The organism is Paenibacillus sp. N22P23, assembly GCF_059383735.1.
In genome coordinates this window covers 1-57,671 of sequence record NZ_JBXENT010000012.1, presented here as the reverse complement: position 1 = coordinate 57,671, position 57,671 = coordinate 1, and the positions used below count along the sequence as shown (strand labels likewise).

General features: G+C 46.9%; 40 protein-coding genes (1 of these 40 running past the window's edge). 35 read left to right on the top strand and 5 right to left on the bottom strand.

What is annotated here, in order from left to right; genetic code table 11:
- On the bottom strand, positions 1 to 249 hold the 5' portion of the coding sequence (locus AC506A_RS28075; protein WP_495464315.1) for a response regulator. It extends 1,308 nt beyond the left edge of the window; only the first 249 of its 1,557 coding nucleotides appear in the window; it begins with the start codon at positions 247 to 249; its stop codon lies beyond the left edge, outside the window.
- 153 nt (positions 250 to 402) lie between these two features.
- Between AC506A_RS28075 and AC506A_RS28070 the strand changes: the two genes are divergently transcribed.
- The 11 genes from AC506A_RS28070 to AC506A_RS28020 all read left to right on the top strand — a co-directional run bounded on the left by AC506A_RS28070 (position 403) and on the right by AC506A_RS28020 (position 16,738).
- Complete coding sequence (locus AC506A_RS28070) at positions 403 to 1,353, top strand: ABC transporter permease subunit (protein WP_495464314.1); 951 nt, start codon at positions 403 to 405, stop codon at positions 1,351 to 1,353.
- Between the two features lie 17 nt (positions 1,354 to 1,370).
- On the top strand, positions 1,371 to 2,267 hold the full coding sequence (locus AC506A_RS28065; protein WP_495464313.1) for a carbohydrate ABC transporter permease: 897 nt from the start codon (positions 1,371 to 1,373) through the stop codon (positions 2,265 to 2,267).
- 45 nt (positions 2,268 to 2,312) lie between these two features.
- Positions 2,313 to 4,100 (top strand): type 2 periplasmic-binding domain-containing protein, encoded by a 1,788-nt coding sequence (locus tag AC506A_RS28060; RefSeq protein ID WP_495464312.1) that lies wholly within the window; start codon positions 2,313 to 2,315, stop codon positions 4,098 to 4,100.
- 109 nt (positions 4,101 to 4,209) lie between these two features.
- Positions 4,210 to 6,147: a right-handed parallel beta-helix repeat-containing protein gene (locus AC506A_RS28055; protein WP_495464311.1), complete on the top strand. Its 1,938-nt coding sequence runs from the start codon at positions 4,210 to 4,212 to the stop codon at positions 6,145 to 6,147.
- Complete coding sequence (locus tag AC506A_RS28050; protein ID WP_495464310.1) at positions 6,144 to 7,043, top strand: aldo/keto reductase; 900 nt, start codon at positions 6,144 to 6,146, stop codon at positions 7,041 to 7,043. Before AC506A_RS28055 ends, AC506A_RS28050 begins: the two co-directional genes overlap by 4 nt.
- A 20-nt stretch (positions 7,044 to 7,063) precedes the next feature.
- Positions 7,064 to 8,992, top strand: coding sequence for a DUF8034 domain-containing protein (locus tag AC506A_RS28045; RefSeq protein WP_495464309.1), 1,929 nt, complete (start codon positions 7,064 to 7,066; stop codon positions 8,990 to 8,992).
- Complete coding sequence (locus AC506A_RS28040; protein WP_495464308.1) at positions 8,989 to 10,587, top strand: family 43 glycosylhydrolase; 1,599 nt, start codon at positions 8,989 to 8,991, stop codon at positions 10,585 to 10,587. The genes AC506A_RS28045 and AC506A_RS28040 overlap by 4 nt, the downstream gene beginning before the upstream one ends.
- A 581-nt stretch (positions 10,588 to 11,168) precedes the next feature.
- Positions 11,169 to 12,965, top strand: a complete 1,797-nt coding sequence (locus AC506A_RS28035) for a hypothetical protein (protein ID WP_495464307.1) — start codon at positions 11,169 to 11,171, stop codon at positions 12,963 to 12,965.
- Positions 12,966 to 13,439: 474 nt separating this feature from the next.
- Entirely contained in the window at positions 13,440 to 15,203 is a 1,764-nt protein-coding gene (locus AC506A_RS28030; protein ID WP_495464306.1) for an exosporium protein, read from the top strand.
- 315 nt (positions 15,204 to 15,518) lie between these two features.
- The gene (locus AC506A_RS28025; RefSeq protein WP_495464305.1) at positions 15,519 to 16,325 is read left to right on the top strand and encodes a spore germination protein; all 807 of its coding nucleotides are present in this window, start codon (positions 15,519 to 15,521) and stop codon (positions 16,323 to 16,325) included.
- Positions 16,326 to 16,528: 203 nt separating this feature from the next.
- Positions 16,529 to 16,738 carry a phytanoyl-CoA dioxygenase family protein gene (locus tag AC506A_RS28020; RefSeq protein ID WP_495464304.1) on the top strand — a complete coding sequence of 70 codons (210 nt, stop codon included), beginning with the start codon at positions 16,529 to 16,531 and terminating at the stop codon, positions 16,736 to 16,738.
- Positions 16,739 to 16,809: 71 nt separating this feature from the next.
- On the opposite strand, the gene AC506A_RS28015 is transcribed toward AC506A_RS28020, so the two are convergent.
- Positions 16,810 to 17,316: an RrF2 family transcriptional regulator gene (locus tag AC506A_RS28015; RefSeq protein WP_495464303.1), complete on the bottom strand. Its 507-nt coding sequence runs from the start codon at positions 17,314 to 17,316 to the stop codon at positions 16,810 to 16,812.
- Positions 17,317 to 17,606: 290 nt separating this feature from the next.
- Between AC506A_RS28015 and AC506A_RS28010 the strand changes: the two genes are divergently transcribed.
- From AC506A_RS28010 to AC506A_RS27950, 13 genes are all read left to right on the top strand, one after another.
- On the top strand, positions 17,607 to 18,242 hold the full coding sequence (locus AC506A_RS28010; RefSeq protein ID WP_495464302.1) for an FMN-dependent NADH-azoreductase: 636 nt from the start codon (positions 17,607 to 17,609) through the stop codon (positions 18,240 to 18,242).
- A 21-nt stretch (positions 18,243 to 18,263) separates the two neighbouring features.
- Positions 18,264 to 19,175 carry an EamA family transporter gene (locus tag AC506A_RS28005; RefSeq protein ID WP_495464301.1) on the top strand — a complete coding sequence of 304 codons (912 nt, stop codon included), beginning with the start codon at positions 18,264 to 18,266 and terminating at the stop codon, positions 19,173 to 19,175.
- Between the two features lie 30 nt (positions 19,176 to 19,205).
- A complete protein-coding gene (locus AC506A_RS28000) occupies positions 19,206 to 19,667 on the top strand; it encodes a carboxymuconolactone decarboxylase family protein (RefSeq protein ID WP_495464300.1) in 462 nt (153 codons plus the stop codon).
- 3 nt (positions 19,668 to 19,670) lie between these two features.
- Entirely contained in the window at positions 19,671 to 20,366 is a 696-nt protein-coding gene (locus AC506A_RS27995) for a YjjG family noncanonical pyrimidine nucleotidase (RefSeq protein ID WP_495464299.1), read from the top strand.
- Positions 20,367 to 20,625: 259 nt separating this feature from the next.
- Positions 20,626 to 22,569, top strand: coding sequence for a glucosidase family protein (locus AC506A_RS27990; protein ID WP_495464298.1), 1,944 nt, complete (start codon positions 20,626 to 20,628; stop codon positions 22,567 to 22,569).
- A gap of 388 nt (positions 22,570 to 22,957) precedes the next feature.
- Entirely contained in the window at positions 22,958 to 24,568 is a 1,611-nt protein-coding gene (locus tag AC506A_RS27985; protein ID WP_495464297.1) for an extracellular solute-binding protein, read from the top strand.
- A gap of 89 nt (positions 24,569 to 24,657) precedes the next feature.
- A complete protein-coding gene (locus AC506A_RS27980) occupies positions 24,658 to 25,605 on the top strand; it encodes an ABC transporter permease (protein ID WP_495464296.1) in 948 nt (315 codons plus the stop codon).
- A gap of 13 nt (positions 25,606 to 25,618) precedes the next feature.
- The gene (locus tag AC506A_RS27975; protein ID WP_495464295.1) at positions 25,619 to 26,503 is read left to right on the top strand and encodes a carbohydrate ABC transporter permease; all 885 of its coding nucleotides are present in this window, start codon (positions 25,619 to 25,621) and stop codon (positions 26,501 to 26,503) included.
- A gap of 38 nt (positions 26,504 to 26,541) precedes the next feature.
- Positions 26,542 to 27,822: a glycoside hydrolase family 140 protein gene (locus tag AC506A_RS27970; RefSeq protein ID WP_495464294.1), complete on the top strand. Its 1,281-nt coding sequence runs from the start codon at positions 26,542 to 26,544 to the stop codon at positions 27,820 to 27,822.
- 199 nt (positions 27,823 to 28,021) lie between these two features.
- Complete coding sequence (locus tag AC506A_RS27965) at positions 28,022 to 28,918, top strand: nucleoside hydrolase (RefSeq protein ID WP_495464293.1); 897 nt, start codon at positions 28,022 to 28,024, stop codon at positions 28,916 to 28,918.
- An 82-nt stretch (positions 28,919 to 29,000) separates the two neighbouring features.
- Positions 29,001 to 29,867 (top strand): ABC transporter permease subunit, encoded by an 867-nt coding sequence (locus tag AC506A_RS27960; RefSeq protein WP_495464384.1) that lies wholly within the window; start codon positions 29,001 to 29,003, stop codon positions 29,865 to 29,867.
- Positions 29,868 to 29,905: 38 nt separating this feature from the next.
- The gene (locus AC506A_RS27955) at positions 29,906 to 30,787 is read left to right on the top strand and encodes a carbohydrate ABC transporter permease (RefSeq protein ID WP_495464292.1); all 882 of its coding nucleotides are present in this window, start codon (positions 29,906 to 29,908) and stop codon (positions 30,785 to 30,787) included.
- Between the two features lie 46 nt (positions 30,788 to 30,833).
- On the top strand, positions 30,834 to 32,375 hold the full coding sequence (locus AC506A_RS27950; RefSeq protein WP_495464291.1) for an ABC transporter substrate-binding protein: 1,542 nt from the start codon (positions 30,834 to 30,836) through the stop codon (positions 32,373 to 32,375).
- 26 nt (positions 32,376 to 32,401) lie between these two features.
- On the opposite strand, the gene AC506A_RS27945 is transcribed toward AC506A_RS27950, so the two are convergent.
- Both AC506A_RS27945 and AC506A_RS27940 read right to left on the bottom strand, forming a co-directional pair.
- Entirely contained in the window at positions 32,402 to 33,829 is a 1,428-nt protein-coding gene (locus AC506A_RS27945) for a sensor histidine kinase (RefSeq protein ID WP_495464290.1), read from the bottom strand.
- Between the two features lie 404 nt (positions 33,830 to 34,233).
- Positions 34,234 to 35,817 (bottom strand): response regulator transcription factor, encoded by a 1,584-nt coding sequence (locus AC506A_RS27940; RefSeq protein WP_495464289.1) that lies wholly within the window; start codon positions 35,815 to 35,817, stop codon positions 34,234 to 34,236.
- A gap of 302 nt (positions 35,818 to 36,119) precedes the next feature.
- On the opposite strand from AC506A_RS27940, the gene AC506A_RS27935 reads away from it, so the two are divergent.
- The 10 genes from AC506A_RS27935 to AC506A_RS27890 all read left to right on the top strand — a co-directional run bounded on the left by AC506A_RS27935 (position 36,120) and on the right by AC506A_RS27890 (position 54,969).
- Entirely contained in the window at positions 36,120 to 39,662 is a 3,543-nt protein-coding gene (locus AC506A_RS27935) for an S-layer homology domain-containing protein (RefSeq protein WP_495464288.1), read from the top strand.
- Positions 39,663 to 39,683: 21 nt separating this feature from the next.
- A complete protein-coding gene (locus AC506A_RS27930; RefSeq protein WP_495464287.1) occupies positions 39,684 to 42,590 on the top strand; it encodes a golvesin C-terminal-like domain-containing protein in 2,907 nt (968 codons plus the stop codon).
- A 95-nt stretch (positions 42,591 to 42,685) separates the two neighbouring features.
- A complete protein-coding gene (locus tag AC506A_RS27925; RefSeq protein ID WP_495464286.1) occupies positions 42,686 to 43,756 on the top strand; it encodes a peptidyl-prolyl cis-trans isomerase in 1,071 nt (356 codons plus the stop codon).
- Positions 43,757 to 43,780: 24 nt separating this feature from the next.
- Entirely contained in the window at positions 43,781 to 45,550 is a 1,770-nt protein-coding gene (locus tag AC506A_RS27920; RefSeq protein WP_495464285.1) for a sensor histidine kinase, read from the top strand.
- A gap of 12 nt (positions 45,551 to 45,562) precedes the next feature.
- Complete coding sequence (locus AC506A_RS27915) at positions 45,563 to 47,188, top strand: response regulator transcription factor (RefSeq protein WP_495464284.1); 1,626 nt, start codon at positions 45,563 to 45,565, stop codon at positions 47,186 to 47,188.
- A gap of 300 nt (positions 47,189 to 47,488) precedes the next feature.
- On the top strand, positions 47,489 to 48,310 hold the full coding sequence (locus AC506A_RS27910; protein WP_495464283.1) for an ABC transporter permease: 822 nt from the start codon (positions 47,489 to 47,491) through the stop codon (positions 48,308 to 48,310).
- Between the two features lie 17 nt (positions 48,311 to 48,327).
- A complete protein-coding gene (locus tag AC506A_RS27905; RefSeq protein WP_495464282.1) occupies positions 48,328 to 49,293 on the top strand; it encodes a carbohydrate ABC transporter permease in 966 nt (321 codons plus the stop codon).
- 48 nt (positions 49,294 to 49,341) lie between these two features.
- On the top strand, positions 49,342 to 50,916 hold the full coding sequence (locus AC506A_RS27900) for an ABC transporter substrate-binding protein (protein WP_495464281.1): 1,575 nt from the start codon (positions 49,342 to 49,344) through the stop codon (positions 50,914 to 50,916).
- 79 nt (positions 50,917 to 50,995) lie between these two features.
- A complete protein-coding gene (locus tag AC506A_RS27895) occupies positions 50,996 to 51,916 on the top strand; it encodes a phytanoyl-CoA dioxygenase family protein (RefSeq protein WP_495464280.1) in 921 nt (306 codons plus the stop codon).
- Positions 51,916 to 54,969: a beta-galactosidase gene (locus AC506A_RS27890; protein ID WP_495464279.1), complete on the top strand. Its 3,054-nt coding sequence runs from the start codon at positions 51,916 to 51,918 to the stop codon at positions 54,967 to 54,969. The genes AC506A_RS27895 and AC506A_RS27890 overlap by 1 nt, the downstream gene beginning before the upstream one ends.
- Before the next feature lie 58 nt (positions 54,970 to 55,027).
- On the opposite strand, the gene AC506A_RS27885 is transcribed toward AC506A_RS27890, so the two are convergent.
- On the bottom strand, positions 55,028 to 56,341 hold the full coding sequence (locus AC506A_RS27885; protein WP_495464278.1) for a CBM96 family carbohydrate-binding protein: 1,314 nt from the start codon (positions 56,339 to 56,341) through the stop codon (positions 55,028 to 55,030).
- A 284-nt stretch (positions 56,342 to 56,625) separates the two neighbouring features.
- Between AC506A_RS27885 and AC506A_RS27880 the strand changes: the two genes are divergently transcribed.
- Positions 56,626 to 57,225, top strand: coding sequence for a TetR/AcrR family transcriptional regulator (locus tag AC506A_RS27880; RefSeq protein ID WP_495464277.1), 600 nt, complete (start codon positions 56,626 to 56,628; stop codon positions 57,223 to 57,225).
- Positions 57,226 to 57,671: the final 446 nt, after the last annotated feature.

The following is a 57,671-nucleotide window of genomic DNA, read 5'->3' as shown; positions in this document are numbered from 1 at the left end:
GCTTAGGATAAGAATCTTGATGTCCCATCCACGTTGATGGATGCTGCGAATGAGTTCGATTCCATCCATTTGCGGCATACGAACATCCGTAATCAGAAGATGGACCTGGTGTCTCTCCATCAAATCAAGGGCTTCAATTCCGTTGTAAGCGTCCCCAATTACATCAAGGCCAAAATCATCCCAAACGGTCGATTTCCTCAATGCTTCGACTACGATCGGTTCATCATCTACGATCAGCACGTTATACATGTGACAGGTCCCTCCAGTTAGCATCTAAGATAGCACAAATGATGATCGTGTGAAAAGGCTCTAGAGTTTTGACAGTTCGATTGAGAGTTTTGACAATTGAGAGACATCCTCCACCTCCGTTACCATTAGTGTCAAGGGAGGTGACACTCAACCATGAGCAGCACAGCAAGCAGTAAAACTGTAACCGTTTCCGCGAAGGAAGGCAAGAAACTGTTTTACATGGCCACGCCATTCATTGCGCTGGTATTCGTATTCAACTACTTGCCTCTATACGGATGGCTGTATGCATTCTTCGATTACAAGCTCGGCCATAAGTTGTTCGATTCGGAGTTCAAAGGCTTCTTCTTCTTCAAAATGATTCTAAGCGATCCGATCACGGTCGACGAAGTGAAGCGGATTATGTCGAATACGCTAGGCATTAGTTTCTTAAGCTTGCTCGTTCAAGTATTGCCGCTAATATTCGCGTTATTCCTCGTGGAGATGAAGTTTGAGCCGCTGAAGAAAGCCATTCAAACGTTGACGACGCTTCCGAATTTCTTAAGCTGGCCGTTAGTGTATGCGTTTGCATTCTCCATGTTCTCGGAATCCGACGGCTTTATCAACAAGCTGCTGATACAGCTTCATATCATTGAAGATCCGATCAGCTTCTTGGTTAGTTCGAGCCATGTCTGGTTGACTCAAACGGCGTACTTGGCTTGGAAAACGATCGGTTGGACAGCCATTATTTACATAGCCGCCGTTACTTCGATAGACAACGAGCTGTATGAAGCGGCCAGGATCGACGGCGCCGGGAGGTTCCGGATCATGTGGTCCATCACGGTACCGCATTTAATGCCTACCTTCTTCGTACTGATGATGCTTAGCATAGCCAACTTCTTGAATAACGGCCTCGATCAGTACTTGGTTTTCCAGAACGCACTGAACACCGATTCCATCGAGGTGCTCGATCTCTATGTGTACAATGTCGGCATACGAAACGGCATGTCAGGCTATAATTATTCGTTTGCCACGGCAGTCGGCATATTGAAGTCGGTTGTCAGCATTGCGCTCTTGTTCTCGGTGAACTTTGCCTCGAAGAAGGTTCGCGGAGAAGGAATCATTTAAAGAGGGGATTGCCCATCATGAAACAAAAGGCATCATTCGGGAGCTTCAGCTTCAGCTTCATCAATAGTACGGCATTTATCCTGTTCGCGCTGTTATGTATTTTTCCCTTGTATTACATCTTTGTGCTCACGGTGAGCGACAACAAATGGGTAGCTTCCGGGGCGCTGGTCGTATTCCCGAAGGGGTTTAATATCCAGAACTATATTCAAGTTCTCAAGCTTGACGGAATTGGCATGGCACTGTGGGTTACGATTCTCAAAACGGTTGTCGGTACAGCTTGTACGCTCGCAGGCTCGTCATTCCTTGCATTCTTGTTCACAAAGCCTCACATGTATATGAGGAAATTTCTATATCGGTTCGTGCTGGTCACGATGTACTTTAATGCAGGCTTGATTCCATGGTTTATCAACATAAAAAACCTTCATTTGATGAATACGTTCGCCGTTTATATCATTCCGTACATCGTTGCTCCGTTCTATATCATTCTGATCAAGACGTTTCTGGAGAGCATCCCGAGCGCCTTGGAGGAGTCAGCGCAAATCGACGGAGCCGGTATATTTCGGGTATTCTGGAGCATCTTAGTACCGCTGTCCAAACCGATTCTCGCCACGGTTGCCGTATTCGAATCGGTCAATCAATGGAATAACCTGCGCGATAATTTGTTTCTCATCACAGATTCACGGCTGAATACGCTGCAATTTGTCTTGTACAAGTTCATGTCGGAAGCGGATGCGTTAGCCAGCAAAATTATGGTTAACGGTGGAGCGGGCCTATCGGCCTCGAATTTCACGCTCACACCGACCGCGGTCAGCATGACGATTGCCATGGTTGTTATTCTCCCGATTGTCTGCATCTATCCTATTATGCAACGTTATTTTACCAAAGGGATTATGCTAGGTGCAGTGAAAGGGTAGAACTACAATATAGACGCATGTATACAAATGGGGAGGCACACAAGAATGAAGAAGAAGGTTTCAGCTTTAGCGGCGGTGACAATCGCTACGATGCTCACTGCAAGTTTGGCTGGCTGTGGTAGCTCGAACACGGGGAATAACGGTAATGTTACCGGAAATACGAAGAGTGATACGGCTTCGAACGACACGTCGAACGCGGCTAATTCGAATAACACGACGACTGCAACTGAGGAGAAGGCGCCGCTTGAACCGGTCAAAATTTCGGCGTTGATTGGGCCAAGCAGTCTTTCCGGCGTTCAGAGCGATGAGATTTCAACAGAGATCTTCGAGAAGAAATTCGGCTTGAAAATCGATCATATCTTCGCCGGCGATAAATTCGACGAAAGGCTCTCCGCAATCATGGCAAGCGGCGATATGCCGGATCTGATCGAGTTCAAGGATAAAAAGCAATTCGAAAGCGCTGTCAAGGCAGGCGTTCTGATGTCCCTCGATGATCTGGTTGCGCAATACGGCCCCGACATCACTAATAATCTGCCTTCGATGCTACAATACATGAGAGACAACTATAGCGATGGATCAGGCAAGCTGTATGGCTTGGCATCGCAAATCGGCGTCAGTCAGCCAACGAACCTTCTTCATATGGCACTCTATTCCAGATATGATCTCTATAAAAATGCCGGATCTCCTGAACTGAAAACCTATGACGATCTGCTGAGCACATTGAAAACGATGCAAGCGGAATATCCGAAGAATGACAAAGGTCAGAAAGTATATCCATTGCAGCTGTGGAGCGATTGGGATTCCATCAGTATGAGCTTGGTCGACTTTACGATTCCGGGATACATGGGTGTCAGCGCAAACTCGGGAACGCTGCAATTCACGGAATACGATCCAACTACCAAACAACTTAAGAGTGTATTTGATCCTTCCAGCGATTACATAAAAGGCGTAGAATTCTTCCATAAAGCGAACCAACAGGGTATTTTGGACCCGGATTCGATCTCCCAAAAATGGCCGAACGCTGAGAGCAAAACGAAAGAAGGCCGCGTACTGACGACAATGTGGGGCTGGCAATCACAGATCTTTAACGGCAATGATCTCGTTAAATCTAATCCTATGGCAGGCATGATTCCGCTGTTCCCAAAAGACGAAGCGAAAATGCTTGTACAAGCAGAATTGCCGGTCGGTGGCGGTTACGTATTCGGCATCGGCAAAAATTCCAAAAATGCGGACCGTATTATCCAACTGTTGAACTATTCCGCAACGGTACAGGGCTCGACTGAGCTAATGAATGGCGTCGAAGGCAAGGCATGGACGCTCAATAACGGCAAAGCAGAGTATGCGCCTGAATACTTGGAAAAAGTGGCGAAGAACGATCCATCCACAGCCGGCTATGAAAGCTTCTTGATGCTAAATAAATGGAACATCGATCCAAGAACGAACGAGTCGATTACGCATGAAGGTTGGTCGCAGTTCGTGAAGAAAAACCTGACGTCGGCCGAACAGGAATGGGCAACTGCGAATAATTCGTTGAATGTGTATGACTATGCCAAGAAGAATCTGACGGTTGTTCAAGATGATGGCGTAGTGGCACTCGCAGGAGCTCCATCGGATGATATCAAGGTTATCCAGCAGAAGCTGGGTGAAATCCTCAAAACGATGTCATGGAAAATGGTATACGCGAAGAATGATGCGCAATTCAACGAGCTTAAGCAAGAGCTGATCGATAAGGCAACACAATTAGGTGCGGATAAAAACTTCCAATGGGCTCAAACCGAGCTGGCTACCGCATCTGCAAAAGCATCCAAATATACAGAATATCACGTTCAATAACAGACTGATTTATCCATAAGTGCAATGGGTGCCGCGGCTATATTTGGAATCTACGGGCTCCAAATATAGCCGCTTTCTGTTTAAGAACGGGTTGAAGGAGACGTTGAACTTGAATTATTACGTATCTGTTCATGGTAGTGATTGGAATCCGGGTACGGAAGAAGAACCGTTTGCGACGCTTGCGAAGGCGCGCGACTGCGTCCGCTCCATTAATAGCCTAATGACGAAGGATATCGTCGTTTATTTACGCGGAGGCATCTATTATCTGGATAGCGAGATTGTGCTTGATGAACGAGACAGTGGTTCAAACGGATTTATCGTTCAGTACCGTAATTACCCAGGCGAAACGCCGATTCTCTACGGAGGACAACGCATTACAAACTGGGAGCACATCAAATTTAGCGTCTATAAAGCGAAGGTTGGTCGTAATTGGTCATTTCAATCCTTAATCGAACACGATGAATGGGGGATTCGTTACGCAAGTAGCTCGCTTACAGGCCCAGGGCAGTGGCATTTGGATACACAAGAAGGAGAACTGTTCTATTGGCCAAGAAGCGCAGATATCTCGAACGCGGTAATTGCCGCACCGACCATGACAGATATGTTCCGGCTGGTCGGAAGCTCGCCTTCTACCCCGGTAAAGAACATTCAAGTTATTGGACTGCGGCTTCAATTAACGGATACGATCCAACAATTTGATTATGTTGATTCCATTGATTTTGTAAACGGCAACGCAGAGCGTGAAGAAACAAAGCACGGTCTCATTTATATGGAAAATGCGGAATCCATTATGGTTGTGAATTGCAAGCTCTTGAATGCCGGCGTGTGCGGAATATGGCTCAACAAGCATGCACAGCATAACGAGATTTATGGAAACTGGATTGAAGGCTCCGGTTTAAACGGAGTTTATTTAACGGGTTGGTCCTTCGACCAAGGACCGTTTCTGTCTTCAGAAGAAGCTTATGTCAACAAGTTCAATATCGTATCCAACAATTTCATCTTTGACAGCGGCAAATTCGAGCTGACGCGAGGCTCCGGTATACAGCTTCATCAAAGCGGTGACAACGAGATCTCTCATAATCGCATTTTGAGAGCGCCGAGATATGGCATTTCAATGAAAGGCGATCGTTACGGAGTCCTCGAAAATCATGGATCTATCTATGGGATCCCGGTGACTAGAGACAATCGCTATGATTTTCTTTATACCCGAAATAATCAGATCTTGTTTAATGATATCTCCAACGTGATGACGAACTCCGAGGACGGAGCAGGCATTGAATCTTGGGGAGTAGGTACGGGGAATGTATACGATCATAACTGCGTCCACGACTTTGTCAATCTCAACCATTGGCGCAACTGGTTCGGCGGCATCTATTTGGATGACTGCTCGGATTACATGACAGTCACGAATAACATCGTATATGGCATACACGGCGGGCATGCTTTCGGCATTATGGAGAAAGGCATTGAGAATCGGGTATTTAATAACATTATTGCGAATAACGGACTGACATGGGCGATCTGGATGCAAGAATTTGCCGAGGTCTCTTATGGTTTGAAGCTTGGCTGCAACATCCTCTACAACAATAATACGACCGCGATTTATGGCTTTGAACACCTTCCCGAAGGTTTTGCGGGGAATCCCGTTTATACATCTGTTTATGATGGTGAGCTGCCAGAGAGGATTGCGGGCTTCGATCATAATCTCATTTACGAGCCGATGGGTTCAACAGATGTACTTATGGGCGATAAAAGTACCGTTTATCTCTCCTATGAGAACTGGAAGGCGGCTTATGGACACGATGTCCATACCGTACTCGGCAAGGATCCGCTCTTCGTGGATGCCGAGAATGGAGATTTCAGACTTCGTTCGGACTCGCCTGCTTTGGCGCTCGGTTTTACACCGATCGATCAGAGCTTGATCGGTCTGAAGAGCGATTTCCCGTGGGAGCCCATTCAAACAAAGCCTGTCAGCGCGTTAATAGAAGCTAATGGTATCCGCAATCTTCCTCGTTTACATCAAGCAGCGAAAGAGGTAAAGCTATGATTTATACAACATTCGGCCAAACCGGCCTTAGCGTCTCCAAGCTCGGCCTTGGCGGCGCACCGCTTGCAGGCGACTTCGGCAGGACGGATGAAGCGGAGGTAGAGAGCCTCATTCACGAGTCAATCGATTCAGGTATTAATTTTATCGATACCGCCCCTAAGTATGGCATGGGCGAATCCGAACGCCGAATTGGAAAAGCGCTTGTTGGGCGTAGAGATAAAGTTATTCTAGCATCGAAAGCGGTTCGTTCGGATCTTCGCTACGATTACGACAGCACGATCCTCTCCGTTGAAGAGAGCTTACAGAGGCTGCAAACCGATTGGATTGATATCCTGCAGCTGCACGATGTGGAATCGCAACCAGTCGATCTTATTATGAACGAAACTGTTCCTGCTCTCGAGAAGCTGAAACAGGATGGGAAAATTCGTTATACAGGCGTGACGACGCGCGTTCTGCCTCTACTGATGGACTATATGAGGACAGGCAGCTTCGATGCCATTCAATTCTATACTCGTTATATGCTGATCGACCATACGGCTAAGGATGAAGTGATGCCTCTTGCGCAGGAAACCGGTATCGGCGTCATCAACGGCAGCGTTCTGGGACTGGGCATGCTGGCGGATGCTCCTGCTCATTTTCTGGAAGAGGAAGTCTCGCGTAAAGCGCAAAGCCGTATCGACCAGCTGCATTTCCTGCGCAAGTCGGAGCCAAAGGGCCTTATTGAACCGGCCATGCGGTTTAGCATAAGCCATCCCGCTATTCATGTGACATTAACGGGAACATCCTCGCGAACGTCTCTTCGAACCAACCTGTCCTACTGCGATGGGAGGGGCTTGGAAGAGGAAGAACTTCAGCGCGTCTATGATCTGTTCCAAGGTCAGCCATTGTTTAACTAGTTCCTAGAGGAGTGATTGAAATGCCATCAAGAATAAACGCGCTGCCTAAAGTACATGCGGCGTCACGCATCGTCCCTCCGCAATGGGCCCTTCAGGAGCAGCAGCTATTTGAAACTTTAAACAAGGCGGCCAAGGAATTCGTCGAACGTTACACGCATCCGGACGGGACGCTCATTTGGTTTGATCATTGGCCGGGTATGGACGGATCAGACGATCCTTACGAGGGCTTCATGAACCTGGCATTACTCTATGTGCTTGGCGGAAGCAGCGAGCTTTATGAAGTTTCGCGTAAAATCTGGGACGGTATCACCTGGCAGTGGACAGAGTACGGTCAACTTCACCGGGAATTTGATGCCTATTATGACTGGATGCATCACGGAGAAGGCTATCTCTATCTCTATTTCCTTGGGTTGGCGGGGCCTGCGACGCTGAAGGACCGCCAGCGCGCCGTTAATTTTGCGCGCATGTACACAGGGGAAGACCCGGAAGCGCTAAACTACGATTCCGATATGAAGCTAATCCGCTCGCCGCTTAATGGGAGCCGAGGACCTCGTTTTGAAGTCGATGAGGAGGATTGGAGCACACACCGCGGAATCCTCGACGATTATTTAGCCCCATATGAGGATATTCCGGGTGTGGATTTCGAAAGCATGAAATGCGCTTGGTCGAACGACAGCATCTATAAGCACATCATCAGAATGATGAACGAACGAATGAACCGCGGTGATGTTCCGCTTAATTTGAACGCAACGGGATTGATTACGCATGCGTTTCTTCACACAGGGGAACAGAAGCTGAAAAACTGGGTGATCGAATATGTAGATGCATGGCAGGAACGGACACGTTTAAACGGAGGCATCATTCCCGACAACATCGGATTGACAGGGCAAATCGGAGAGTATAATGACGGCAAATGGTGGGGCGGCTATTACGGTTGGCGCTGGCCGCACGGGTTCATGACCATTATTGAACCGTTGACGAACGCTTGCATGAATACAGTGTTGCTAACCGGGGACATGAATGGGCTGCGGTTAGCAAGGGAGCAGTTAGACGCTAACTGGAAGCTGGGACGAGAGCAAGACGGCAAATGGCTGGTTCCTTATAAGCATTTTGACTCCGGCTGGACGGACTTCCGAGAAGCGCTGCCCAAATATCCGATCTATCTATGGACAATGTCGATGGCGGACGAAGACCTGGACCGCGTCGAGCGAATTGCGAAGGACCATGACTGGAACGAGGTTATTGTGCCGGCATTTTCCGGAAGAGATCCGAGAACAGGCCGCGAAACGAAGCATTACATTGGCAATACGCAGCCATGGTTTCAATATATCCGCGGACTCAATCCGGATTATCCGGAACGAATTCTTAGCGCCAATTTCGAGATGATCGGCAACCAATTGGCCAAAATGCGATCACCGGAAGGAGATCCGCGCAGCTGGACGGAGCATTATAGCGAAGGGATGTACTCCGCCATTCACATTTGGCAGGAGATGTGTCCGCTCTACTTTGAAGGTCTTGTTCAGCTGACTTTGGGAGGGCCGATGCATATTTCCCATGGAGGGCTGCAGCATGGCCGCGTTCGATATTTTGACGTGACGGCTGAACGCCCAGGTTTGCCTGTCGGAGTTTCAGCCCTTGTAGAGAAGCTGGAGGCGGATTCCATGACACTGCATTTGGTCAATACGAGCTCGTTCGATGACCGGGAGTTAATCGTTCAGGCAGGTGTATTCGGCGAGCATAGCTTTGGCCTTGGAGAAATAATCGACCAGATAGGCGAGGTTCAGGGATCCGTAGAAGTAAACGGGAAATGGCTGCACGTTTCGCTGCCTGCAGGAACAGGCATCACGCTGCGTTTATCGATGGAGCGTTACGTGAATGAACCTTCGTACGACTTGCCTTGGCCAAATCCAAGCCCAGAGCAACCGATTCGAGGAAGGAGCATGTCATGATGATAGATGCAAATCAGCAAGTCTTCAATCCAGTACTCCCCGGAGATAACCCGGATCCCTCGATAGTCAGGGTAGGCTCCGACTATTATATGGTGACGTCGACGTTTCAGTATTTTCCTGGCGTTCAAGTTCTCCATTCCCGCGATCTGGTGAAATGGAAGTCAATCGGTCATGTCATTACGCGGAAGAGTCAACTCGATCTAACCGGGATGCCGGACTCTTTCGGCGTATTTGCGCCGGATATCTCGTACTATAACGGAAAGTTCTGGGTAGTCGTTCCCTATTACCACGGTCAGCCGCGCTGCACGACGCTGCTATTCACGGCCGACCGACCGGAAGGGCCTTACAGCGAGGCGACTATGCTCAATCATCATTTTATTGATCCGTCGATCTTCAACGATGACGATGGGAAGCGCTATTTAGTGTTCGGCGGAGGCTGGGTGCATGAAATGAAGCATGACGGTTCCGGCTTCGTCGGTGAAGCTAAGCAGGTGTGGCCGGGAACGGGAGGCGCTGCCCCGGAAGCGCCGCATATCTTGAAACGAAACGGATGGTACTACCTTATGCTTGCTGAAGGGGGTACCTTCTTCGAACACATGGAAACGCTTTCGCGGAGCCGCTCGATTTGGGGGCCTTATGAGCCTTGCCCGCATAATCCTGTGCTTATGCAGCGTGACTCCGAGAAATCAATACAGCGGGTGGGGCACGGCAAGCTTGTTCAAGATGAGGAAGGAAACTGGTGGATGTTCCACCTCGGAGGTCGACCATTAACGTCAGGGGGCTTTTGCCCGCTTGGCAGGGAGACGTTCCTTCAGCCGGTGCAATGGACGGATGATGAATGGTTCATGGTCGGAGAAGCGGGTGAACCCTGCGTGTCTATAGTGCTGCCGCAAAGCGGGGTGGCACGAGAACCGGCCTTCGATCTCCATGATCAGTTAACCGGTACCGAGCTTTCTCCTGATTGGGAGTGGGTTCGACATCCTGTTGATGAGGGGTATTCATTGTCATCCGAAGGGCTTCGGATAGCTTGCAAACCGTTTATCCCATTCTCTCTGCAATCTACCCTCATATTAACGAGACGCTGGCAGAGTTTTGGATTTGAGGCGACGGCCACGGTGGCCTTCCATTCTGAGAGCAGGGGCGAGGAAGCAGGGATGACGATGTATCGGGACACCGATGCGTTCCTTTTCTTCAATGTTCGGAACGGGCTCGGCCAGACAGCGGCCCAGTCTTTTGACGTCAGACGCTTGCACGAGAACCAAGAGCACGAAGGCCTCTATTTAGAGGTGGGACAATATGTGAAAGTGCTAAAGACAACGCTTGGTACATGGCGCCTGTCTATTCGGCCTGGCGAGCGGCTTTGGCTCAAAATCCGTTTAGAGCCGAAAACACAGATTATTACGCTGCTCTATTCGATAGACGGCCAAGTCTTCGAAGCAACCGGCATCGCATTATCAGCGGAATTTCTGTACCCCGAACGAAGCAACCGCTTCTTGTGCTTCACTGCGCCGCGAATTGGTCTCTATGCCAAAGGGGTATACGGAGAATCAGAGGGTTTTGCTCAATTCAGCTCTTTTACGATGCAGCCGCTCTGATAATAAGCAATGCATGAGAGCACTATATCCTTTTGAAATTGTCGGGCGACCGGCAAATCTCATTAGTCTCATTTATAACCATTACGCACATAGTGTGAGTAATATATATTGATGAGACTGATTTTATTATAAAATGAGATATGTATTTGATATACCGAATGTAAAGCCAGTCAGGTCAAACAATTGATCTGACTGGCTTATTCATTTTATTAAATAAAGGAAACCAAACTTGGAGATCGGGCAGCGTAGGGATATAACCCCTAATGCCGCCCTTTCTTCATATTTACGTTTTTTTTGATTTAAGCGAGTGGTCTGCAAAGTGAGCAGACTAGCCGCTTTGTATGCGTACACCACCATTAGTATTTTACTTTCATCTATTAAGAATTGTGCTCGAATATTATCTCAGACTGTCCGCACCCTAAGATGAAATATGAATATTCTATGAAAGATAATAGAGTATTTAAAATAGAAAAATAGCGGATTGGTTGTTGGCTCAACAAAAGTAGAGAAGGGGGAATCAAGTAATAGGTGTGTTGATTGTCTCCTATGCCCCAAATGATAAAGAAGGGAGAATCAAATAAATGGCAATTTTGTCAACTGGACCGATAGAAAACAACCCGGTCAGTGGTGTAAGGCCTACACAACAGCTGACTATTAAAATTGATAATAGAGACTTAAACAATAATGCGAATATATTGCTTCAGGGATATTACCTAAACGGGACCAGAACGTTATATGTGCTTGAATTATTTAATGTAATGCCAAATGAAGCAATAACGAAGAGTTATTTTGTGAATTTAGATACCTTTGAATTTGTCTTTACAACGAATGGTTTAGCAAGTCAACAAATAGAAATTTCAGTTTGGGGAAAAAATGCTGCAGGAGAGCTAGTAACTCCTCATCGTATCGTATCTTCAGAATTGTTAGGTGCAAATGGAACTACTGGAGTCACAGGAGTCACGGGAGTTACAGGAGCGACAGGAGTAACAGGAGTTACAGGAGCGACAGGAGTCACAGGAGTAACAGGAGTTACAGGAGTTACGGGAGCAACAGGAGCGACCGGAGTTACGGGAGTCACAGGAGCTACAGGAGTTACGGGAGCAACAGGAGCTACGGGAGTTACGGGAGCAACAGGAGCGACCGGAGTTACGGGAGTCACAGGAGTCACAGGAATTACGGGGGCAACAGGAGCGACCGGAGCACCTGGTGGAGCAACTGGTGAAACAGGGGCAACCGGAGCAATGGGAGCTACAGGAGCTACAGGAGCAACAGGGGCAACGGGAGCCACAGGAGCTACAGGAGCAACAGGGGCAACGGGAGCCACAGGAGCAATCGGAGCAACCGGAGCAACGGGAGCAACCGGAGCAACCGGAGCAACGGGAGTCACAGGAGCAACCGGAGCAACGGGAGTCACAGGTGCAACCGGAGCAACGGGAGTCACAGGAGCAACAGGAGCAACGGGGGCAACCGGAGTTACTGGAGTAACAGGCGAAACAGGTGAAACAGGGGCAACTGGAGTCACTGGTTCAACAGGAGCCACAGGAGCAACAGGAGTAACAGGAGTAACAGGAGTAACAGGAGTAACAGGAGTCACAGGGGCAACGGGAGAGACGGGGGCAACAGGAGCAACTGGAGTCACAGGATCAACCGGAGCAACGGGAGCCACAGGAGCAACAGGAGTAACAGGAGTAACAGGAGTAACAGGAGTCACAGGAGTCACAGGGGCAACGGGAGAGACGGGGGCAACAGGTGCAACTGGAGTCACAGGATCAACCGGAGCAACGGGAGCCACAGGAGTTACCGGATCAACCGGAGCAACAGGGGCAGCAGGAACAACCGGAGCAACCGGAGAACCTGGAGCAACAGGAGTTACCGGAGCAACTGGAGCAACAGGAGTTACCGGAGCAACTGGAGCAATAGGAGTTACCGGAGCAACAGGAGCAACCGGAACCGTTTCTTCCGCATATGCTTATGTCTACAACTTAGGAAATCAGGCTGTAGGGGCCAATGTTGATGTTATTTTCAGCAATAACGGTCCACTGGTAGGCGGGATCACTCATACCGCAGGAACAGCTGCTTTAACAATTTTAGTTGCAGGTAATTACCATGTCCAATGGAGTGTAACTGTTAACCAAAATATACAAACTGCATATGCGATCGTGTTAAATGGCACAACGCTTCCGCAAACACTTTTTGGGTTTGGTGTCAATAATTCAGTAAATAGTTTCTTTCAGACAGCAGGCCATTCCATCATTACCGTTCCGGCAAGTGCAACTATGACTTTACGAAATGTAGGATTTGCGGATAACTTGACTAATAGTCTGGATGGTCAACTGATTGTAAATGCCTCATTAGAGATCATTAAGCTGACTCCTTAATGATTGTGCTTGCAATATATAGTTAATAGAATTGGCATTAAACTAAAACCAATTAAAAACTTATAGCATAAAAACCTTCCTATCCTTTTTGGAAGGTTTTTCTTTTAGTTAATTGTTTTGGAAATCTTGATGTTGTAAAACTGGCTTTATTGAATTGATTTTATTAAAGAAAGGAATCCTTTTTTATTGATTTAAGGGAGTGATCTGCAGAGTGAGCAGACTAGCCTCTTTGTATGCGTACACCACCATTAGTGCGTTTCTCTTATCTATTAGGAATCGTGCTCGAATATTATCTCAGACTGTCCGCACCTTGAGATGAAATATGAATATTCTAAGAAAGATAATAGAGTATTTAAATAGAAAAATAGCGGATTGGTTGTTGGCTTAACAAATAGTAGAGAAGGGGGGAATCAAGTTATAGGTGTGTTGATTGTCTCCTATGCCCCAAATGATAAAGAAGGGAGAATCAAATAAATGGCAATTTTGTCAACTGGACCGATAGAAAACAACCCGGTCAGTGGTGTAAGGCCTACACAACAGCTGACTATTAAAATTGATAATAGAGACTTAAACAATAATGCGAATATATTGCTTCAGGGATATTACCTAAACGAGACCAGAACGTTATATGTACTTGAATTATTTAATGTAATGCCAAATGAAGCAATAACGAAGAATTATTTTGTGAATTTAGATACCTTTGAATTTGTCTTTACAACGAACGGTTTAGCAAGTCAACAAATAGAAATTTCAGTTTGGGGAAAAAATGCTGCAGGAGAGCTAGTAACTCCTCATCGTATCGTATCTTCAGAATTGTTAGGTGCAAATGGAACTACAGGAGCTACAGGAGCTACAGGAGTTACGGGAGTTACGGGAGTTACGGGAGTTACGGGAGTTACGGGAGTTACAGGAGTTACGGGAGCAACAGGAGTTACCGGAGCAACAGGAGTTACCGGAGCAACAGGAGCTACAGGGGTTACCGGAGTTACCGGAGTTACGGGAGCAACAGGAGTCACTGGAGCAACCGGAGCTACAGGAGCACCTGGTGGAGCAACTGGTGAAACAGGGGCAACCGGAGTCACAGGAGCAACAGGAGCAGCCGGAGCAACAGGAGCAACCGGAGCAACCGGAGCAACCGGAGTCACTGGAGCAACAGGAGCAACAGGAGCAACTGGAGTCACAGGAGCAACCGGAGCAACAGGTGAAACAGGGGCAACCGGAGCAACGGGAGTCACAGGAGCAACCGGAGCAACGGGATTCACTGGAGCAACGGGAGCAACAGGAGCAACGGGAGCCACAGGAGCAACGGGAGCCACAGGAGAAACAGGAGCAACCGGAGCAACCGGAGTCACTGGAGCCACAGGAGCCACAGGAGCAACTGGAGTCACAGGAGCAACCGGAGCAACAGGTGAAACAGGGGCAACCGGAGCGACAGGTGAAACAGGAGTTACGGGAGCAACCGGAGCCACAGGAGTCACAGGAGCAACAGGGGTAACAGGAGCAACCGGTGAAACGGGAGCAACCGGAGCCACAGGAGTTACGGGAGCAACGGGAGTCACAGGAGTCACTGGAGCAACAGGAGCAACAGGTGAAACAGGGGCAACCGGAGCGACAGGTGAAACAGGAGTTACGGGAGCAACCGGAGCAACAGGAGTCACCGGAGCAACAGGGGTAACAGGAGCAACCGGTGAAACGGGAGCAACCGGAGCCACAGGAGTCACAGGAGCAACAGGAGCAACAGGAGCAACCGGAGCGACAGGAGTTACAGGAGCCACCGGAGTCACCGGAGTCACCGGAGCAACAGGGGTAACAGGAGCAACCGGGGCAACAGGAGCAAATGCCACAATACAAAATGGATTATTTACTGTTAGCGTAGTATCTATAGCAACTGGTACAGCTATTTCGTATGCAACAACATTTATTAATGGCGCTAACATTTCACACCCAACAAGTACAACCTTTGTATTAGCAACAGGGCATATTTATTTGGTTTCTTATACTTTCAGGGCAACTAGTTCTGTAAATGGAAACGTTACTGTTACACCAAGAATTAATACAGTATTTCAGAGTCGTTTTTCAGGTAGATCAGTTACTGGAACTTTAGATGCTAATGTAAGCGTATCTGGTACGTTCTTAGCTGACGCTAGCTCAACTGCCATTACAATAGATTTTCTCTATAATGGATCGGCAACAACCACTCTTACGGATGGTTCTGTTTCGATTATCCAGGTTCAGTAATAGACTAGAAAGAAGTGTGGATTTATCTTGGGGTAAGGATTCAACTGGACAGCTTGTATCAGCAAATCCTAGTATTTTATCATTAAAACGACGCCAATTACATTCGAAGCAGGTGAAATTAACCATATTGTTATCTAGGCTGCTTGAGGCGCAACAAGGACGAAGACAAGAACAATCAAAAAGGATCGAGTCATGCAGCTAAGGCATGGCTTGATCCTTTTTTGAGTTAACAAGGTTATGCGCAATCCGGGTTTTTGCATAAGTATTCCAATTTAATGGTAAATTATGGGAAGTTATCCGGAAGGAGGGAGCAGCATGCAATTAAGCCCATTTACTGAGTCGACCGATCGTTACTTCAAACAAATATTGACTTCAAGTGATGATTATAAAGTGAAGAAATTGAAGATAGAGCATGTGCACTATTGCATGTTTTATTTGGATACGATGATCGATCCGGATCACATGCAAGATCATGTAATTCGGCCTATTCTGCTCAATCCGAATGAATCGATTCCGGATACCGTTTCCGTTATCAATATTACGGAGACACAAGATTTGCAGGAAGCAGCAGATGCAATTATTACAGGTAAATCAATCATCCAGAGGGAAGGCGAGCAGAAGCTATATATACTGGGTACGGATCTGAAGAAAGAACGCTCTGTTAATATCCCTATTAATGAAAGGGTCATTAGAGGGTCCAATGAAGCTTTTATTGAAAACTTGGATACCAATATCAATCTGCTTCGCAAGCAAATCGCCACAACGGATCTCGTTGTCAAATACTATACCCTTGGACGGAAATCGAAGACGAAAGTAGCGGTAGTCTATTTAAAATCGATTGCAAACCCGCACATCGCTACCGAGTTAGACCGACGCTTGCAAAGCATTGACATTGATTACGTGGAAGCACCGGGTTTCATTCAAGAGTTCATACAGGAGAAGCGATTCACCCTCTTTCCTCAGATGTTAACAACTGAGCGTCCTGATCGAACGAGGTCGTACCTCATGGAAGGGAAGCTTGTCATTCTCGCGGCAGGTTCGCCAGATGCTATTCTGCTGCCTGTTTCGTTCTGGGCCTTCTTCCAATCGCCGGAGAGTCATACAAAAACCCACTGTTTTTGAAACGGTGGGTTTTTGTGTGATCGGAGAAGTCTCAGAGAAGATTCCACATTTTCGGAATTCTGGAAGAGGGCGAAGGAGCAAGCGGAGCAACTGTTAGAACATCCTGTTCGCGCCCCGCTCTTCTCTGAATTCACCATATTTGGCGATACGGGAGGGCTACGTCTCATTATGCGATCCGAGACTGGCAGCTATGCGATATACAAGTGCCGGTCGAAAGGGACGTTATTGTCCCGCTTAAGCCCGGCGGAGTGCTATTTTTCCACGGTATGCTCTTCCATGGCACGCCTTCCAATCTCTCGTCGAAGCGCCGATGGTCCTTGCAGTTTCATTATGCGGCAGCATCTGCAGAACGGCTTACGCCTCAGGAATATAAGCGTATGTTCACGAATGAAATGACAGGGGCGGAATGTTAGTTCCAAGAGGCCTGACACATAAAAGCGACAAGAACCATTTCGGGTTCTTGTCGCTTTTTTGACGTTCACGATTAGGCTTTGTAGCCATTCGCGAAAAACGCGCGCGTATCCTGAATCGATTGAGGCGTTAATACGCGGCTAAGCTCCTCATTCAGCCATGCAAGTGACTTATTGCGCAAACTCGTTCGCATGCTCTGTTCGGCATCAAGCATCGCTAAGTTGATGACGCAAGGCGTTGCCATCGCGCAAGCTTTAAAGCTTTCATCTTCCCGGCATAGATAGCTATTATTTTTAATGTTTTTACATTGGAAAAGAGGCGGAGCGCCTTCAACCGCTTCAATGACGTCCCAAAAAGAAATGTCCGCGGGAGGTTTGGCTAATTTATAGCCCCCGTTCACGCCAGGGACGGAATTTACGATGCCGGCTCTTGTTAACTTTCTAAATATCTTCGAAAGATAGGTCTCCGAAATACCTTGAAATGTAGATAGATCCTTAATACCGATGCTTGCGTCAGGAGGAATATCTATTAAATAGACCAAGCAATGCAATGCGTATTCAACGCCAATACTATACTGCATGCGATCACCTGCTTTCTGGACGAGAAGGTTATTCTTAATCATCTTAGGTGGATTAATAATCCTTGTCAAACCGGAGTGTTTGGGCAGCTTCAACGAAATGATCCAGGATTTGTGGTTGACAGTGCAAAAGTAAATGACTATATTATAGACAAGATTAATCGTGGATATAGCTTGTCGATGATTAATCCGAAACGGATTCATCTATTCAACGCATGGCGCCGTGCGCATTTGGATGAGGCTTTATATGTAGGTGTGAAATCGAAACGCGCTGGTTCAAGGAGGTATCATCTATGGCAGTAGTTTTATACGTAAACGCACACCCGCTTGATAGAAGCGCATCTCATAGCTTATCTGTCGGTCACGAGTTTATTCAAGCCTACCGGAAAGCAAATCCTAACGATGAAATTATTCATTTGGATCTCTATCAAATGGACATCCCTGAAGTAGACGCTGAGGTATTAAACGGCTGGGAGCAATTGAAAATCGGCAGCTCACTCGATCAATTAAGCGTAGGTTCACGGGCCAAAGTGGCCCGATTAACGGAATTGGTTGATCAGTTTCTCGCTGCAGATAAAATCGTTGTCGTCAATCCGGTTTGGAATTACTTATTTCCTCCCGTATTGAAAGCTTATATTGACGCCATATGCATACCGGGAAAATCAGTTCTTTTTACGCCAGAAGGTCCGGTCGGCTTAGCTTCTGACAAAAAACTGCTTCATATTCAAGCATCCGGCAGCGTGCTGTCCGAGGGACCTGCCGCAGGTTTTGAATTCAGCCACCGCTACTTGACGGCGGTATCCCAATTCATAGGCATTCCTTCCATTGATGTTATTTATGTCGAGGGCACGGGAAAGGCACCGGATCAAGTAGCTGCGATTAAAGATAACGCCATTCGGCAGGCGCATGAGCTTGCTTACAGCTTCTAAAACCGGTTCGTGATGAAATACATGGTGGTTGTTTTAGCCGGGGCTTGCAGTTTTGGTCTATTAGCAACTTTCGTCAAGAAAGCTTATGAATCCGGCTTTAACGTTGGCGATGTTGTCGGCAGCCAGAACCTGTTCGGCGTGACGATGTTATGGTTATTGGTACTCGCGACCAAGAGATCAGCCAAACGATCCGAGACATCGCAAAACAATCCTATAACAGTCCGTCAGGTGCTTGTGCTCATGACCGTAGGCACGACGACAGGTTTAACCGGCATGCTTTATTATACAGCGCTGCAATATATTTCGGCCTCATTCGCAATTCTGTTGTTATTCCAATTTACTTGGATGGGCATATTACTGGAAGCCGTGGTTGAACGCAAACGCCCCAGCAGAGATAAAGTGTTATCGGTTATCGTCTTATTCGTCGGAATTATGATGGCAAGCGGCTATTTGGGAGGCGGGAATCAAAAGGGAATTTCCCTCATAGGCATTGTACTTGGTTTATTGTCTGCCGTGACCTATACGCTCTTCATTTGGTTTAGCGGGAGAACGGCCAAACAAGTCGCTCCGATCACACGAAGCGCGATTATGCTGTCCGGTTCGTTTATTGTCGCCATGCTGATATTTCCGCCGCATTTTATTATAGATGGATCTTTGTATAAAGGGCTGTTGCCGTGGGGGCTGCTGCTGGCTCTCTTCGGTGTCGTCATTCCACCGTTGTTCTATGCCATTGGCGTGCCGCGCATAGGCGGCGGGTTAGCTTCTATCTTGAGCGCCGCTGAACTGCCGATGGCCGTCATGATGTCGTACGTCGTGTTGCATGAAACGGTTAACTGGCAGCAGTGGCTTGGCGTGAGCATTACGTTGTGCGGAATCGCACTGCCTGAGATGATGAAACGAAGCTTTAAGGTCTTCGAATCATACAAGTTGTAACAGGGAACAATCATAAAAGGAGTGTTAACGATGGAAATGAGATTGAATTATATGAAAGTACAACCGGAATCGCTGCAGGCGCTTTTGAAATTGGAAGGCTATGTGAAGAAGAGTGGCCTCGAAGAGAAGCTGCTCGAGTTAGTTAAACTTCGTGCCTCGCAAATCAATGGATGTGCATACTGCATCGATATGCATACGAAAGACGCGAGAGCAATGGGCGAGACGGAACAGCGCTTGTATTTGCTTAACGCATGGCGGGAAGCTCCGTTCTACACGGAAGCAGAACGGTCTGCGCTTGCGTTAACGGAAGCCGTGACCAAGATCTCGGATGCCGGCGTACCGCAGGATTTGTACGAGCAGGTCCGAGAATATTTCGACGAGGGCGAGTATGTCGATTTGATTATGGCGATTAATGCAATCAACTGTTGGAATCGGATGGCGATCTCCACGGGTATGGTACCAGGCGACTATCAGCCGGCCGTACGCAAATAAGGTATGAGCTATCGAATCCTGTTATTTGATTTGGATGATACGTTGCTGGATTTTGGCGCTTGCGAAGCGGATGCGTTACATCGATTGTTTGAACATTACGGATATGCGTTCACGGATGAGTTGTTTGGTGTCTATAATTCCGTCAACAAGCAGCTGTGGGCTGATTATGAAAATAGCGTGATTGGCTTAGATAAGGTGCTGAACACGAGATTCTCAGAAACGATGTCGAGACTGGGCAAAGCCGTGGATGGCACGGAATGGGAGAATAAGTATAGAGACTTGCTGGGCGATGGCAACCAGCTTCATATTGAAGGAGCATTAGAGGTTTGTCAGAGCTTGTCTGCTTCACACCGACTGTTTGTGATTACGAACGGAATAACCAAAACGCAAATTAAACGGTTGAAGCAGTCGGGTTTATATGATTTTTTCGAACACATTTTCGATTCCCAGAGCATTGGTTTTCAGAAGCCGTCAACCGCATTTTTCGATTACGTGATGAATCATATCGAGGGCTTTACTAAGAAGGAAGCACTTATAATCGGAGATTCGTTGAATACGGATATCAAAGGCGGCCTGCAGTCCGGCATCGATACCTGCTGGATAAACAGAAAGGCACAAGAGAGCCATGCGGAAATTCGCAGCACGTATACGGTCACGAATTTAGTAGAATTATTCGATATCGTTTCGCCGAAGAAATAGAGGAATCGTATCCAATTGAAGATAAGCCGGGCATCCTTTTGGATGTTTCGGCTTATTTTTAATTTATATAGCGCAATTATTAATTATCAGCTAAGCTATATTCGAATTCTTATACAAACTATTGCAACCGCTGTCATTCAGTAATGAAAAAGACAATGCAGTGAGGGTATCTACATCCTCAATTCTCTTGAATTGCTCTAATGTATGAGGGAGGGATCATCCACGCCCGATTACTGATTAAACCAGAGAGGTGATATGCATGAATTCGACCCCAAAAGTCGATCGTTGGTCCCTAAACAGTGAGCATACGATCAAATGGGATATCAAGCATGATAGCAGACTTCCGCACGACGATCATATTGAAATGAGCGGAAAGCGAATATCCATGATCGTAAAGTATGGGATTGATCATCTAGGAGAGTTGGTACTGAAACGCGGCATTGTCTGGCCCATGTTACGGACGATTCCTAATGATACGCATGCCAGCTTAATACAAGAATATGGCGCGGAAATCATACCGGAGATCACAATTAACGGTGAGCGGGTTCGGTCGGAGAAACCGTACGAAGTAACGTTTAATGGCATGCTGGCCATTAAGAGTCGAACAGACAACAACCTTCGAATCGAACATGTGCTCTTTCCAACCACGGAATACAGCGCGGCTATGGAGAAATACACGCTTGTTAACGATTCGCAGCAGTCCATGACAATTGAAATATCCCCTCTAACGCATACGATCACTCGAAGAGGGATCTACGGGATCTATGTACTTGATGTTAGCCACGATGCGCCTTCCAAAGTTACCTTACAGCCGAAAGAGAAGCTTTCCTTCTATTTGACGATCAGCGGAAGAAAGCTGCTTGAAACGGTTCAAGTTTGTAGTGGGAATGAAGAAGAAGCGAAGCGAGCAGAATTCGTAAGTCGCATCCGTTCCACGCTGCAGCTGGAAACACCGGATTCCGTGCTGAACCAAATGTTTGATTTTGCTAAACTGCGGGCGTCAGAGAGCATATTCGCTACGAAAGGCGGTCTCATGCACGGACCGGGAGGAGGAAACTTTTATGCGGCTATCTGGGCCAATGATCAAGCGGAGTACGTGGGTCCATTCGTTCCATACCTGGGATACAGCGCTGGAATTGAGGCGGCCTTAAACTGCTACCGTTTATATCGCGCATTCATGGGTCCTGATTACTCACCCATTCCATCATCGATCATTGCGGAAGGCGTGGATATTTGGGAAGGCGCCGGAGATCGGGGAGATGCGGCCATGTATGCTTATGGCGCCTCATTATTTACGCTTGCCCAAGGGGATTTGTTGATTGCCAAGGAATTGTGGCCGGCGATTCAGTGGTGTTTGGAATACTGTAAACGAATGCTTACGGAGGAAGGCGTAGTTGCATCGGACTCCGATGAGCTAGAGGGCAGATTTCCTTCGGGACATGCTAATCTCTCTACCTCTTCCCTCTATTACGGGGCTTTGTGCGCTGCCTCTAAACTAGCACGATCGTTGAGCGAAGAAACGATGGAAGACCAATATAGTACGGAAGCCGTGCAATTGAGACAAGCAATAGAACGTTATTTCGGCGCAACCGTCGATGAATACGAAACCTATCGTTATTACGAAGGCAATGATAAATTACGCTCTTGGATTTGCTTGCCCTTGACCATGGGAATCATGGATCGACAAGAGGGCACGGTCAGCGCGCTTTATTCGCCAAATTTGTGGACGATCGATGGTCTGGCCACGGAGTCGGGAGACAAGACGTTCTGGGATCGTTCTACGCTGTATGGTTTTCAAGCGACATTCATGGCGGGAGAAGTCGAGCAATCGCTTCAATATCTAACCGCCTATTCAAGAAGAAGGCTGCTCGGCGACCACGTCCCTTATGCAGTTGAAGCGTTCCCGGAAGGAAACCAGAGACATTTATCCGCAGAGAGCGCATTATATTGTCGCATCTTTACGGAAGGGATCTTTGGCATTAAGCCGACTGGGCTAGATTCCTTCACATGCGCCCCGAAGCTTCCTGCTGCGTGGAACAACATGACGCTTCGCGCCATTCAAGCCTTCGGAAGAAGCTTTGATCTTCATGTGACTAGAATGGAGAACGGACTCCACATTCAAGTGGATGTTCATGGAGTCAAGTTAACCTACACTTGCTTGCCGGGAGAGAAAATTGAAGTGGTCTTTCCAGCCAGAACGTAAATAAAGCGTACTCACCAAATAAACGAAAAACCTTGATGACCGAGCCTTTCGGTCTATCAAGGTTTTTTGCATTTAGCATTATTTGACAACGTTTGTCGGTGCAACTTCGGCGTCTCGAACTTTAGTACCACTGCGTTTTGATGCCGATAATTTTTCGCCATACAACAACAATTGTCACGCTGTTTCGTAAAGGTTCAACTGAAGGAAACACCAGTCGACACGCGGGTTTTGGAGTATTGTATACATTATAAATACATATAAAATTATAATTGTATACACAAAAAATATCTGATAGTATAGCCTTGCGAGCGCATCTTGTAAGCGCTTCAAATGTGAGCCGATCAAATCTCACAGGTTGGCTTTGAATGAAATAGGGGAGGGCTTGGGAATGGCAAAAAAGTCGTGGATAGCCTGTTTGGCACTCGTAATGGTTCTCGTTGTCGGTTGTTCTTCGAATAACGAAGGCAATACGGGTACAAACAATGATTCAGGCACCGCAGATTCTCAGGAAGCGATCACGTACACCTTTGGACGCAACATGAATCCTAATGACGAGAACGTAAGCAAGCTGGAAAAAAACACCGGAGAAAAACTTGCTGATAACCGCTGGACCCGATTGTTCAAAGATCAATTAAACATCTCCGTGGACTACAAAATGTTGTCTGACAGCACTTCTTATGATCAGAAGCTTAAGCTGGCGATGGCCTCCGGCGATCTTCCTGATATTTTCCAGGTCGGTCAAGCGTCAGATATGCAGCAGCTGATGGAAGCGGGAGCTGTTGAAGAGATCGGTTCCATCTATGACGAGTATGCATCCGATTTACTGAAGAGCATCATTGAGAGCGAAACGAAGCGCGTATTTGAGCCGGTGACATTTGACGGCAAGATTTATGGCTTCCCTATCAAGATGCCTTCGACGAATGGCTACAGCCATCTGTGGATTCGCGAGGACTGGCTGAATAAGCTCGGTCTTGAACGTCCGAAAACCATCGAAGACGTCTACAATATTGCAACGGCATTCGTAAAGAATGATCCGGACGGCAACGGAAAAGCTGACACGCTCGGCCTTGAAATCGATAGCGATTTCCGCTATAACTTGCAGGGCTTGTTCTGGGCATACAACGCTTTCCCGCTAAACTGGATTGAGAAAGACGGCAAGGTGCAGCGCGGCATTGTGCAGCCGGAAATGAAAGAGCCGCTGGCACTGCTTCAGAAGATGTTCAAAGAAGGCTTGCTGGATAAGGAATTTGGTTCGAAAGACAATAGCAAAGCAATGGAATCCGTCGTGGCCAGCAAGACAGGCATGTTCTATGGCCCTCACTGGATGGCTTTCACGGCGGAGAAGACGCTTGCTAACGACAAGAGCGCGAAGTGGATTACGGTGCCGCTTCCTACGAAATCCGGGGAACCTGCAACCATTCCATTGAAAATATCTGCTGACGGTTGGATGGTAGTCAAGAAAGGAACGAAACATCCTGAGAACCTGATCAAGATGATGAACCTCTACGTGGAGCAGCTGTTTGGCGAGAAGCCCGACTATAACAAATGGTTCACTGCAGATGACGTTCAAGGGATCTGGTGGATGTCCCCCGTGTACTCGCTTGATCCGATGATCGATCTTAAAGCGCATCAGGATATCAAAAAAGCGGTCGCAGACGGAACGACGGACAGTCTAGGCGGTTCCGGAAAAGGTTTCTACGATGCAATTAAGCAAGGAAACTGGTCCATTAACATGATGTTCGGACCCGGCGATACACCTTTTAATTTCGTAGATAGCTCGTATCCGGACCAAGTTATGTGGGATGCTTATTTGGGTGCTCCGTCTCCGACGGAAGTCGCGCGTGGAAGCTCGATGGATGAGCTGCTCGTCACGACGCTTACAAGCATCATACAAGGGAAAACCGAAGCCGAGAAAGGTTTCGACGACATGGTCTCCAAATGGAATTCGCTTGGCGGAGAACAAGTAACGACAGAAATAAACGCTATGATCGCCAAATAATACAGAGCATTGATTCCGTGCAAGTGTCATCTCCTAGATGGCGCTTGCATGGCTATTTTCAAAAAAAAGGTGCGGAATGAGGGTGTTCCATGGAATTAGCGACTGAGAAACCGGTTGAAACCGGCGGAGGCAAAAAGATCAATTACCGAAAAAAAAGAGAACTCCCGCTGCATTTGATGCTTCTTCCGGGTCTAATTCTGATTGTCATCTTTGCCTATATCCCGATGGTCGGCGTTTCGATTGCATTCCAGAACTTCATCCCTCTTAAAGGACTCTTCGGCGGGCAAAAGTGGACAGGGCTTGATAACATCAATTACGTATTTGCGATGCCCAACATTTGGAATGTGGTATGGAATACGATATTCATCGCTGTTATGAAGATCGTTGCCAATCTGTTCGTGCCCATCACGTTTGCGCTCCTGCTTAACGAAGTGCGCAATATGTTGTTTAAGCGTACAACGCAGACGATCATTTATTTTCCTTACTTTCTGTCTTGGATTATTTTGGGCGGGATCATGATCGATATCTTGTCGCCTTCGGACGGCATCGTGAATTCGTTCCTGGGCGTACTCGGCGTGGATCCGATTTATTTTTTAGGCGAAAATTCGTGGTTCCCTTATACGATGGTTGCTTCCGATGTTTGGAAAACATTTGGTTTCAATACGGTTATTTACCTAGCTGCGATTACCAGCATAGACCCTTCCCTCTATGAAGCGGCGGCAGTCGATGGAGCGGGAAGATGGAAGCAAACTTGGCATGTCACGCTGCCTGGGATGCATATGATCATCATTCTTCTCATGGTATTGAGTTTGGGAAGCGTCTTAGATGCCGGCTTCGATCAAATTTTCAACCTGTACAGTCCGCAGGTCTATGAATCAGGGGACATCATCGATACGATGGTCTATCGGATGGGCTTGCTCCAGGCGCAATACGGCCCTTCTACGGCAGTCGGACTGCTGAAGTCGCTCGTATCTTTTGTCTTGATAGCAACCTCTTACTTGATCGCGTACCGTTTGTTTAAATACCGGCTGTTCTAAAGGAGGGAAGACCGTGCTTAACCGACAAACCAAAGGCCAGAAGCTGTTCAGTGTATTCAATTATGCTTTTCTTTCTCTAGTGGCAGCCTTGTGCATCATTCCATTTGTCCATATCATCGCGCTGTCCTTGAGCGATAATTCAGCGGTTGCCGGCGGGCTCGTCCATCTTTGGCCGGTACGGTTTACGCTGGAGCCCTATCAATATGTGCTTGAGAGGCATGCATTCTGGCGAGCATTCGGCATCACCATTCAAAGGGCAACAATCGGCACGTTCATTAACGTCATGCTCGTCATTCTGATCGCCTACCCCTTGTCTAAGAAAATCGAGTCCTTTCGCATGCGTTCAACCTACGTATGGATTTTCTTCTTCACGATGCTCTTCAATGGCGGACTCATTCCGAACTACATTCTGATTAAAGAGCTTGGCATTATGGATACGATCTGGGCGCTGATTTTACCCGGGGCCGTTACGGTATTTAATATTATTCTCATGCTCAATTTTTTCCGAGAAGTGCCGGTAGAGCTTGAGGATGCCGCCAATATTGATGGAGCCAGCCACTGGCGCACACTCTGGCAAATTTATGTCCCGATCTCGATGCCCGCAATCGCAACCATAACGCTGTTTTGCTTGGTCGGCCATTGGAATGCCTGGTTCGACGGGTTAATCTTTATGCGCAGCGCGGAGAACTACCCCCTCCAAAGCTATCTCCAGACCATCGTCGTAGAGTTCAACTTCCAGACGATGACAGCTACCGAGGCTGAGCGGCTGGCAAAGCTGAACGACCGTTCCGTCAAAGGCGCGCAGATGATCGTAGCAGCTATACCTATTCTTCTGGTCTATCCGTTCCTGCAGAAATATTTTGTCAGCGGCATTCGGCTTGGCAGCGTCAAGGGATGACATATTCATAGGTACTACTAATAGAGGCGGTGCAGGAAATGACAGCAGTTCAGATCGCAGAAGACAAACGAATGCTTATGCGCGGCGGCAAGCCTTTTTTCATGCTGGCAGATACGGTATGGAGCGTGTTCTCCAATGCGAGCGTCGAGGAATGGGCGGAATACCTTCGTTATCGTAAATCGCAAAACTTCAATACGCTTCAAATCAGTATTCTTCCGGTGCTTCATGATGCGAGTAATACCTATACAGGTCTCTATCCATATGAGCTGAATGCGGAAGGGAATTGGGATTTCTATCGGATCAACGATGCCTTCTTCGATAAGGCTGAGACGATGGTGCGGATGGCTTATGAGATGGGCTTTGTACCGGCGCTGGCTTTGCTTTGGAACAACTATGTTCCCGGTACTTGGGCGAATAAGCGAGTGCCGGAATATACGATGCCGAAGGATGCCGTGGAGATGTATACCGCTTATGCCGTGAATCGTTTTGCGGCCTATCATCCCATGTATTATGTAAGTGGCGATACAGCGTTCGAGACAGACGAAATCAATGCGTACTTCTACATCGCCATGAAGAAACTGAAGGAGCTTCAACCAGAGGCGCTTACAGCGCTGCATCCGGTAGGGAATTTCCATGAGCTTCCGGAGCTGTTCTTGGAATCCGAATTGCTCGACCTCTACATCTATCAATCGGGGCACAGGCTTGAAGATCAGTTTGCAACCTATGAGCTTGCCAAGAGCTTCCGAAGCAAGTCGATCATACGACCCATTATTAACTCGGAGCCTTGTTATGAGGGTCATGGACACGGTGACCGGTACGGAAGGTTTGGCGCCTTCGATCTGCGTAGTGCATTCTGGTCCAGCGTGCTTGCGGGGGCAAACGCAGGTTTCACCTATGGTGCACATGGGGTCTGGTCGTGGCATAAGGAAGGATCGGAATTTACGAGCGAGAGTTGGTCCAAAATCCCGTTCGACAGGCAAACCGCATTACGTCTGCAAGGAGCTTGGGATGTCGGATACGCCAAGTGGGTATTCGAGCAGTATCAATTGCACGGAATCGAACCGCAGCAAGAGCTGCTGCTGACACCGTATCCCAACATCCGGGTGGCGGCGATGCCATCGCTGAAGACAATCGTTATTTATGTACCTTACAGCAACCATATTGTGCTGGATGCGGATTTAACCGACTATGACGTTACGGCAATCACGCTCGAGGATCGCTATGTACGCGTTCCGGATGTAACGGTTGCGGAAGGGAAAACGAGGATCGGTATGCTTACAAGCAATTCTGATTCCCTTATTATAGCTGCCGGCAGGTAACAGATTTGAGATAAACGAAAAAACCTTGATGACCAACCTTGGTCTATCGAGGTTTTTTCTATTGTTCAAACTCAGCGTACAACATCGTATATTTTTACTTGTTATCATATTTTTGTATATATTATCCGGTTCTGCTCCAATGCTAGAATAGACCTGTAAGCGTTTCCAATATATTAAAACCTATCGTATGGAGGTAAATATGGACAGAACAAAAATCATAATTGATACGGATATTGGCGACGATATCGATGATGCACTGGCGATCGTGTTTGCTCTTGAGTCGCCTGAACTGGATGTTATCGGAATTACTACGGTATTTAAAAATGTGACAGCCAGGGCAAAGTTAACGGTTAACATGCTCAAAATGGCCGGCCGGACAGATATTCCCGTATACGCCGGAATTGGAAGTCCGATCTTGAACAAGGTCGACTTGAATGAAATCCCGTGCCAGTTCTCCGAAGAGAAGGATGGAGATGTGGAGGGGTTCGGAACAGATGCGATAGATTTCATTATCGATTCGGTCATGAAGTCGGATGGAGATATCACATTGGTTCCGATCGGCCCCTTGACCAATATAGCCATCGCAATCCTCAAAGAGCCCAAGCTCAAACATAAGGTGAAGGAGATTGTGATGATGGGCGGTTGTTTTTACAGCCACCTAAGTGAATGGAATATAAGATGCGACCCTGAAGCCGCCAGAATCGTGTTTGAGTCAGGCATACCGATTAAGGCAGTCGGACTGGATGTTACAGTGAAATGTGTGCTGACAAAGAATGATATGGATCGGTTGTTGACAACCCATAAACAAACGGCAGCTTATCTTCCGGAATTGCTCGCACGGTGGCAGACGATAACGGATCATTATCCGATGATGCATGATCCTCTGGCTATCTGTGCCGTATTTGACGATCACATTCTGGACATGCAGCAGGATGAGATTTTTGTGGAGACGCAAGGGGAATTTACACGCGGGGTCACGTATAACAAAACCGCGCTCTACTGGCGCGGAGAGGCCGACAAGTCCGTCATCAAAGCTGCAAAATATGTGGATTCCGAAGCTTTTCTAAACCTGTATATGGACAGGGTTTGTTTGTAACTCGCAGAACGAAGGAAGTGAATAGCGTTTGAACAAGCATGGCTTTCTTTATGAAATCAGGAAAAATAGAACCTTGTTTCTAATGGTCTTACCTGCGGTGTTTTTGATTCTATTAATCTCCTATATTCCAATGGCCGGTATTGTGCTCGCATTTAAGGAATATCGGTTTGACCTTGGCGTGTTCGGCAGTCCATGGAACGGGTTCGAGAACTTCAAATACTTCTTTAATTCAGGCACCGGGTTATTGGTCACTAGAAATACGATCCTGTACAATTTGCTCAACCTGATCACCTCGCAATTGTTTGCGATCTTGATTGCCATTTTCATCAGTGAGATGAGAGGAAAATACTTCAAAAAAGTATCCCAATCGATTATTTTCTTGCCATTCTTTATATCGTGGACGATTGTAGGTGTCTTTGTTTTCAATATCTTCAACTATGAAACCGGAACATTAAATTCGATCCTTCAGTCCTTAAATATGGATCCCGTCAATCTGTACAGTAAGCCTTATGTTTGGGTGTTCATCATTTGCTTTTTCAATTCGTGGAAATGGGTTGGCTATACTTCAGTCATCTATATTGCCTCTATAACCAGTATCGACTCGGAGTGCTTTGAAGCTGCAGATATTGATGGAGCGAATATTTTTCAGAAGATATTCTATATCACAATCCCGTCTATTACGCCGACCATCATCATTATGTTCCTATTGAATCTGGGCAGAATTTTACGCGGTGATTTCCAGATGTTCTACCAGATTGTCGGAAATAACGGCCAGCTATTCGACGCCACCGATGTTATTGATACGTTTGTATTCCGATCGCTGATTACCAGTGGCGATATCGCGATGCCGGCTGCGGCAACCTTTTATCAATCTGTGCTCTGCTTTGCGACGATCATGGTGGTTAATGGAATCATCAAGAGGAAGAGACCGGAGAACGCTCTGTTTTAGGCATACGAAGTTAAGCTTTGCGGTAGGAGAGGGGAAATATGCGGACTAAAGGTGCGAATCTACTATTCAATCTAATCAGCTATACGGTGGTTGTGGTAGCAGTTGTTTTGTGCTTGTTGCCATTTGAAATGCTGGTATCCGGATCATTCACTTCCGAAAGCGCCATCTCCAAGCATGGTTACGGAATACTGCCAACTGAACTATCCTTTGAGGCTTACAGAGTACTGTTCAAGTATCCGGAAGACATCCTAAGAGCCTATGGCGTATCCATATTCATTACGGTAGTTGGAACGAGTATAGGACTTTTTGTTACTGCAATGACTGCCTATGTGTTGAATCGAAAAGACTTCAAATATAGGAACAAGCTTGCATTTTTCTTCTACTTTACCACTTTATTCAGTGGTGGCATTTTGTCGGTATATATCTTTTTCATCAAATATCTGCACTTAAAAAATGACCTGCTTTCTTTAATACTTCCGCTGTTAATCAATGTGTTCTACTTAATAGTCATGAGAACCTTTATTAGCACAATCCCCGATTCTATTAGTGAATCAGCCAAAATCGATGGGGCGGGAGACTTCACCATTTTTCTAAAGCTGATATTACCGCTCACCAAACCAGGGCTTGCCACAATCGGATTGTTCTATGCGCTGGATTATTGGAATGACTGGTATCATGCCATGCTGTTTATAACGGATTTCAAGAAGTATCCGCTTCAATATCTGTTATTCTCAACCCTGCAATCCGCTGAAGCCATATCCAGAATATCCAATGTGGCAAGTGTAAACATGATTGATCTGCCTTCCCAATCGTTAAAGCTGGCAATGGCGGTTATTGCTACGGGTCCCATTATCCTTGTCTATCCCTATGTACAGAAATACTTCGTGAAGGGTCTTACGGTTGGTGCGATAAAGGGATAATCCCGGTCAATCCGGTTATCGAATAACGACTATTTAAGGGGGAACGATGGTGAGAAAAACAAAAGGGTTATCACTGCTTTTGGCTTTTGCACTCATGATGGGGGTTATGCTTACAGGCTGCGGTGGAGCAAACTCCGGTAATTCGAACACCAATTCAGGCAGCAATAATGAAAATGCGGCAGCGGAGACGGGGAATACTGCTGTAGATATCTCCAAGAAGGCTGAACTGAAAATGTACCTTATCGGTTCACCGGCCAAGGATTATGATGCCGTACTTGCGGAAGTAAACAAGAAGCTTGAGAAAGATTTGAATGCTACCTTAACCGTAAACTGGATTGGATGGGCAGACTTTGGCACTCAATATCCGCTGCTTCTTGCCTCAGGTGAGCCTATTGATCTCATCTATGCATCAACGTGGACGAATTATTATACCAATGCTCGAAAAGGCGCCTTCCTGGCGATTGAAGAGCTGGCCAAGAAATATGCGCCTAAGAGCTTAGCGCAGATCACTCCCGATGCTTATAAACAGACCGAAGTGAACGGCCATCTTTATGGAATGCCTGCCCAGTTCTATCAGTATGGAGATATGGGGTACATCGTAAGAGGCGATTTGATGGATAAATACGGGCTGAAAACGATTGAAAACCTAGATGATTACGGAAAATATTTGGATGCGGTTGTGAAGAATGATTCGCAGCTGGATCCAAGCGGTCAGATTAGCTCATCAGGCGGTATGGACAGTTATTATGCCAACGCTAACGGTTACTACAATATTCTACAGACGCAGTATTCGCCGTTTATGGTGAACATGGATGATCCAAAGGCACAAATCGTTAACTTATATGAGACCGATGGAATCGTAGATTACTTCAAGAAAATGAAAGAATGGGGAGATAAGAAATACTGGTCGAAATCCATCTTGTCCAATAAAGACGATAATATGTTCAAGGATGGAAAAGCAGCTTCCAAACTGCATAACCAGGATTCCTGGAGAAGCTCTTACATGGAGCATCCGGATTGGGATGTTAGATTCTTCCCGAACAGCAAACATACGTACAAAACAGTAGCTATGCAGGATGGAATGGCAATACCCGCATCGTCTAAAAACCCTGAAAGGGCTTTGATGTTCCTTGAATTGCTGAGAACGGATCAAAGCTATTATAACCTGCTCACTTACGGCATCGAGGGTAAGCATTATGAAATTACGGCAGATAATAAACTGAAAGCTCTTGATCTGGAAGGTTTTGCACCTGAAGGCTATTGCTCCTGGGGCTTCAAGTCACCTGAGTTCTATAAAGAGCCTGTTGACTCTCCGCCGAACATTGAAGAAGTGAGAAAGCAGTTGGCCGATCTGGCTCAAGATAACCCTTACGCCCTGTTTACGGCTGACTTCGAGCCTGTCAAAAACGAAATTGCAGCCGTAAATAATGTCGTGCAGCAATACGCGTTCCCGCTTAACTATGGATACATCGAGAATCCTGAAGAAGGTCTGGGTACGCTGGTTGATAAATTGAAAAGTGCCGGCTCAGAGAAGATCATAGCCGAAATGCAGAAACAGCTTGATGCGTTTCTTGCAGCCCTTAAATAATTTGCTTTATAGATAAACAATAAGGTTCAGGAGGGACTATTCCTTCCTGAACCTTTGTTTATGATTGCCGGTATTCTGATTTCTACCAACGTTCCGTTTCCGGGGGAGGAGGAGTAGGTCAGGCCGTATTCCTGACCGTAGCAGAGCTTGATCCGATGGTTGATGTTTCTTACGCCGTATCCGTGGACTTCAACATTTGTATTTCCGTTTGCCAGTATTTCTTCGGCTTGCTCCGGAAGCATCCCTACGCCATCATCTTTGACGGTCAAGATTATATCATTCTTAACCGCGATACCCGTAATTGTAATGGAGCCTTCCTCGCCGTCTCGGGATTCAAGGATGCCATGGATAATGGAATTCTCCACAATGGGCTGAAGGATTAATTTCAGGATATCGTAGTTATAGAGAGCAGGCTCAACATGAATAATCAGTTTTATTTTATTATCAAATCTTAGATTCTGAATTTGGACATAAGCGCGGATATGATTGATTTCATCTTCGATGCTTACGATATCTTTGCCTTTATTAAGGCTGAGCTTATAGAACTTGGCAAGTGATTGTGAAATGACAGCAATATCAGGCACGTTGTTATCGATGGCCTTCCAGTTAATCAATTCAAGCGTATTATACAGAAAATGCGGATTGATTTGGGCTTGGAGCGCTTTGAGCTCCAGATTTTTAATTTCCTTGCCATTCTGATATTGCTCTTCTACCAGAAGTTTGATTCTTCTGACCATATGATTAAAGCTGTCGGTCAGCTCACCGATCTCATCATGAATGGTAGAATTCACTTCTACATTAAGGACACCTTCCTGCACCATCCTCATTTTTTTCTTCAGCAGGAGTATTCTCTTAACAGTTGCGCCTGTAATGAAATAAGCAAGTCCATACGAGATAAGTCCGCATATGAGCATCAATACAAGCATAAGGTCTCTAATTTTCATACTTTGAGAAAATATTTCTGTAAATGGAATAGCAGTAACCATCGTCCAATCGGTATTATCGATGGCTCTTGTTTTGATAACGAAATTGTTATTGTCGATTGTCGCGTCATTCCATGACGTACTGCTTTCCTGAAGATCCTGAATGAGACCTAGATTCGGATTGATTCGATTAAAGTTTTGGATGTTGGAGCAGCTTACGATATCGCCATTTGAGTTTTGAATATAAACAACGCCATCATAGGTGATATTTGCTTTTTGGATAATATCTTCAATCTTTTCTTTTAATAGGCTTAGCTCGATAATCCCTATAATTTCGGATGTTTGTTCACTGTTTCTGATCTTTCTTAATAGAGAAATCACCCGAGCCGGGTCCAGATTGCTGTTGTTATTTTTGATGGTATGCGGCGAAAGCCAAGTAACCTTATCCTTGGAAGACATTAAGTTGTGATAGCTTTCAGTCTGGGAAAAGGTATACATATTATAAAAGTTGAAATTTTGATCTGCATACATCAACCACCCGGGAACATAAAGACTCGCCCGATAGACATCCTCCGTATTCTGAAGACTGTTTAAGAAATATTCCAATTTCTGTCGATCTATGTTCTGCTGTACAAAATCATTCTGAAAATCGTTCACGCTTCTAGTTAGCATCGTCTGAACATCGGAGTTGAAGTAGATGACATCAGATGCCTTTATTAGGGTGTTCACCTTATAGTTTAGGAAGGTATAAGCCTGGTCAAACGATTGATCTGCCGAGTGGAGGATTTGTTTCTCGTAATCACTAGATACATTCCTGTAAGAAATAAAAGTCATCAGTGCTAGAGGAAAGAAGATGAGGATGAAATAGGAAATAAGGAGCTTTCCCCGTATATGCATATTTGTAAATAATCCGATTATCGTCCGAAATGAATGTGTCACGACTGGTGTTTTCTCCTGAACTGCGTAGGGGTCATTCCCTTTATTTTTTTGAAGGCCTTTGTAAAATAATTGGCATCATTATACCCTGTTCGATCGGCTACCTCATAAAGCTTGGATTGCGGCTCCATCAGCAATTCTGCAGATTTCTCAATTCTGACCTTTGCTATGTACTCGCTTATGGTTTTGCCTGTTTCTTTTCTAAACAGGGTGGAAAGATAGGTAGGCGTCAGGTGAACGTGGTCGGCGAGCATATTCACAGAGATTTCCTTGTCGCAATAGTGGCCTCGAATAAATTTGATTACATCATGAACGGATCTGCTATTGGATTCCATATTTTCGATACTGTCTAGGATATAGGTTGCCTTTGTCAGAAAGTAGCTTTTAAGCTGCTTGAGCGTGTCCATCTTCGACATTATCGCCCAATAATATTCCTCTTTCCGATGACCGGCTACGTTTAGATCCAGTCCTCTCTTCTCACATTGTTCAAATAACATGCGCATCATTTGATAGAATAGGTTCTTGACCTCGTTTAGAGGTGTTCCGGTCTTTGTTTTAATCGCATGATATAAGGTTTCTGTAAAATGAATGATTTTATCTTTCTGAAGATCCTGAAGATGCTTAGCGTATGCCTGTAAGGTTTCGTCGTTGATGTTGTATATGGAGACTGCTCTGTTCGCAGCGTAAAAGATATTGCCAAAGTCGTAATAAAAGAGATGATCAAGAAAGGCGGCTGCCGTTGCATAGGAATGACTGATTTCTGATACTTCAGAGGAAGTGCTTCCAACTATCCAGGAGAGTCTTGCGTATTTCATATCTTGTTCTTTCAAATGCTCCATAAGAAGAGTATAGATGGAACCAAAATCATGCTTACGTTCCGGTTTATGTGCGGATAGGACTAAAACATGGCTTGAATCCTTCATCACCGCCAAATGGGTATAGCCGTTTGAAGCATGGGCAAGAAATTCAATGATCGTCGTGCAGCAGCTGCGCTTAACTTCACTCGACGACTCGTCCTCATCAAAGGAAGGGACGATGAGTGAAACCGTATAGGAGTCGTCTTGGGTAAACGATACGCCGATAAGGTCTAAGTTTCGTTTCAGTTCATTACAATCGATATAATTGGAGATAAGCCCATTCACGATATTCTGTCTAATGAATGGAAGGCTGCTTGATAATGCCATGTTGATATGATTGACTTTATTATTCTCCATACACAAATGCACGGCTTTCTGTATAACCTCTTGCAACTCTTCAATAACAATAGGTTTCTCAACATAGCTGACGGCATTAAAGCGAATTGCAGCTTTAAGATATTCCTTATCGGAATAGCCGCTCATATAAATAATTTTACATTCAGGAAACTGTTCGCGGAGACATGAAGTAAATTCGATCCCGTTCATTCCTGGCATTCTTATATCAGATACTACGATATCGGGATGCATACGGCGAGCTGCTTCGAGTCCTTCTATTCCGTCTTTGGCTTCTTCAACAACGTCAACACCAAGCTCTTTCCACTTGATGTGCTTCATTAAACCTTTTCTAGTAACAGATTCATCTTCAACGACTAGAAGCTTAATCATGCGATTTCACTCCCGTTTAAGTAATGAACGCTCGAACTTGAATTCCATGTTACACCACAAACTACGGTCTGGAAAGAAAAGCCGTTGTTTTGCTGCCCTGAGCAGCAGAGCAGCGGCTTTTCTCATTCGTATCGCGATCCTGGAGCGATGATTTTATAACTAGTGATAATAACGTTAATCGTGTCATTCCCCTTCGTTTCGGGGGCTGTCTATTTCCTTTATGATTAAAAAACCTGAGGGAGTAGATCGCGACTACCTCCTTTGAGCATTCACAATAAAACGGTAGTAGGAGGACGTCAGGAATGAAACGATTGAACAAGCTGATGGCGGTCGTATGCATGCTGGGGCTGCTTGCGTCCATTATCATCGTGAAGCCGGCACTGGCAAATGCGGCTGTTCATGCTGCCATCACGAGCGAGGATCTATTAAAAGTCGTTCCCTTTAACAGCAGCGGTAAGTTCACCGACACGTTGGATAGCTTGGATCATGTGGTCTATCAAACAGGAATAGCGCACAACGAGGGCTCTATTACAGGACCCGGGGAACTCATCTACAGCGCAGGAGACAGCGAGTTCGCCTATATCAAGATCGCGGCAACGTTTAATAAGTGGTCGCTTAATTTTGATGATAATGACTTGAAGGTCTATGAGACGGTGTATGACGAAGCGAGCAGCGGCTTCATAGACGGCAATGAAGTTAAGATGGCCAGACAGCTTCGTCCGGATATCATGAGCGATATTAGCAATGTAAAAGCAGATTATGTGTCCGGGCATATCACGCCGGGTACGAAATATGTGCATATCGTTCTTCCTAACGCCGATTTCTTCGCAGACAATCAGAAATACGGCGATTTTAGCGTGAACGACGTCACGTTCGGGAATGATCAGGCAGGCTATCATCCAATCGAGTACATGATCGATGACCTTTCAGCTCTCACCCATGTGGTGGATGGAGCTGATACAAGCAACCTCACTGTCAATGTAATGACAGACATCTGGGCCATACGTACGTTTGCAGCTCTATCTTTTGTGGAAAGGGCCGATGCCACAGTAGCAGATCAAGCATTAACCTATGCGGCTCCGAGCGGTAAACAAATCAATACGGTTTACGTGGAAGGCTATTATAATTTTATCCCTTCCAAAGCCTTCGAAGTTTGGACTTCGCAGGATGGCGTAACCTACAGCAATGCGACTTCAGCTAGCCATTACGCGGAATCTTCGTTCTCCTATAACGGGAACTGGAATGCCACCGTTCTTAAGATCAACAATTTGCCTGACGGAACAGGCTATGTTCAGGTGAGACTTCCGGCATACACCTCGGATGAGCTCTGGGGGATGCTGCATCCGCGCATGACCAAGGTAGCGCTCGGTATTGGCGAACCGGGAACTGCAGGCGGGACAGACCCGGCTGAACCGGCTGAACCAACGGACCCTGTGGATCCGCCTGTTACCTATCCGAAGGAAACGACCATTGCGTTTACGGAAAATCCAGTGAATGTAGATGGTGTAATGGAATCCGATGAGAACGGTACGCCGGCTGGAGATTGGCTGGGGGCTTCCGCCGAAGGAATTGAGGGCACAACGGATTCCAATGGGGATGCTCACAGCGCTAACGTTTACTTGCAATATGACCATGACAATCTGTATGTCGCAGCCCAAATTAAAGACCCTACTCCCATGATTAATGCCAATACTGGATCGAATATTTGGGGCGGCGACAATTTAGAAATCTTCCTCGGCACGGAAGATCTGGACTACAAGCTCTTTCCGAACAAGAAGCCTACGATGCTTCCAAGCGATGTTCAGGTTGTACTGAGTGGAGGCATCGACAATGGCCCTCAGTTTTACCTGTATCAGAACGGTGAGTTTACGACGCCGAATATTGAGATGAATGTTCACCCCGATGCAGATGGCAAAGGATATACCATTGAGGCTTCTATTCCGCTGAGCGCACTTGGAATCGAAGCGCCGTGGAATGACAAGCAGATCATCATGAACACGGTACTCAATGACGGAGGTTACGACAGAAGAGGACAGTGGGGCTGGACCACGAACGATGAAGCGTCGAAGAAAAGCAGAGGCCTGTGGGGACTGGCGTCATTCGAACCTACGGATGGACCGCAGCTGGAAATTTCCTCTACGGCTGCCGTTATCCCGGGCACCACGATAGTGACGGTCTCGGGGCAAACCACTCACGTGCAGGCTCAAGACGTGACCATTCTGGTTACAGACAGTGCCGGCAGCATCGCATATATCGACCAAGCACCAAGTACAGCCGAAGGTAGCTTTTCCTTTGAATTTCCAATCAATAGCGAATTGTTCAGCAGTGGATTGTATACGGTTACAGTCGGCGGAGACGGAATAAAGCGGACGTCATCGACGACGTTTGAGCTGACTTCGGATACGATCGCCCCTGCTGAGGCAACCAATGCTGCAATCACGGCAGGCGATGGCTCGCTAACCGTTACTTGGACGGAGCCGGGTGATCTTGATTATGATCACGCGCTCGTCAGTATTGAGGGACAACCACAGCAGGCATTAGCTGTAGAGAAAGGCGTTAAGCGTGCCGTGCTGAATGGCCTCACTAATGGAGAGGAATATACCGTTCTTCTTCAAAGTGTGGACCATACAGGTAATCAATCGAATGGGATTACGGTGAAAGGGACACCTAGAAAGGCTGCTACACCCGCTACAGGAGTGAGTAATGGGAATGTAGGATCATCAGCGAATCAGGGTGCCATCCTAATCGATCTAAAGGATAAGAAGCCAGATCAGAACCACAACCTCGTAGTTGAACTGGCGAAAGAAGCGGATACCTTATTGATTCATGCGGATCAGGTTTCACTTGTCGGGGATGGTTCTCTGCTCATTCATGCAGGAGACCAGACGATCTCCATTCCAGCTGCATTGCTTAAGGATGCGATGAAGTTAGCTGGCGGTTCCGATCTGTCCGGCTACCAGATCGCCATTCATCTTCATTCAGACGCCGACGATGAGCTGCAGCAAGCGAGTATCGCCAAGCTGCCAAGCAACGTCAAAGTGAACGCATTAGGGACTGCATCGAATGTAGCGATTTCTCTCGTTGCGAAAGACGGAAAGTCGACTGATTTGACTTCGTTCAGCAAGCCGGTATCGATCAAATTGCCGGTTAATGATCGTAATGCAGACAAAGAGCTTCTTGGTGTTTATTTCTACAACGAAGAGACAGGCAAGCTTGAATATGTGGGTGGTCAGCTTGACGAAGATGGCGCCATATCCACAGCGATTGCGAAGCCTGGTTACTATCAGGTTCTCGCGTATAACAAGTCGTACTCGGATGTGCCGGATGGTCATTGGGCCAAACGAGCTATTGAAGTCCTATCGGCTCAGCATGTCGTAAACGGAGTTACCGATACGGCCTTTGATCCTGCCAAGCCGATTACACGGGCAGCGTTTGCCGTATTAATGGCGAATGCACTCGATTTGAAGTCGTCAGGACCATCGGCATTCAAAGATATCGATCCTGCCAAATATTACGCAGACGCGGTGTCCGCCCTTGCTGAAGCGGGTCTAATTCATGGACGCGGAGACAATCAATTCGCTCCGGACGCTGTGATGACGCGAGAAGAAATCATCGTGCTGATCGTTCGTGCTTATGAGCATCAGTCAGGCATCCAACTAACGGCCGGAGACCATGTATTTACGGATGCCAAGCGCATATCGGAATGGGCGAAGGATGCTGTAAGCAAGGCGAAGGATGCCGGACTCATTAACGGCAAGCCGAATAACAGCCTTGATCCTGCAGCGGATAGCGCACGCGCGGAATGCGCGCAGATGATATACAACTTCTTGAAGTTGCTGACTTAAAGGGTCATAGGAGGGTTAAACGTGAAGGTTAAACGGTTGAGCACAAACCTAGTTACCAGATTGCTAGTTGCAATTCTATTCGTTACTTCGTTCGCGGGCCTATTGCCATCAACGAACACGGCAACTGCAGCTGACGGTACAACCTATTATGTAGATTCTGTTTCCGGCAGCGATAGCAATAGCGGTACAGATGCCGATGCACCATGGGCAAGCTTAGCTCATATCTCCGCAAGTGCTTCCATGTTCCAGCCAGGCGATCAGATACTGTTGAAGTCGGGCAGTGAGTGGTACGAATCGCTGGACGTCAACTTCTCCGGTACTGATGGCAGCCCGATTGTTATCGGCAAATACGGCGGCGATGCGAAGCCTGTCATTAATGGCGGAGGCGGAGGTCAAGCGGTACGCATTCAGAATCAGCAGTATATTACTGTAAGGGATTTGGAACTGACCAATTTCAACGCTGCGGATTATGAAGATTACGAGACCGCATACTACCGGCGTTCAGGCGTATGGGTTCAAGCGTTTCACGAAGGAACGATGAGCGGCATCAGCTTGATCGGCCTTGATATTCATGACGTTACCGGTATCTCGATCACGGGTGAAACGTCGGTACAGGATCCGGAAGGCAACTGGGTGAATAAGAACAGCAATGCCGCCATTATGGTTAATGCATGGGAATGGGAACAGAATGTACCCACGGATAAACATGCTATTTTCGATCAGCTAACGATTGAAGATTGCAACATTCATGACATTACCACGATCGGCATTTCAGTGGATGGGCATCCAAATCAAGATATACCCGAGCTGTACCATAAGAACGTCGTCATTCAGAACAACATCATTAATAAAACGGGCTCAGACGCCATTATCGTAGGGGTCTCCGATAATCCGCTCATTGCGTATAACGCGGCGTACGATGTGGGGATTAATTCGGTCGACGGCAAGTGGATTGCAGGGATATGGGTATGGAAAACCTTCGGTGCAACGGTGGAACATAACGAGGTTGCCCGCGTCCATTACCAGAACAGCGCATCCACGGACTCGAACGCATTCGATGTCGATATTTTGGCCCAGGGGGTTCACGTATTCCAGTACAATTACTCCCATGATAATGCCGGCGGATTTACGATGGACATGGGACAGAACAAGGACGGCATGAACATCTACCGTTACAACATCAGCCAAAATGACGCTCACCACGGTTTCTCCGGCAGCACGATGAACATTAACGACCCGTCGGTGTACTACAACAATGTGTTCTACAATGATAACGGCGATGGATTCGTCATCAAGAACAACACGAAGGCTGCGTTTACGAACAATATTTTCTATACCTCGAAGGGCAATAGTCCTTTCCCGGCAGGGCCGAAGTTTTACAATAACGATTTCTTCGGTTCAGCGCCTCCTGTTCAAGGGATAAACAACATGACCGTTGATCCGAAGTTTGTTGATCCGGGGAAAGGTCAAGACGGGATTAGCACGGTTGCCGGTTATAGGCTGCAGTCTGATTCTCCGTTAATTGGGGCAGGACGTGTGGTCGATCAGAACGGCGGTGAAGATTTCTGGGGAAATGAGCTGTACAAAGGCTCTCCGGATATCGGCGCTTTCGAAGATCAGAGCAGTGCGGCAGCGGATATAACTCCTCCAGCTATGCCTACTTCTCTTGCTGCTGCAGATATAACGGATACGACAGTAACCTTGTCCTGGCATGCGGCTGAGAACAATATTCCGCTTGATGGCGATATATTCGACGCAGCAACGGATACGAAGATCGCTTCGGTACAGCTCAGCAACACGGTGACACTGACTGGACTTACGCCGGATACGAGCTATTCCTATTCTATTGTGGCGAAGGATGCATCAGGGAACCAATCGCAGAAGAGCGCTACGCTGCAAGTGACAACAACCATTGCCGCTGCTATCGTAGACGATTCGGCAGCTGTGAAGACAGGAGCATGGAGCGCAGCTTCGGGCAATTCCTCCTATGATGCCGGTTATGTGACCATCGCTAAGGGAAGCGGGACAAATGCAGTAACATGGACGCCGAATCTAGCGAAAGACGGGTACTACGCCGTTTATTACTATTTGCCTGCCGGCTCCGGGAATCGGGCGTCTAATGCGCCATTCACCGTCCGGTTCGATGGCGGCTCGAAGACCTACTCGGTCAATGAACGCACGGAAGGCGGAACGTGGGTGCTGCTTGGCACGCATAAATTCCTTGCTGGCACAAGCGGCAATGTCGAAGTAACGGATAACGCCAATGGGGAAGTGGCAGCAGATGCCGTTAAATTCCTCTATCGTGACGGATTCGGTCCGGATCGCATTAGCAAAGTCGTTCTAACGGCCGATAAGCTGCAGTTGAAGCTCGGCGAAACGATGGGGCTTTCCGTAATGGGACTGAATGCAGCCGGAAACAGCGCGCTAGATTTGTTAGCAGAAGGTTATTCCGTAGACTTTCAGAGCGATAGTGATGCGGCGACCATCTCGGACACAGGCATCATTACGGGAGTGTCAGCTGGAACCTTACACATTACAGCATCCGTTACAATCAACGGAACAACATTTGTAAGCAGCCCTGCAACTGTCGTCGTAGGTCCTGGATTCGACGTGGAGGCACCGACGATTACGGATATAACAGGCAATGCCATAACGTCCTTCTCGCCTTTCGGGCTTGTCCAAGCTTCGACGAAGGTGCTCAATTCGACCGATAAGCAGAAGAATGTGACCCTCATCCTTGCCGTATACAATCAGAAAGGATTGTTGAAGACAAGCGCCGAGAACGTCATCATTAAGAGCTACGACAATGCTTCGTTGACAACATCGCTGGTCATGCCGGCGGTAGTGAAAGGCTGTTACTTGAAAGTGTTTGTGTGGGATGGCAAAGATGCCATGCATCCGCTGACAGCAATGACGGTCCACCCATAATAGGTTCAAGATGTACTGCATAAATTGCCCCGGGAGAAGGCTTTGGCCTTTTCCCGAGGCTTTTATAGCTCTTGGGTCAAGGAGAGTGAACGGGAATGAAAATAGCGAGTAAACCACCCAAGTCTCGACGGTTTCTTCAGAATCGAGTTGCAATCGGGCTTGCTGCAGCGGTGACGATCATGTTCGCTGTAGTGGGATTCAAGTATTCGACGTTTACGGACGCGGGGATTGACGACAGCGAAGTCGTAGCAACGATTAACGGAGAACCGTTAACTTATGGCGAATTTAGCTTGAGTTTGGCCAAGAATCGCTCCAAGGTATCGAGTTACTTCATAGTCAAGCACGATGCAGAGGCAGGCAAGCAGTTCTGGACGACGAATTATAAGGGGGAAGTTCCTGCAGAGAAGCTGAAGCAGGAGGCGCTGGCGGAATCGGTCACCGTCAAAATTCCGCAGCTGTTAGCCAAGCAGCAAGCCATTGTCACCGACATCTCCTATGCGGGCTTTCTTCGCAGCTTGGAAGCGGAGAATGAGAAGAGGGCGAAAGCGATTGCAAACAATCAGGACATTTTCGGGCCATTACACTATAATGAATCCGAATACTACAGTTTCGTTCAATCGAATCTGATTGGGGAGCTGCGGAAATCGGCAAATGAGCATAAACAATTGTCCGATGACGAACTCAAGCAGTACTATGAAACGCATAAAGGCAAGCTTTTCAATTTGCCGGATACCGTTACCGTACATAGAATCACGATTCAATCCGCGGATACCAAGCAAGCGCTGACGGATGTAAAGGCTGATCTTGCTTACGGTACGAGCATGAAGGATGCACTGGCTCCTTATGAAGGGGATGTCGTAGTAGAGGAGCAAGTATTTGATGCTGCAAGTGCTCATAGCGATACGCTTCCGAATACGGAATTGTATATCCAGCTGAAGTCGCTTAAACCGGGACAAACGACGGATGTTTTTCAAGAGAACGGAACGTACTGGATCGCGGAATGTGTGGAAAGGAAGAAAGGCGGCTATGTGCCGTTTGAAGATGTGAAGGAAGGCATTCGAAAGGATCTGGCCGGACAATCATTTGACCAGAGGGTAGATGAACTTGTTCGGGATGCATCGGTTGTGATTCATCACGAGATCTATGACCGAATTGAGGTCGGCTGACTTACGCAGAGAGAGGTTACCCGGATGAACCAGAAGAAAACATTGCGTTTCAAATTCATACTCGGTTTTTTTATCGTCACGACACCGTTAATTTTCTTTCTGTTCTATAATAACTTCTATGCGATGAATGTTGTCCGTACCGAGGTATCCCAGTCCTATTACAATTTCCTTGAAACGCAGGTTGCGTCTCTCGATCAAACCTTGGAGGAAACGAACAATTATATCCTGCGTCTGGGAAGCAGCGATTTCTCCTACACCAATTTGATACCGCTTACTTTATATCCGAAGGAAAGCGGCGATTATTTTATGGCGAAGCAATGGTTATTGCGTAAGTTCGATGACGACCTTAGCGTCTATAAAGGAATCGAAACCTTCTTCGTCTATTCGCAGAAAAACAACGATATGATCAGCGTGAAGAAGAGCTACGAAGATACCCAGGAATTTGACGGCGTTCTCTATTCTTTCTTTGAACAGAATACGGACAACATGGATACGCAGAATTGGACGGTCACCTCATGGAACGAAAGATATTATTTGGTGCGCGTGATTCCAATTAGCCCTAAAGAAGACAATCGGGAGCTTTACGTCGGGGCTTTAATCGATATCGATCACTTGATCCAACCGCTCCAGCAGTCCAATTTCGGGAACAGCGGGAAAGAACTGCTGCTCATGTCCAGCAAAGGCGCATCCCTGATCGAGACGACCCTGTCTAAGGATAACGTAAATGAAATCGTGAATAAGCTGGAGCACAACGAGATGAAATACATTTCGTTCACGAAGTCATCGAGCGGAAACAAGTATATGCTTGTCGGCCTCCCGTTTCAATTTGCGCCGATGAGCCTCGCTGTCTTCATTCCAGAGAAAATCGTGCTGCAGAAGCTGTTATATTTTCAACGCTTGCTCTACCTGCTTCCCATCGGATTAATCATCATTCTTGCCTTTTATTTGCTATTTGTGAAAAATGTACTGCTGCAGCCGATGAACATTCTGATTAAAGGGATGCAGAGCATTGGCCGGGGGAATTTGGATGTAAGAATCGGCGACAATTCAACGAAGGAATTCTCGTTCTTGGTGGAGACGTTTAACAAAATGGTCTCGCAAATTCAAAGCTTGAAAATTAACGTTTACGAGGAAATGCTGCGAGCGCAGAAGGCGGAATTCAATCATTTGCAAGCGCAAATTAATCCGCATTTCTATTTAAACTCTTTAAATATTATTTTTAGCCTCTCCGTGCTGGAAGAGAATCGTCTCGTTCAAAAAATGACAGAGCATTTGGGCGATTATTTCCGCTTCATTACACGTTCCCATCGGGATACCATAACGCTCGCTGAAGAGATCAGGCATATCGAGAATTATTTGGAAATCCAGAAACTTAGATTCCCGGATAAGCTGACTTTCCAGATCTCACTTCCTGATCCCTACAAGTCCCATCCGATTTCTCCTTTAATCGTGCAGCCGTTTGTTGAGAATGCGATTATACATGGCATGGATAAAGGCAAGGCGATATTTCATATTTCGATTTCGGTGCAGCCATCGGAGGAGAGGCCGGATTGCTATGAAGTGCGTATTAGTGACAATGGAAAAGGGTTTACGGCTGAGAAATTACAGCTGTTTCAGGCCGGTCACTATGCAGAAGGCCACGGCTCCGGAGATAAGCATTTGGGGATCTGGAACGTACACCACCGCTTGCGTATGAAGTATGGCGAGCAATGCAGCATCTTGTTCGAGAATGGCGCCCAGAAAGGGGCGGTTATTCGTTTAGTCATTCCAAACCAACAGGCTTTAGAAGATTAGGGGGCTAACTAGATGTATAACTTGCTCATCGTAGATGATGAAGTATATGCGATTAAAGCGTTGCTTAAAGGGATCGATTGGAACAGCTTGGGGTACAGCAAGGTATACAGCGCCTATGATGCAGATGAAGCGATGGACATCATTCGAACCGAGAACATCGATATCATGCTCTGTGATATTGAAATGCCCGATTGCAACGGACTGGATCTGGTTGAACGGGTAAGAGAGCAGAACCCGTTGATGGTTACGGTATTCTTGACGGGACATGCAGACTTCGCGTACGCACAGCAGGCCATTCGTCTGGGAAGCTATGAATATTTACTGAAGCCGGTCAACTATGATCAGCTAAGGACAGTTATGGTGAAAGTTCAGGATCGGCTGGAGGAAATGAGGAAGGTCGAGAAATTCGATGAACGGTTCCAAACCTACGAGAAGCTGTGGGAGAAGCAGAAGCCGCTGCTGACAGAGCGGTTCTGGCAGGATATATTAGCGCAGCGGCTTATTCCGACCGCTGACAATTTGAAGCAGCAGCTGCCTGCCTACAATTTCTCATTTGATCCGAATACACGCATTTTGCCGATTTTGCTTAGTGTCGAGATGTGGAGTCAGGAATTCACGCTGCGTGATGAAGAAATAATGGAGTATGCCCTGCGTAACGCGGCAGCAGAGCTGTTTCTGCAGGCACGTGAAGGAGACGTGATCCAAGATCGGAACGGCCTTCATTTCATACTCATCTATTTGGCAGATGGCTTTGAACCTGATCGAGATGATTTGCAAGCGAAGTGCCAAGAATACATTGAAGTGTGTTCACGGCTGTTCTATTGCAGCTTGTCTTGTTATATTGGCGGCCCTGTAAAGATAAGTGAGTTATCAGATAGTTATCATGCCTTGCTGGAGCTTGAGGCTCGCAACATCGTACATACGAAGGTAGTCCAGTTCAAGCAAGAAACCAAAGGAAGCCCAGCGCCTGCTCACAGTAAGGCACCCGTACATATAGAAAGCGCGGATTGGCTGGTCTTGTTCGAGCTAGGCAAGAAAGAGGAGCTGATGAAGCGGTTGGAGGCCGTGTTGACCGAGCTCCAGGAGGATCAATCGATTACAGCGGAAACGATTGGTGGACTCTATCACTCCATCTTACATATGGTCTACCAAGTCTCGCACAAACGTGGCCGGTCTATAACAGAGATGCTGGGAACCGGAAAGTGGTTAGGAGATCCATCTGCTACCCGTTCCATTTCCCATTTCAAAGTATGGGCTACACGCGTTATTAGTGCCGGCGTTGATTATATGCAGCAGCGGCAAATGGACAGCTCGTCGATTATCGAGAAAATCAAGCAGTATGTCCGAGCGAACTTGAAGGATGTCATGAGGGAAGATATTGCCTCCCATGTCCATTTGAATTCGGCTTATCTGTCACGGCTGTTCAAGAAAGAAACAGGCGAAACCTTAATGGACTATATTATTTACGTCAGAATGAACCAAGCTAAAGTGATGCTGACCGAATCGAATGCGAAGATCAGCGAAATCTGCGAATTGATGGGGTATGACAACTTCTCTCATTTCAGCAAAATATTCAAAAAACAAGTTGGCGTTCATCCGCAGGAGTATCGCAAACGATTCCAAACGATAGACAAATAAGAACACCAATAAACCCTTGCTGAGCCTGTCATGGCTCAGCAAGGGTTTATTTGTAGTTCCGGATATAGCCGTCATAATAACGGCAATGATGTCATTCCACTTCGTAGCAACCCTATTTATGTAACTCTATAATAAGGATAACAGATAAGAGCAACGAGAAAGAAGGTGAAAGTAATGGGGAATAAACCCATTAAAGAAAGAAAAAAGTTATCGCTACTAAAAAAAATGCATCAAAATCGATATTTGTTACTAATGTTATTGCCGGGTTGCATTTATCTCATTATTAACAATTATATTCCAATGCTCGGATCAGTAGTCGCCTTTAAAAGCATCAACTATGCATTAGGCTACTTGAAAAGTCCGTGGGTTGGATTCGACAACTTCAAGTTTCTATTTAACTCCAGCGACGCATGGGTCATTACACGAAACACAATCTTGTACAATCTAGTATTTATCGTACTTACGCTGGTCAGCGCCGTTACATTTGCGATCATGCTGAATGAACTTCGAAATCGCTTCTTCTCGAATCTGTATCAGAGCGTCATGTTTCTCCCTTACTTTCTGTCGGCGGTTGTTGTCGGCTATCTCGGCTATTCGATGCTGAGTCAGGAATATGGCTTCATTAATACCTTCATCCTGGTCCCGCTCGGCATTGAACCGATTGCTTGGTATAGCGAGCCGAAGTACTGGCCGTTCATCTTACCGATCGTCTACATCTGGAAGAACGTCGGATACTCCATCGTCATTTATCTGGCGGCTATTATTAGTATCGATAAGGAATATTATGAGGCTGCCATTACCGACGGCGCGAGCAAATGGCAGCTGATCCGAAATATTACACTGCCTTCCATCAGACCGATGATGATTATCCTGACTTTGCTGGCGATCGGTCATATCTTAAATGCAGATTTCGGCTTGTTCTATCAATTGCCGCTGGATGCGGGAGCCTTGTACTCCACAACAAACGTTATCGATACGTACGTATACCGGGCTTTGATTCGATTAGGGGATACCGGAATGTCGTCGGCTGCAGGCTTGTATCAAGCAGTGGTCGGATTCATTCTAGTCGTGAGTGTGAATTTCCTGGTGCGCAAAATAGACAAAGAGAACGCACTCTTTTAGAACGGAGGAGAAGAATCTTGGATACCACAACTTCAGTGAAATACTCGTTGCATGACGAAGGATCCGCAGTAAGTAGAAACCCGCGTGATATACTAGCTGTCTCACCGCAGAGCAATGTCATTCTAAATGTATTATTTATCCTTTACGGTTGTCTGTGTCTCCTTCCGATATTGTTAGTTGTAGGCGTGTCCTTCTCGGACGAGAAAATGATCGCGCTTCATGGCTATAAATTGATTCCCGAGAAATTCAGCTTGTCCGCGTACAAGTACTTATGGTTCGATATTCACAGTATTATTACGGCTTATGGGATCTCGATCGTTGTAACGGTTGTAGGGACTATTGCAGGACTCTTGATGACGGTGCTGTTCGCTTATCCATTATCCAGGAAAGACTTTCACTATCGCGGATTCTTCTCCTTCTTTATTTTCTTCACCATGATATTCAACGGCGGTCTTGTCCCTTGGTACCTGGTGTATACGAATGTGCTGCATCTGAAGGATACGATCTTCGCCTTGATCATACCGGGGCTATTGATGAATGCGTTCTACGTCATCATTATGAGAACGTTCTTTCAAACGACGATTCATCCCTCTATCATCGAATCCGCTAGTATAGAAGGAGCGGGGGAAGGCAGAATTCTCGTCCAAATTATTATCCCTTTATCGCTTCCTGTCTTTGCAACGATTGGTTTGTTCTACTCGCTCGGGTACTGGAACGGCTGGTATAACAGCCTGATCTTCATCAACAATGACAAGATCATTAATCTTCAGTACATGATGTACAAGGTTCTCATGAACCTGCAGTTCTTGCTAGCTAACGCCCAGGCAGGCTCCGGACCCAGTTCGACTGAACTTGCGAATTTACCGAATGAAACCGTTCGAATGGCCATGTGTATTGTTGGTACCGGGCCGATGGTGTTCGCCTATCCATTCTTTCAGAAGTATTTTGTGAGAGGTTTGACTGTAGGAGCTGTCAAAGGCTAAACCTAGCAAAGCTAGTTAGCATATATAAATATATTCAGGAGGGTTCATATGAAGACAAAGAATAAGGCACTTCCACTCGTTGTGGCATCTCTGGTTTCGGCATCTGTTTTATTGACAGGCTGCGGAGGAAATAACGAACCGAACGCAAACAGTCAGCAGACTACAAACGATTCGAAGCAAGAAGCAACAACGACTAATGAGACAACCGCCAATGAGTCCTCCACGAAACCGGAGCTCGCTCCGTACAAACTCAAGATGGTTGTGCCTGGTGGAGCAGTGCCGAAGGATTTGGCTTTGGTCAATGAAGAGATCAGTAAATATTTGAAAGACAAAATCAACGCGTCGTTCGAATTGGACGTCATTGACTGGGGCAGCTGGCAAGACAAGGTTAATTTGAAGTTTGCCTCGAGCGAGCAATTCGATTTGCTTCAAACGATGAACTGGGATAACTTCGGCACGAAAATTCAACAAGGCAACATTATTGATCTGACCGAATTGATGGACAAGAATGCACCTGATTTGAAAAATGTGATCAATCCGGCTCTATTGGAAGGGTCTAAGGTTAACGGACGCAACTATGGCATACCGATCAACAAAGAACTCGCCAGCCAAGCCGGCGTCATGCTCCGCAAAGATCTGGTAGATAAATACAAGATCGACATTGCCCAGATCAAAAAGGTTGAAGACTTAGAACCGATTTATCAAATGATTAAAGACAAAGAACCCGGCGTAGTGCCGCTCTACTTGAACAAAGATACAAGTGTGGACTGGATTTATAGCCCGATGAATTTTGAAGATCTAGGCGATAGCAGCCCGGGATCGGTCGTTCGCGGGGCCAATGATTTTAAAGTCGTCTCCGGCATTGAAACGCCTCAAGTAAAAGCGGAATTGGATTTGGCGCGCAAATGGTTTATGGCTGATTTTGTGAATAAGGATGCCGCTACTGCCGCAGATATTTCCGGAGCGCTGAAAGCAGGCAAAGCTTTCTCTTACGTGCAGCAGCTGAAACCTGGTAAAGATGCCGAGGATAGTCTGGCTCATGGGGTTGAATGGGTACAGGTCGAGCTAACGAAGCCAATCGTTAGAACGGCGGACACGACAGGCTCGATGACATCGATCTCCAGAACGTCGAAAGACCCGGATCGTGCGATGATGTTCCTGAACCTTCTTTACACAGACAAATACCTAGTCAACCTGATTGCATTCGGTATTGAAGGCAAGCATTTCGTGAAGAAAAGCGATAACGTGATCGACTTCCCAGAAGGCTTAGATGGTGCAACATCGGGCTACGTGCTGAATGGCGCTTGGATGTTCGGCAATCAGTTTAACGATTACCTGTGGGCGAATGAAAATCCGAATAAATGGGACAATTTCTTGAAGTTCAATGAATCCGCGGAGAAATCAAGCGTGCTTGGCTTTGTCTTTAACCCGGAGCCGGTGAAGAATGAGATTGCCGCATTCAACAATGCGAAGAAGGAATTCGAGCCTGCATTGTTCACGGGAACTGTTGATCCGAACGAATTCTTGCCTAAATACATTAACAAGCTGAAATCAATCGGTGTTGACAAAATCATTGCCGAGAAGCAAAAGCAGCTGGATGAATGGGTGAAAGCAACGAAGTAATCATAAGTAGTTCTTCATACAATCTCAAAGGCTGACGCTCTTCGGAGCGTTAGCCTTATTTATACCAAGGAGGAATACGATGGCTCATCAAGTGCTTAGCTCTGAGCAAATGGAGCATTTTATGGAACGAGGCTGGGTAAAGGTCGAGCAGGCCTTTCCGCGAGAAACGGCGCTCTCTTGCCAGCAGTTCCTTTGGGGAAAGCTCCGAGAGAGAGGGATTATGCAAGAAGATCGGGCGACTTGGACGAAGCCGATGATTTACATGCAGGAAGCGTATCGTAGTCCGGCGTTCGACCAATGCAACACGCTGAGGATGGCGACTGCAATCGAAGAGTTGATCGGCAGAGATCGATGGACGGATAAAGGCGTGTATGGCATCGACGAGATTCATTCGACTTGGGGGTGGTGGCCGGTTAATTTTGCGCTTGGGGCAGAGAAGGCGTGGACGATTCCTACGGAAGGCTGGCATTGGGACGGTGCTCATTTCCGCCATTATGTAGATAGCCCGGAACAGGGTTTGCTTTGCCTCTGCATGTTCTCCGAAACCGCTCCCCGTGGCGGCGGTACTCTCGTACTTGAAGGGTCACATAAACTGGTGGCTCGTTTCTTGGATCAGCATCCCGAAGGTCTCGAATCGCAGACTGCGATTGATGCCTTAAGCATGCAGCATCCATACTTAGCCGAATTGACGGGAATAGCGGGCAGCTCGGAAGCTTCCGCAGAGGATCGCATTCATAAGTTTATGACTGCTTGGCATACAGATGCAGAAGGCATCCGTCTGCGTGTCGTTGAAATGACCGGCTCTCCAGGCGATGTCATTCTATGTCATCCCTTTCTCTACCATACATCATCACAGAACCATAACGGCCTTCCACGCTTCATGTGCAATCGAACAACACCTCTTAAAGAACGGATGAACTTGAATAGAGAAGATGTTCGTGATTACTCTCCATTAGAGATGAGCATACGGCAAGCATTGAGCGATAGGGAGACTACATAATGACCACTAAACCTGCAACGGCGGCGATTAGCTGCGAAGATTCTTTTATTAAGATCCATGGCAAGAGCAGACTGGTTATCTCCGGAGAATTGTCTTATTTCAAACTGGATCCGCTGGAATGGGAGGATCGAATCCGCAAATTAAAGGCGAATCTCCTAAATGGAATCAGCACCTATATCCCATGGGGGCTGCATGAGCAAGAGAAGGGACTGTTCACCTTCGCGGATCGCTGGGATATTCTTCGATTCGCGGAGCTGACGCAGCAGCATCAACTATTCGGCATTCTAAAACCAAGCGGGTATGTATGCGATGAAATATCGGGCGGCGGATTCCCGAGCTGGATATGGTCGGAAGAGGTTAGAACGAGAACGAGCGACCCCGCGTTTCTATTCTATCTGGATCGATGGCTAGAGACGATTACGCCGCTGCTTAAAGGCACTCAAATCACAGAGGGCGGCCATACCATACTCTGGCAGGTCGAGAACGAATTCGGTTATGGAAACAAACCGTATTTGCTTAGCTTAGTCCGTAAGGTACATGAGCTCGGCATCGAGGTGCCGATCGTGCTGAATAATGGGCACTATTATGAGGAAGAGGGACTGCTGGGCGCTTTTGATTTTTATCCCACGCCTGCTCCGGATCAGTTAAGGGAAGTCGCTGCCCATATGCAGGATTATCGCAAAACACATCCAAGCAAGCCAATCTTTAGCCAGGAGTTTGAAGCGGGTTGGCTAAACACGGCTCTGCATCCGGACGTCACCACAATGGGACATTTGCCTCGCGTATGGTTGGAAAGCCTGACCAAACTAGCTTTCATAAACGGCTGTGCCGGCCTGAACTACTTCATGTTTTCCGGTGGTACGGATCCCGGGATGCAGCCGGCCAAGTTTTTCCCGAATCGCTACTATAATGAAGCGGCGATCGAAGAATGGGGCGAGCTCGGAGAGCTGTACTACCGTTATAAGACAACGCATGCGCAGCTGCTTTCCTTTGAGTCCCTGCTTGTGGAAGAGCCGGCAATCCTGACAGACACGGAAGCTTATATAGAGGGTATTCCATCCGAGATCCTAGCCATCATCCGCGGAAACGAAGAGATGAAGCAGGGGCAGTTGGTTTCGTTAAGCAATGCTTCTAATGAAGTGCAATCTTTTACTTGGGCGTCGGCATTACTTGGGCTATTCCCATCGAGAACCTTGCTGCAGCCGTTGGAAACGAGGATATACCCGCTAAACTTCCAATTGAACAACAACTTAAAGTGGATTCATTCCTCGGCAGAGTTGCTCTATAAGGATTCGGGAGTGTGTGTTCTATTTGGCGATCCGAATCAGGCGAACCAATTGAAACTGCTGTGGGGCAGCGAGCTTCCACCGAATATATCCGACTCCGGAGCGGTGAGGACGGAATGGGATGCTCAGGAATTAACGGTGTCTTTCACCCATCAAATGGAAGACCAATGGATTAGCTTGGATGCGTATCGCATCCTCATTCTTTCGCGTGACCGGGCTATGCATACCTGGTTCGGGGCTGAAGCCGATGGCGAGCGGGATATACTTGTTTCGGATCTTTACTATGCGGAGTGGTCGGATTCAGCTGCTGATCAAATTCGCGTAGAAGCGGAGCCAGGCAGAACGCATGCGCTAACCTTGGTTCGCAGCGCGGATGGCTCCATGCAGCAAATGGATTATACAGCACCTCATGGCGAACAAGAATCCAACGATCTTCAGGTTATCGAAATGAAACAGTGGCAAATTTGCCGGGACTGGGAGACGAGCTTTCTATCCTCACAGGTTGCGACGACTACGAAAACCAGCTTAGGCATTCCTTTTGAGAAAAACGGGCATGCGGATTGCGGATATGCGGTTTATAGCAGCGAATGGATAAGTGACGGCGGGGAGCAGCAGCTGCTGATACCGGAGATCAACGATTACTTCGATTTGCGCATCAATGATCAATGGGTTGCTTCGGGAAGACGCACGATGCAGCTTCAACTAACGAATCTGATTAACGGCAAGAACCGGTTAACTTTACGCTGCTACTCCACGGGGCACGACAAGGATATGGCTTTGAACCCGGCTTTAAGCGGAATGATGCTGCCCTTGTATGTTGGTGCGCTCCATTACGAAGAGCTCGTGAGCTGGGAACAGAAACAGTTGTTCACCAAGGAAGAGAAGGACGCGTTCTTCGAGGAAAGGGATCAATTACTCTCCTTCCATGATGATGACCATGCTCGGGAAATCGGTATCGATATCGCGGCTCTGAGCGAGGGGACCGAGAATTGGTCTACTTTCAAGTTTGGTTCAGAAGGCAGCATGATCAAAGACGCCAACGTTGATTTTACAGGTTCAGGTGAAGTCTTGAATCGAACCCATTTCTATGCGGATGCCAAATACGCCGGTAATCGCGTCCTGCTAGAGATCAGAGATGCGGATTTAATCTACGCCCTTTATGTGAACGGCAAGCATCTCGCTGCGATTTGGCAAGGATGGAGTGCGTGGGGATTCGAGAATAGTCCGAAATACTGGGATATCACTTCGATGATCCGATTCGGCGAAGACAATCAGATCTTATTGCGCTGTCTCATGGGTCCCAGAGGCGGAGGTGTCCTTCAACCTGCGAGTATTTCCTTCTATAAAGACGCAATTGAGGGAGAAGCGAGCTTCACCCCATTGGCATCAGGCATTCAAGCTGCGCTCGAGGGGGAGCTCGGTACGTATGAAGAAGTAAGCTTGAACAGCAGCTCCAGCTCGCAACCGACAGGTTCCTTAAATATCGCTAAGAGTCAATTCTCATACTCGGAGCATGATGATTTGGTTAGCCCCCTGTACGTCGAATTGAATGATATCCACGATTTGACGTTGATTTATGTGAATGGTGAACTTATCGGCAAGTATTATCCTGGCGGCCATCAGCGAAGATTTTATCTCTGGCGTTCATGGCTGAAGGAAGGGAGCAACGAGTTGGCGCTCGTGGGCAAACTTACTGCTTCACCGCAAACTAGCATCAAGGTCGGCCGGTATCATGTGAAGGTACGAGATACGATAACATTCCGTTAAACGAAACAACCCTCCGTCAGCGTGAACTGATGGAGGGTTATTTTAGTATCTGCCTGAATTATTTTACGTAAACGCGGAAGTAATCTAGGGAGAACACCGCCGGGAACGAAGCTGCAACCGGGTTGTTGTTCGTGTTTCCACCCATAGCCAGGTTGATTAGAACTTGTGGAGCCGGTCCATCCCATCTGAAGAGCGTTCCTTTAACTAAGGTGCCATCCACCCACTTCTGGAGGTTGCCTTCCTTCCAGATCAGGGTATAGAGATGATAGTCATCCGAGAAATCCGTTCCCGGATGCCATACCCATTGATTGGTCATGATGCTGTAATAATCCGAGAATACGCCGGCCCCATGATCAAATCCCGTCCAGTCATACGTATTCTGTGTTGGCGTATCGAAGAATTCGACGATATCGATCTCAGAACTGGTTGACCCTGCACCGCCGGGGGAATACAGCCAGAATGCCGGCCATGCTCCGACTTTTTTAGGGATTTTTGCTCTTAGCTGAAAGATATACGTTTTCCCGTCATACGGATAAAAGGTTTCCTTCGTGGTGATCTGACCGCTGCTTATTCCTCCGTCATATACACCGCCTAAGTTTGGTGTTGCCGTTAATTCCAGCGTCGTAGACGTTAAATGGTGATTGGTAGCATTAATAGGTTGATACCGCTGCCATTCATTGTTAATGACCGTTGTTCCTGCAACGCCATAAGCATTGAATGAATTGGTTAGCGCTGTAAGACTGTTCGTGTTGCGTGTTGTACCAAAGGAGTAGTCTCTCAATAGCGTGTACCCGGTAAGATCCGGTCCGGTTGGAGGCGGGGTTGTTGTAGTCGTTGTCACTACATTCGGTATCGTTGTTCCTTCCTTCGTAGAGAAAGTGACTTCCCCCCCGGAGATGCCTTTTAAGATAATCGAATAGGTTCCATTGGCGTTAATAAGCGATTGGACATTGAAAGAATAAACGGTTCCTGCAACAAAGGTCGTATTCTTCGAATCAAGCAACGAACCTAGAGCAGGTTGGTTATTCCATGCAAGGGTTGACTGATTCCAAGTCGTATTACCCGTCCCTGCGTATGCACCAATATTCGCGGTTCCGCCTGTGATGCACTTCACATTCAGAACGGCAGAAGTAATCGTGCCTGAGTTACTGACATTAAATTTCAAATACGATCGTTTGTCTTGGCCAACATTCACACCCATTGTGGCGTCTGTCGGACCTATTAAACTTGTTCCCCACATGGTTGCATCATCAGATGCATTACTGGTTACGGTAGCCGCATTGGCTTCTTTGTTATCCACCATGAAGAAAGTAGACAGAACCATTAACATAACCAGAGTAGACACGATAAACGATTTACTCTTCTTCATCATTCGCACCTCCAATTTTTCACTCTAAAATGATACCGCTTACATAAGTAAGAGCCATTTCGCTTTCCGAGATATGCTTCCACTCCTTTCCGAGGTTGTGTAACGCGTGACTGGCATCATTACTATATAACGGAGATCTTAGCCGCAACAACGAACTGATGTGACCCGGGTGACGTTATTATGACTACCTGGCGGATCCAATGATATCGGACACTCATTCTAGATCTGATTTACAATGTGTTGTATAGTTGACAATAAATAGAGTTAGCTAGAGAGGATGAGGCAAGATGGGTCATGCCAAGGATCAGATCGATCCCCGTATTCTTCGCACGAGGCGGCTGCTTCGGGATGCTTTCATTGAATTGCTGCAAGAGATGGAGCTTGAGAAAATATCGGTTAATCGTCTCGCGGAGCGTGCCACGCTCAATCGAGTTACGTTCTATCTGCATTATCGGGACATGCCGGATATGCTGGAGAAATTGGCTGACGATATGATTGATGATATCACTTCGATTATCAATGCGCCTATACCGAAACGGAGCGCTGCTGCTGAAGAAGTGGAATGGCCGGTATTGGTGAATTTACTAGAGCACATCGCAGATAATTTCAAGTTCTATAAAGTCATTCTTGCCACGAAACGAACGACGGTCTTTACGGAACGGCTGCTAAAGCTGTTGACGAAGTTGATTACCGAGAAGATCGAAAGCTCAGGATATGATCGCGATTTCGCCGCCTCGGGGATTCACAAGGATATTGCAATTTGGTACAGCTCCTCGGCCATGATCGGTACGATCATCTCTTGGCTTCGTAACGACATGCCGTATACGCCGGTTTTTCTAACGAAGCAATTGTCCTTACTGCGTCAATATAAGCAGACGAAGTCGTAGCATTTGGTCATTCTAGGAGATTGTAGCCGGGGTGGCCGTTTAGCCTATCTAATGAAAGGGTATAAGTATTCTATCAGCTTGAAAATTAATTTCAAAAAACAGTTGCGCTCCGCTATTCATCCATGGTATATTCTATTTCTGCCTCCGAGACATCAACTTGGAAGCGGTGATCGAGACAAAACAAGTTGAAAAATAAAGCTTGCAATCATGTTTCGCATCATGATATACTCTAATTCCGGTCATGAGCCGGAAGGAAATAAACCAAGTATTTGTTCTTTGAAAACTGAACAATGAGCGACCAGTCAAATGGTCATAAATCGCAGAAGTAACATTCTGCAAAGCTAGTTTTTTGAATGAGCTAACAAGCGAATTCTTAAAAATGGCCAAGCCTTCGGGCTTACCACTTTTATGGAGAGTTTGATCCTGGCTCAGGACGAACGCTGGCG

Excerpts from the sequence above, each read along its gene's own strand:
- AC506A_RS27895 (WP_495464280.1), top strand. The coding sequence starts at position 50,996 with ATGGCTCATCAAGTGCTTAGCTCTGAGCAAATGGAGCATTTTATGGAA.
- AC506A_RS28050 (WP_495464310.1), top strand. The coding sequence starts at position 6,144 with ATGATTTATACAACATTCGGCCAAACCGGCCTTAGCGTCTCCAAGCTC.
- AC506A_RS27960 (WP_495464384.1), top strand. The coding sequence starts at position 29,001 with ATGGTCTTACCTGCGGTGTTTTTGATTCTATTAATCTCCTATATTCCA.
- AC506A_RS27910 (WP_495464283.1), top strand. The coding sequence starts at position 47,489 with ATGCTCGGATCAGTAGTCGCCTTTAAAAGCATCAACTATGCATTAGGC.
- AC506A_RS28000 (WP_495464300.1), top strand. The coding sequence starts at position 19,206 with ATGGAAATGAGATTGAATTATATGAAAGTACAACCGGAATCGCTGCAG.
- AC506A_RS27945 (WP_495464290.1), bottom strand. The coding sequence starts at position 33,829 with ATGTATGCAGATCAAAATTTCAACTTTTATAATATGTATACCTTTTCC.
- AC506A_RS27965 (WP_495464293.1), top strand. The coding sequence starts at position 28,022 with ATGGACAGAACAAAAATCATAATTGATACGGATATTGGCGACGATATC.
- AC506A_RS28030 (WP_495464306.1), top strand. The coding sequence starts at position 13,440 with ATGGCAATTTTGTCAACTGGACCGATAGAAAACAACCCGGTCAGTGGT.
- AC506A_RS27885 (WP_495464278.1), bottom strand. The coding sequence starts at position 56,341 with ATGATGAAGAAGAGTAAATCGTTTATCGTGTCTACTCTGGTTATGTTA.
- AC506A_RS28065 (WP_495464313.1), top strand. The coding sequence starts at position 1,371 with ATGAAACAAAAGGCATCATTCGGGAGCTTCAGCTTCAGCTTCATCAAT.
- AC506A_RS28005 (WP_495464301.1), top strand. The coding sequence starts at position 18,264 with ATGGTGGTTGTTTTAGCCGGGGCTTGCAGTTTTGGTCTATTAGCAACT.
- AC506A_RS27935 (WP_495464288.1), top strand. The coding sequence starts at position 36,120 with ATGAAACGATTGAACAAGCTGATGGCGGTCGTATGCATGCTGGGGCTG.
- AC506A_RS28035 (WP_495464307.1), top strand. The coding sequence starts at position 11,169 with ATGGCAATTTTGTCAACTGGACCGATAGAAAACAACCCGGTCAGTGGT.
- AC506A_RS27900 (WP_495464281.1), top strand. The coding sequence starts at position 49,342 with ATGAAGACAAAGAATAAGGCACTTCCACTCGTTGTGGCATCTCTGGTT.
- AC506A_RS28045 (WP_495464309.1), top strand. The coding sequence starts at position 7,064 with ATGCCATCAAGAATAAACGCGCTGCCTAAAGTACATGCGGCGTCACGC.
- AC506A_RS28010 (WP_495464302.1), top strand. The coding sequence starts at position 17,607 with ATGGCAGTAGTTTTATACGTAAACGCACACCCGCTTGATAGAAGCGCA.
- AC506A_RS27995 (WP_495464299.1), top strand. The coding sequence starts at position 19,671 with ATGAGCTATCGAATCCTGTTATTTGATTTGGATGATACGTTGCTGGAT.
- AC506A_RS27955 (WP_495464292.1), top strand. The coding sequence starts at position 29,906 with ATGCGGACTAAAGGTGCGAATCTACTATTCAATCTAATCAGCTATACG.
- AC506A_RS28070 (WP_495464314.1), top strand. The coding sequence starts at position 403 with ATGAGCAGCACAGCAAGCAGTAAAACTGTAACCGTTTCCGCGAAGGAA.
- AC506A_RS27950 (WP_495464291.1), top strand. The coding sequence starts at position 30,834 with ATGGTGAGAAAAACAAAAGGGTTATCACTGCTTTTGGCTTTTGCACTC.
- AC506A_RS27985 (WP_495464297.1), top strand. The coding sequence starts at position 22,958 with ATGGCAAAAAAGTCGTGGATAGCCTGTTTGGCACTCGTAATGGTTCTC.
- AC506A_RS27990 (WP_495464298.1), top strand. The coding sequence starts at position 20,626 with ATGAATTCGACCCCAAAAGTCGATCGTTGGTCCCTAAACAGTGAGCAT.
- AC506A_RS27925 (WP_495464286.1), top strand. The coding sequence starts at position 42,686 with ATGAAAATAGCGAGTAAACCACCCAAGTCTCGACGGTTTCTTCAGAAT.
- AC506A_RS27970 (WP_495464294.1), top strand. The coding sequence starts at position 26,542 with ATGACAGCAGTTCAGATCGCAGAAGACAAACGAATGCTTATGCGCGGC.
- AC506A_RS27940 (WP_495464289.1), bottom strand. The coding sequence starts at position 35,817 with ATGATTAAGCTTCTAGTCGTTGAAGATGAATCTGTTACTAGAAAAGGT.
- AC506A_RS28015 (WP_495464303.1), bottom strand. The coding sequence starts at position 17,316 with ATGCAGTATAGTATTGGCGTTGAATACGCATTGCATTGCTTGGTCTAT.
- AC506A_RS27920 (WP_495464285.1), top strand. The coding sequence starts at position 43,781 with ATGAACCAGAAGAAAACATTGCGTTTCAAATTCATACTCGGTTTTTTT.
- AC506A_RS28025 (WP_495464305.1), top strand. The coding sequence starts at position 15,519 with ATGCAATTAAGCCCATTTACTGAGTCGACCGATCGTTACTTCAAACAA.
- AC506A_RS27980 (WP_495464296.1), top strand. The coding sequence starts at position 24,658 with ATGGAATTAGCGACTGAGAAACCGGTTGAAACCGGCGGAGGCAAAAAG.
- AC506A_RS28060 (WP_495464312.1), top strand. The coding sequence starts at position 2,313 with ATGAAGAAGAAGGTTTCAGCTTTAGCGGCGGTGACAATCGCTACGATG.
- AC506A_RS27915 (WP_495464284.1), top strand. The coding sequence starts at position 45,563 with ATGTATAACTTGCTCATCGTAGATGATGAAGTATATGCGATTAAAGCG.
- AC506A_RS27890 (WP_495464279.1), top strand. The coding sequence starts at position 51,916 with ATGACCACTAAACCTGCAACGGCGGCGATTAGCTGCGAAGATTCTTTT.
- AC506A_RS27880 (WP_495464277.1), top strand. The coding sequence starts at position 56,626 with ATGGGTCATGCCAAGGATCAGATCGATCCCCGTATTCTTCGCACGAGG.
- AC506A_RS28040 (WP_495464308.1), top strand. The coding sequence starts at position 8,989 with ATGATGATAGATGCAAATCAGCAAGTCTTCAATCCAGTACTCCCCGGA.